54 protein-coding genes (2 of these 54 running past the window's edge) are annotated in these 57671 nt (G+C 59.6%); 31 read left to right on the top strand and 23 right to left on the bottom strand.

Going from position 1 to position 57671, the window contains the following annotated elements; genetic code table 11:
* The 4 genes in view from cobJ to cobG are tightly spaced (each overlapping or abutting the next) and all read right to left on the bottom strand, a layout consistent with a single transcriptional unit that may run on beyond the window.
* On the bottom strand, positions 1–457 hold the start of the coding sequence (gene cobJ, locus AD668_RS02015; RefSeq protein ID WP_053153903.1) for a precorrin-3B C(17)-methyltransferase. Its footprint begins 1253 nt before the window's first position; only the first 457 of its 1710 coding nucleotides appear in the window; it begins with the start codon at positions 455–457; the stop codon falls past the left edge of the window.
* Positions 457–1188, bottom strand: coding sequence for a precorrin-2 C(20)-methyltransferase (locus tag AD668_RS02010; RefSeq protein ID WP_053154097.1), 732 nt, complete (start codon positions 1186–1188; stop codon positions 457–459). The genes cobJ and AD668_RS02010 overlap by 1 nt, the downstream gene beginning before the upstream one ends.
* A complete protein-coding gene (locus AD668_RS02005; protein WP_053153900.1) occupies positions 1188–1814 on the bottom strand; it encodes a precorrin-8X methylmutase in 627 nt (208 codons plus the stop codon). Before AD668_RS02005 ends, AD668_RS02010 begins: the two co-directional genes overlap by 1 nt.
* Positions 1807–3129, bottom strand: a complete 1323-nt coding sequence (gene cobG / locus AD668_RS02000) for a precorrin-3B synthase (protein ID WP_053153897.1) — start codon at positions 3127–3129, stop codon at positions 1807–1809. The genes AD668_RS02005 and cobG overlap by 8 nt, the downstream gene beginning before the upstream one ends.
* A 267-nt stretch (positions 3130–3396) precedes the next feature.
* Here cobG and AD668_RS01995 point away from each other — a divergent pair, with 267 nt between their 5' ends.
* The 20 genes from AD668_RS01995 to ureC all read left to right on the top strand — a co-directional run bounded on the left by AD668_RS01995 (position 3397) and on the right by ureC (position 23225).
* Positions 3397–4053, top strand: a complete 657-nt coding sequence (locus AD668_RS01995) for a hypothetical protein (RefSeq protein ID WP_053153894.1) — start codon at positions 3397–3399, stop codon at positions 4051–4053.
* Positions 4054–4186: 133 nt separating this feature from the next.
* On the top strand, positions 4187–5398 hold the full coding sequence (locus AD668_RS01990; protein WP_053153891.1) for a bifunctional cobalt-precorrin-7 (C(5))-methyltransferase/cobalt-precorrin-6B (C(15))-methyltransferase: 1212 nt from the start codon (positions 4187–4189) through the stop codon (positions 5396–5398).
* Entirely contained in the window at positions 5391–6488 is a 1098-nt protein-coding gene (locus AD668_RS01985) for a cobalt-precorrin-5B (C(1))-methyltransferase (RefSeq protein WP_053153888.1), read from the top strand. Before AD668_RS01990 ends, AD668_RS01985 begins: the two co-directional genes overlap by 8 nt.
* Positions 6485–7213 carry a cobalt-precorrin-6A reductase gene (locus tag AD668_RS01980; protein WP_053153885.1) on the top strand — a complete coding sequence of 243 codons (729 nt, stop codon included), beginning with the start codon at positions 6485–6487 and terminating at the stop codon, positions 7211–7213. The genes AD668_RS01985 and AD668_RS01980 overlap by 4 nt, the downstream gene beginning before the upstream one ends.
* Before the next feature lie 171 nt (positions 7214–7384).
* Positions 7385–7792, top strand: a complete 408-nt coding sequence (locus AD668_RS28430) for a DUF2946 domain-containing protein (protein WP_082344399.1) — start codon at positions 7385–7387, stop codon at positions 7790–7792.
* A 49-nt stretch (positions 7793–7841) separates the two neighbouring features.
* Entirely contained in the window at positions 7842–8321 is a 480-nt protein-coding gene (locus tag AD668_RS01970; RefSeq protein ID WP_053153881.1) for a copper chaperone PCu(A)C, read from the top strand.
* A 20-nt stretch (positions 8322–8341) separates the two neighbouring features.
* Entirely contained in the window at positions 8342–8788 is a 447-nt protein-coding gene (locus AD668_RS01965; RefSeq protein WP_053153879.1) for a DUF2946 domain-containing protein, read from the top strand.
* A gap of 84 nt (positions 8789–8872) precedes the next feature.
* Entirely contained in the window at positions 8873–10990 is a 2118-nt protein-coding gene (locus tag AD668_RS01960) for a TonB-dependent copper receptor (RefSeq protein WP_053153876.1), read from the top strand.
* A gap of 109 nt (positions 10991–11099) precedes the next feature.
* Positions 11100–12479 (top strand): PepSY domain-containing protein, encoded by a 1380-nt coding sequence (locus tag AD668_RS01955; protein ID WP_053153873.1) that lies wholly within the window; start codon positions 11100–11102, stop codon positions 12477–12479.
* A 311-nt stretch (positions 12480–12790) separates the two neighbouring features.
* On the top strand, positions 12791–14056 hold the full coding sequence (urtA, locus tag AD668_RS01950; RefSeq protein ID WP_053153869.1) for an urea ABC transporter substrate-binding protein: 1266 nt from the start codon (positions 12791–12793) through the stop codon (positions 14054–14056).
* A 166-nt stretch (positions 14057–14222) separates the two neighbouring features.
* Positions 14223–15725 (top strand): urea ABC transporter permease subunit UrtB, encoded by a 1503-nt coding sequence (gene urtB, locus AD668_RS01945; RefSeq protein ID WP_053153866.1) that lies wholly within the window; start codon positions 14223–14225, stop codon positions 15723–15725.
* Positions 15725–16804: an urea ABC transporter permease subunit UrtC gene (urtC, locus tag AD668_RS01940; RefSeq protein ID WP_053153863.1), complete on the top strand. Its 1080-nt coding sequence runs from the start codon at positions 15725–15727 to the stop codon at positions 16802–16804. Before urtB ends, urtC begins: the two co-directional genes overlap by 1 nt.
* Positions 16801–17673, top strand: coding sequence for an urea ABC transporter ATP-binding protein UrtD (gene urtD, locus AD668_RS01935; RefSeq protein ID WP_053153860.1), 873 nt, complete (start codon positions 16801–16803; stop codon positions 17671–17673). The genes urtC and urtD overlap by 4 nt, the downstream gene beginning before the upstream one ends.
* Positions 17674–17805: 132 nt before the next feature.
* Complete coding sequence (gene urtE, locus AD668_RS01930) at positions 17806–18504, top strand: urea ABC transporter ATP-binding subunit UrtE (RefSeq protein ID WP_053153857.1); 699 nt, start codon at positions 17806–17808, stop codon at positions 18502–18504.
* 161 nt (positions 18505–18665) lie between these two features.
* Positions 18666–19505, top strand: coding sequence for an urease accessory protein UreD (locus tag AD668_RS01925; protein WP_053153854.1), 840 nt, complete (start codon positions 18666–18668; stop codon positions 19503–19505).
* 161 nt (positions 19506–19666) lie between these two features.
* A complete protein-coding gene (ureA, locus tag AD668_RS01920; protein ID WP_053153851.1) occupies positions 19667–19969 on the top strand; it encodes an urease subunit gamma in 303 nt (100 codons plus the stop codon).
* A gap of 9 nt (positions 19970–19978) precedes the next feature.
* Positions 19979–20512: a GNAT family N-acetyltransferase gene (locus tag AD668_RS01915; protein WP_053153849.1), complete on the top strand. Its 534-nt coding sequence runs from the start codon at positions 19979–19981 to the stop codon at positions 20510–20512.
* A 6-nt stretch (positions 20513–20518) separates the two neighbouring features.
* On the top strand, positions 20519–21052 hold the full coding sequence (locus AD668_RS01910; RefSeq protein WP_053153845.1) for an N-acetyltransferase: 534 nt from the start codon (positions 20519–20521) through the stop codon (positions 21050–21052).
* Entirely contained in the window at positions 21052–21357 is a 306-nt protein-coding gene (locus AD668_RS01905) for an urease subunit beta (RefSeq protein WP_053153843.1), read from the top strand. The genes AD668_RS01910 and AD668_RS01905 overlap by 1 nt, the downstream gene beginning before the upstream one ends.
* A 167-nt stretch (positions 21358–21524) precedes the next feature.
* Complete coding sequence (gene ureC / locus AD668_RS01900; protein ID WP_053153840.1) at positions 21525–23225, top strand: urease subunit alpha; 1701 nt, start codon at positions 21525–21527, stop codon at positions 23223–23225.
* A gap of 64 nt (positions 23226–23289) precedes the next feature.
* On the opposite strand, the gene AD668_RS01895 is transcribed toward ureC, so the two are convergent.
* A complete protein-coding gene (locus AD668_RS01895; RefSeq protein ID WP_371259747.1) occupies positions 23290–28503 on the bottom strand; it encodes an NEL-type E3 ubiquitin ligase domain-containing protein in 5214 nt (1737 codons plus the stop codon).
* A 317-nt stretch (positions 28504–28820) separates the two neighbouring features.
* Between AD668_RS01895 and AD668_RS01890 the strand changes: the two genes are divergently transcribed.
* Positions 28821–29966, top strand: a complete 1146-nt coding sequence (locus AD668_RS01890) for a sensor histidine kinase KdpD (RefSeq protein ID WP_053153834.1) — start codon at positions 28821–28823, stop codon at positions 29964–29966.
* Positions 29967–30059: 93 nt separating this feature from the next.
* Here AD668_RS01890 and AD668_RS01885 read toward each other — a convergent pair whose 3' ends face one another.
* Together AD668_RS01885 and AD668_RS01880 are read right to left on the bottom strand one after the other, a co-directional pair.
* A complete protein-coding gene (locus tag AD668_RS01885; RefSeq protein WP_053153831.1) occupies positions 30060–30365 on the bottom strand; it encodes a chaperone modulator CbpM in 306 nt (101 codons plus the stop codon).
* Between the two features lie 26 nt (positions 30366–30391).
* On the bottom strand, positions 30392–31339 hold the full coding sequence (locus AD668_RS01880; protein WP_053153828.1) for a DnaJ C-terminal domain-containing protein: 948 nt from the start codon (positions 31337–31339) through the stop codon (positions 30392–30394).
* Between the two features lie 294 nt (positions 31340–31633).
* Here AD668_RS01880 and AD668_RS01875 point away from each other — a divergent pair, with 294 nt between their 5' ends.
* On the top strand, positions 31634–32908 hold the full coding sequence (locus AD668_RS01875; RefSeq protein WP_053153825.1) for an Hsp70 family protein: 1275 nt from the start codon (positions 31634–31636) through the stop codon (positions 32906–32908).
* 125 nt (positions 32909–33033) lie between these two features.
* Here the strand turns inward: AD668_RS01875 and AD668_RS01870 are convergent, their stop codons facing one another.
* The 3 genes from AD668_RS01870 to AD668_RS01860 form a co-directional block, all read right to left on the bottom strand.
* Positions 33034–34047, bottom strand: a complete 1014-nt coding sequence (locus AD668_RS01870) for an AI-2E family transporter (RefSeq protein ID WP_053153822.1) — start codon at positions 34045–34047, stop codon at positions 33034–33036.
* A gap of 231 nt (positions 34048–34278) precedes the next feature.
* Entirely contained in the window at positions 34279–34587 is a 309-nt protein-coding gene (locus AD668_RS01865) for a PsiF family protein (protein ID WP_053153819.1), read from the bottom strand.
* A 64-nt stretch (positions 34588–34651) separates the two neighbouring features.
* Positions 34652–35446: a helix-turn-helix transcriptional regulator gene (locus AD668_RS01860; protein ID WP_053153816.1), complete on the bottom strand. Its 795-nt coding sequence runs from the start codon at positions 35444–35446 to the stop codon at positions 34652–34654.
* Positions 35447–35542: 96 nt separating this feature from the next.
* Between AD668_RS01860 and AD668_RS01855 the strand changes: the two genes are divergently transcribed.
* A complete protein-coding gene (locus AD668_RS01855; RefSeq protein WP_053153813.1) occupies positions 35543–36430 on the top strand; it encodes a DMT family transporter in 888 nt (295 codons plus the stop codon).
* A 99-nt stretch (positions 36431–36529) separates the two neighbouring features.
* On the opposite strand, the gene AD668_RS01850 is transcribed toward AD668_RS01855, so the two are convergent.
* The 3 genes from AD668_RS01850 to AD668_RS01840 all read right to left on the bottom strand — a co-directional run bounded on the left by AD668_RS01850 (position 36530) and on the right by AD668_RS01840 (position 38473).
* Positions 36530–37420, bottom strand: a complete 891-nt coding sequence (locus AD668_RS01850) for a triacylglycerol lipase (RefSeq protein ID WP_053153810.1) — start codon at positions 37418–37420, stop codon at positions 36530–36532.
* A gap of 108 nt (positions 37421–37528) precedes the next feature.
* Positions 37529–37834, bottom strand: coding sequence for a multidrug efflux SMR transporter (locus AD668_RS01845; protein ID WP_053153807.1), 306 nt, complete (start codon positions 37832–37834; stop codon positions 37529–37531).
* A complete protein-coding gene (locus AD668_RS01840) occupies positions 37835–38473 on the bottom strand; it encodes an FMN-dependent NADH-azoreductase (protein WP_053153800.1) in 639 nt (212 codons plus the stop codon). It abuts the gene before it with no gap.
* Positions 38474–38582: 109 nt separating this feature from the next.
* On the opposite strand from AD668_RS01840, the gene AD668_RS01835 reads away from it, so the two are divergent.
* On the top strand, positions 38583–39500 hold the full coding sequence (locus tag AD668_RS01835; RefSeq protein WP_172681777.1) for a LysR substrate-binding domain-containing protein: 918 nt from the start codon (positions 38583–38585) through the stop codon (positions 39498–39500).
* Positions 39501–39592: 92 nt separating this feature from the next.
* On the opposite strand, the gene AD668_RS01830 is transcribed toward AD668_RS01835, so the two are convergent.
* A complete protein-coding gene (locus AD668_RS01830; protein WP_053153795.1) occupies positions 39593–41668 on the bottom strand; it encodes an AsmA family protein in 2076 nt (691 codons plus the stop codon).
* Between the two features lie 386 nt (positions 41669–42054).
* Here AD668_RS01830 and AD668_RS01825 point away from each other — a divergent pair, with 386 nt between their 5' ends.
* The 7 genes from AD668_RS01825 (at position 42055) to AD668_RS01795 (ending at position 47203) form a co-directional block, all read left to right on the top strand.
* Positions 42055–42525: a hypothetical protein gene (locus tag AD668_RS01825; protein WP_053153792.1), complete on the top strand. Its 471-nt coding sequence runs from the start codon at positions 42055–42057 to the stop codon at positions 42523–42525.
* Between the two features lie 171 nt (positions 42526–42696).
* Complete coding sequence (locus AD668_RS01820; protein ID WP_053153789.1) at positions 42697–43329, top strand: TetR family transcriptional regulator; 633 nt, start codon at positions 42697–42699, stop codon at positions 43327–43329.
* 167 nt (positions 43330–43496) lie between these two features.
* The gene (gene ureE / locus AD668_RS01815) at positions 43497–43997 is read left to right on the top strand and encodes an urease accessory protein UreE (RefSeq protein ID WP_053153786.1); all 501 of its coding nucleotides are present in this window, start codon (positions 43497–43499) and stop codon (positions 43995–43997) included.
* Positions 43994–44668 carry an urease accessory protein UreF gene (locus AD668_RS01810; RefSeq protein ID WP_053153784.1) on the top strand — a complete coding sequence of 225 codons (675 nt, stop codon included), beginning with the start codon at positions 43994–43996 and terminating at the stop codon, positions 44666–44668. The genes ureE and AD668_RS01810 overlap by 4 nt, the downstream gene beginning before the upstream one ends.
* Positions 44669–44691: 23 nt before the next feature.
* On the top strand, positions 44692–45306 hold the full coding sequence (gene ureG, locus AD668_RS01805) for an urease accessory protein UreG (RefSeq protein WP_053153781.1): 615 nt from the start codon (positions 44692–44694) through the stop codon (positions 45304–45306).
* Positions 45307–45335: 29 nt separating this feature from the next.
* Entirely contained in the window at positions 45336–45908 is a 573-nt protein-coding gene (locus AD668_RS01800; RefSeq protein WP_053153779.1) for a HupE/UreJ family protein, read from the top strand.
* A gap of 161 nt (positions 45909–46069) precedes the next feature.
* On the top strand, positions 46070–47203 hold the full coding sequence (locus AD668_RS01795; RefSeq protein WP_053153776.1) for an AGE family epimerase/isomerase: 1134 nt from the start codon (positions 46070–46072) through the stop codon (positions 47201–47203).
* A gap of 24 nt (positions 47204–47227) precedes the next feature.
* On the opposite strand, the gene AD668_RS01790 is transcribed toward AD668_RS01795, so the two are convergent.
* From AD668_RS01790 to AD668_RS01750, 9 genes are all read right to left on the bottom strand, one after another.
* Entirely contained in the window at positions 47228–48133 is a 906-nt protein-coding gene (locus tag AD668_RS01790) for a cation diffusion facilitator family transporter (RefSeq protein WP_053153773.1), read from the bottom strand.
* A gap of 168 nt (positions 48134–48301) precedes the next feature.
* Positions 48302–49063 (bottom strand): SDR family oxidoreductase, encoded by a 762-nt coding sequence (locus AD668_RS01785; protein WP_053153769.1) that lies wholly within the window; start codon positions 49061–49063, stop codon positions 48302–48304.
* 854 nt (positions 49064–49917) lie between these two features.
* Positions 49918–50637: an ABC transporter ATP-binding protein gene (locus AD668_RS01780; protein ID WP_053153766.1), complete on the bottom strand. Its 720-nt coding sequence runs from the start codon at positions 50635–50637 to the stop codon at positions 49918–49920.
* Positions 50634–51506, bottom strand: a complete 873-nt coding sequence (locus tag AD668_RS01775; RefSeq protein WP_053153763.1) for an ABC transporter ATP-binding protein — start codon at positions 51504–51506, stop codon at positions 50634–50636. The genes AD668_RS01780 and AD668_RS01775 overlap by 4 nt, the downstream gene beginning before the upstream one ends.
* Complete coding sequence (gene livM / locus AD668_RS01770; RefSeq protein WP_053153760.1) at positions 51503–52786, bottom strand: high-affinity branched-chain amino acid ABC transporter permease LivM; 1284 nt, start codon at positions 52784–52786, stop codon at positions 51503–51505. The genes AD668_RS01775 and livM overlap by 4 nt, the downstream gene beginning before the upstream one ends.
* Positions 52787–52789: 3 nt before the next feature.
* Positions 52790–53704: a branched-chain amino acid ABC transporter permease gene (locus AD668_RS01765; RefSeq protein ID WP_046819754.1), complete on the bottom strand. Its 915-nt coding sequence runs from the start codon at positions 53702–53704 to the stop codon at positions 52790–52792.
* Between the two features lie 240 nt (positions 53705–53944).
* Positions 53945–55078: an ABC transporter substrate-binding protein gene (locus tag AD668_RS01760; protein WP_053153757.1), complete on the bottom strand. Its 1134-nt coding sequence runs from the start codon at positions 55076–55078 to the stop codon at positions 53945–53947.
* Between the two features lie 362 nt (positions 55079–55440).
* Positions 55441–56724, bottom strand: coding sequence for an FAD-binding oxidoreductase (locus AD668_RS01755; protein ID WP_053153754.1), 1284 nt, complete (start codon positions 56722–56724; stop codon positions 55441–55443).
* A gap of 144 nt (positions 56725–56868) precedes the next feature.
* Positions 56869–57671, bottom strand: the 3' portion of a protein-coding gene (locus tag AD668_RS01750; RefSeq protein WP_053153751.1) for an aldehyde dehydrogenase family protein. 688 nt of this gene lie beyond the right edge of the window; only the last 803 of its 1491 coding nucleotides appear in the window; its start codon lies off the right edge, out of view; the stop codon is at positions 56869–56871.

Here is a 57671-nt window from a genome sequence, read left to right as displayed (position 1 = left end):
TGCCCCGCTCCAGATCACCCAGGGCATATCCATTGGGTGGGTTGAGCAAACACGTGCCGAAACGCAGCTCCCCGCTGGTGGTGATTGCCGCGCAGACTTCAAGTGCCGCTGCAATCTCCCGCGCCATTACATTCACGCCGCCGAGGCCTCCCAGCAATGGCACCACCGCACTGCCATCTTCGGCCACCGCCAGCACCGGCGGCTCGGCACCTTTTTCCAGCAACAGCGGCGCCAGGGTGCGAATCACGATCCCGGCAGCGCACAAGGCAATGATCGGCGTGCCCTGTTGATAAAACTCACGAAGAGTCGAACCGAATTCACGATAGGTTTGGTCCGCACCGTCCACCCGTCCGGACAGGCCGTGAATCAGGGCGTCGGGATACACCTGTTGAATACTGCGCGCGGTGGCGAGACTGCCGTTGCCGAGAATGACAATCGCCGGAACTGAAGGAATCATCAGCCTTGCCACCTTTCACCGGGAACGATGATCAACGAGAAGTAAGGCGAAGACATCGGCTCGACCTGATCCAGCGGTACGATCTTCTGATTAGCCATGGTCGCGCGCTCGACGTACAACGCACGCTCGGCCAGACCGAGTTCTTCCAGCACCTGACGAACCTTGGGAAAGTTGCGCCCCAGCTTCATGATCACCGCCGCATCGGCATCGGCCAGTCGACGTTTGAGCTCGTCGGGCGGCAGCACACCGGACAGCACCGACAGGCTCTGATTGCGATACACCAGCGGCGCGCCGAGCACCGACGCCCCCCCCAGCATCGAACACACACCCGGCACAACTTCGGCCTGGTAACGCTCGGCCAGTCGGTCATGCAGGTACATGTAGGAGCCGTAGAAGAACGGATCGCCCTCGCAAATCACCGCGACATCGCGACCGGCGTCCAGATGCGCGGCCACCGCCTGGGCGGCCTCATCGTAGAAATCGCTGATGACTTGCTCATAGGACAACGGTGCCGGCAGCACTTCGGTGGTCACCGGATACACCAGTGGCAGCAGATTCTGCGCCTCTTGAAGATGCGCCTCGATGATGCCGAACGCGTTGCCCTTCTTACCCTTGGCCACGAAGTACGCCACCACCGGCGACTCTCGCAGCAAACGCAGAGCCTTGACCGTAATCAGTTCCGGATCACCAGGGCCCACGCCGAGGCCGATCAACCGTCCAGGTTGCTGCATCATTCGATCTCCGTGGCGAGGGCATTGACGGCGGCGGCGGCCATGGCGCTACCGCCCAGGCGACCTTGCATGATGACGAACGGCACGCCACGGCTGTCTGCCGCCAACGCTGCCTTGGACTCGGCCGCACCGACAAAACCCACCGGAAAACCGAGGATCAGTGCCGGTTTCGGAGCGCCGGCATCGAGCATTTCCAACAGATAAAACAGCGCAGTGGGCGCGTTGCCGATTACCACCACACTGTCCTTCAGATGCGGGCGCCACAGCTCCAGGGCGGCGGCGGAGCGGGTGTTACCCAACTCGCGGGCCAACTGCGGGACGCTCTCATCACGCAGGGTGCAGATGACCGGATTGTTCGCCGGCAAACGTGCCCGGGTAATACCTTCGGACACCATCCGCGCATCACACAGGATCGGCGCTCCGGCAGCCAGCGCATCGCGCCCGGCCTTGCCCGCGCCGTCGGAAAACTGCAGACCGTCGATGGCCTCGACCATGCCGCAGGCGTGGATCACACGGACCGCGAGCTTCTCCAGATCAGCCGGGATTCGGTCGAGGTTGGCTTCGTCGCGGATGATCGCGAAAGAATTGCGATAGATCTCCTGACCGTCGCGGATGTAATCAAGCATCAAGGGGGCTCCGTGAGCGGGCGTCGAGCAGGGACGCGACCGCTTCAATAGTAAGGTTGCGTGCGTGCAGCGCGCCGAAACCCGGCAGCGCTGCATTGCGAAAATAGAGATCGTAGTGATCGGGTGCGACAGCCAGCAATGTGACAGGGGCACTGTGTGCGCAAGCGCAGGAGCGCGCACAGCCTGACAAGTGAACCTGCACCGGTACAGATTGATCACCCAAAAGTACGGCCAGTTGCCGTGCATCACACTTGGTATCCGCCAGCCCTTTGGCACAACCGGTCGAGCCGGTGCACGCCACGAGATGGGACAGGGATTGGGTAGCGTCGGTCAGATACCCCAGGGCGCGTAACTGCTGACTGACAGCGCTGGCGTCTGCTTGGCTGATGTTGGGCAGCAACACGCTTTGCCAGGGTGTCATGCGCAGGCTCGCGTCGCCGAACGCCTCGGCCAGCATCGCCGCGCCCTTGAGCATTGCTGGATTCAACCGCCCCAGCGGTGGCATGGCACCAACGTACACAAGGCCTTCCTCGCGCTGTGGATAAATGCCGATGTGCATCCCGCAGAGATTGGGCGTGCGCTCCCAGTTCTCGATGGGGGACAGTGATACATGCCCGGCCAGTCTTTCCAACAGCAAGTGAAGCGGATGCTCGGCCAGCAAATGGCGCATCCGGGTCTGCTCCGGCCGGGCGAGTTCAAGAAACAATTCCAGCACCGTCACCACCAGGCGGTGTCCATCCCGCACCCGTACCGCCGCGACAGGCGCTTGCGTCGGACACCCGCCCAGACCAAACGCCAGCAACTGCTCGCCATTGCGCTCAACCGCGCTTAACCAAAGATCATGGGGATGTTCGAGCATCGCCAGGCCTTCGCCGCCATCGAGTTGCACGGCGAACTTGGCCGATAGCTCGTGAAAGCGCGGATGGGTTTGCAAAGTGTCGAGAATTTGCCGGGCCAGAGGGCGAGTGTCGATCAGCAGATGCCGATCAAGGCCGGCGGTAGGACTGAGCATCAGATTGCGCACATCGTCGCCGGCGACAGTGGTGGGTCCCAGCCCGGCGGCCAGCAGTGTATCGATCAATGCCCGTGCATCAGGACCAATGCCGCGAACTTGCAGGTTGGCCCGATTCGTCACCTCGATCACGCCGCCGGCGTATCGCTGCGCCGCATCGGCCACGGCAAGGGCTTGATCCGCGCGGATAGCGCCGCCGTCAAGTTTGATCCGGCAAATGCCACCGTCCAACGCCTGGACGACACGCAACAACCCGGGACAGGCCGAAGGGCGTATAGGACTGGAAGTCTGACCTGAATTCACGGGATGGCCGGTTGCGGGACGAAGGTCGGCATTATGCCTGCTTTGCTCGGCGGGATGAAAAGCTCAAATGGGTTGACGACGAAACGCGTGAGCGGCTGGTCGATGATTGAGTGTTCAGGTGGATGGACATCAAACAGACATGCCCTTCTAAACGAAGCGCAAGAATCATTTATTCAAACAACGTTGATTTCAACTCATCAACCGCTCTTGTACGGTCCGAAGGCTTCACAACACTCACCAACCCACTGTGAAAACATGGAGCTTCATATGGATATTCAACTGCCTGCGGGCACCACGACCGGACACAACCTGGTTTCATGCATAGGTGAACTCTCACTGCAGGACTTTGACGATTTGACCCAATGCACCCAAATCGCCACGTGCTCTGCCGATAGGCTCAGCAGCCGTTTTGCCAACTCGGCAGTGTGGCTCAACGAGTACGTCAATACACTGGATTTTCTAGGCTGGTCCGTCTTCAATGATGCCATCTTCACCCGCACACAATACGACGTCTCGAAAAGCGTTGCCGACCTCCTGGTGCAAAGCGCTCAGGCCATGCCCGATCGCCGCCAGGGAAATGCCATGATCGACACGCTCGACGCCTTGAAACCCAACAAAGCGGCGAACTATTCCCTGGACACTGAAAGCTTGCAGGGGGAGCGCTTTCAGGTCATTCCGACCCGTTACGACGCAAAGGGCTTTCTGGAAATTGGCGTTTTTAACCTGGAACTGGTGGCTAACACGAAAAAGAGCAGTTTTCTGTTCTGGAATTGGGCGGGACACACGACCCACATTATTCAGCAATGCGCCTACCTGAAACTCGACAGACGTAAACTCGACACCCGAAGAGCACTCATCGAGAAAAAGCTTCTCAGCATCAGCATGAAAAGATTCGACTTGGCAAAGACCAGAAACAACGCCTGAGGCCCGCAAAACGACTTCACCGACTTCCGACAGGCCAATGCAACCGCCACCGCGCTATCATGCGCAACGGCGCAGACAGGCACAGGCCTGAGCGCTGTGAGGAATAGGCGTCGCTTGATAAATGAGGAACAGCATGACCCCCTGGCTGACAGTGGTAGGCATCGGTGAAGACGGCTTCAAGGGCATGGGCAGAAATGCCAGGCATGCGTTGCTGGGCGCATCACGGATCATCGGCGGCCAACGCCAACTGGATTTGCTACCGGTCTGCATACGTGGCGAGCGTCAACTGTGGCCCAGCCCGTTTTCGATTGAGCCGGTTCTGGCCAGACGCGGAGAGCCTGTCTGTGTTCTTGCCAGCGGCGATCCGATGTTCTATGGCGTTGGCGCCAGCCTCGCTCGAAAACTGCCTGCCAGTGAAATGCTGATCCTGCCCGCGAGCTCTTCATGCTCGCTGGCAGCCTCCCGGATGGGCTGGGCATTGCAGGACGTCGTTACGCTTTCAACGGTTGCCCGTCCGATCCCGGCACTAAATGCCTACTGGGCCAGCGGTGTCCGCATGCTGGTGTTGAGCAACGACGGTAGAACCCCCGCCGCTGTCGCGACCCTGCTGCGCGAGCGCGGATTTGGTCCGAGTCGCATGACCGTTCTGGAGCATCTGGGCGGCGAAGCCGAACGCCGCATCGAAGGGGTCGCCAGCGACTGGCACGATACGCTGATCGCCGACCTGAACCTGATCGCCATCGACTGCATCGCCGAACCGAACACACCGCGCCTGTCACGACTGGCAGGCCTGCCGGACTCGGCATTCAAACACGACGGCCAACTGACCAAACGCGATATCCGCGCAATCACCCTCGCCCGCCTCGCCCCAATGCCCGGTGAACGGCTGTGGGATGTCGGTGCCGGCTGTGGCTCGATCGGCATCGAATGGATGCGCGCTCACCCCAGTTGCCGCGCACTGGCCATCGAGGCGGATGCGGGCCGACAAGCGTTGATCGAACATAACCGCGATGCCCTTGGCGTTCCTGGTCTGCAACTGGTACGAGGCAGCGCCCCGCAAGCGCTGACCGGGCTGGAACGGCCCGACGCCATTTTCATCGGCGGCGGGGTTACCCGCGAGGGCGTGCTCGATACATGCTGGACCGCACTTAAACCCGGTGGGCGCCTGATTGCCAATGCTGTGACCTTGCAAAGTGAAATGTCTCTGATGAACTGGCGCGAACAGCACGGCGGCGAGCTGACGCGCATCCATATCGCTCAGGCCCAACCGCTGGGAGACTTCGACACCTGGCGTCAGGCCCTGCCGATTACCCTGTTGGACGTGACGAAGCCTTTCGATGCGTGACGAAACCGCAGAGCAACCCGCGCCCCTGCGCAGTGGCCTGACCACCGGCAGTTGCGCCACCGCCACCAGCCTCGCAGCCGCTCGCTTGTTGCTCGGCGGCCTGTGCGCCGACGCAGTCGAAATCATTCTACCCAAGGGCAAACAGGTGCAAATGCGCCTGGAGTTCTGCCGCCTGACCGAACACGGCGCTGAGGCGGGCACCATCAAGGACGCCGGCGACGATCCGGACGTGACACACGGCGCCCTGCTCTTCTGCGAAGTTCGCCTGAGTGCCACACCGGGCGTTCGCTTCATCGCAGGGCGAGGCGTCGGTACGGTCACCCGGCCGGGGCTGGTGCTAGGGGTCGGCGAACCGGCGATCAACCCGGTGCCGCGCAAAATGATTGGCGATCACTTGTCGCGGCTGGCTGACGAGTTCAGTTATGGCGGCGGTTTTGACGTCACGATCAACGTCGAGGACGGCGAGGCACTGGCGTTGAAAACCATGAACCCGCGCCTGGGCATTCTCGGCGGCCTGTCGATCCTCGGCACCAGCGGTATCGTTCGGCCATTCTCCTGTGCGGCCTACATCGCCTCGATCCATCAAGGCATCGATGTCGCCAAAACCAACGGTTACCTGCACATCGCCGCTTGCACCGGCAACGCCAGCGAAGACACCATGCGCCGGATCTATAACCTGCCGGAAATTGCCCTGATCGAAATGGGCGATTTTGTCGGCGCCGTGCTCAAGCACCTGCGCAAAGTGCCTGTGGATAAACTCAGCCTTTGCGGCGGTTTCGGCAAGATCAGCAAACTGGCGGCCGGGCATATGGATTTGCACAGCCGTCATTCCAGCATCGACCTGCCGCAACTGGCCGACTGGGCGGCGGCAATCGGCGCCGATGCAGCTTTGCAGCAAGACATTCGCGAGGCCAATACCAGTCAGCAAGCCTTGGCCATGGCTAGCGCCGCCGGGGTCGCCCTCGGTGATGAGGTGTGTCGGCACGCCCTGAACTTCGCCCGCAGCGTCGTGCCTGCACAGGTTCAGGTCGAGGTGTTTGCCATCGACCGTCAAGGCGGGATCGTTGGGCATGCGGGAGCTTTTCAATGAAGCGAATCTTGCTGCTCGGAGGTGTGACCGAAGCCTTGGCCATCGCCCGCACACTGGGGCCGCAGCACATCTACAGCCTCGCCGGCATAGGGCGGGTGCCGACGGATCTGCAGTGCCAGGTTCACGTCGGTGGCTTTGGTGGAGCCGAAGGCCTCGCGCAGTTCATCCGCGAAAATGGCGTCGACCTGCTTCTCGACGCTACCCATCCTTACGCCGCCCGGATCAGCCAGAACGCCGCGACAGCTGCCCGACTGAGCGGCATTCCCCTTTGGGCCCTTCGGCGCCCGGCATGGCAACCCCAGCCCAGTGACGACTGGCGAGAAGTCTGCGATTGGGCGGAACTGATCGAAACCCTGAAACCCTTTCACCGCCCCCTGTTCACCCTCGGTCGCGAGCCGCTACAGCATCTGGACGAAATCCCTGTGGAACAATTCTGGACCCTGCGCGCACTGGACGTTTACCCGGGCAACACACGTTGCGAAGTGATCGGCGCGCGCGGGCCGTTTTTGATCGACGATGAACGTGCCCTGTTCGAACGCAGGAACATCGACGTGTTGATCAGCAAAAACAGCGGCAGCAGCGCGACTGAACCGAAGCTTGAGGTGGCGCGGGAGCGTGGGGTGCCGGTGATTGTATTGAAGCGGCCGGTGTTGCCGGGGGTTGAGCGTGAGTTTGGCTCGGTGGCCGAAATATTGCGTGCAATGACAGAGCAGGCATCGATGTGATCGATGCGAACGAGCAAAGCCAAAGTGATACTGGCACTCTGGAATTCGCGACTATCATGAAGGCTATGATTGTTTGGCGCTGCGACACCAAACCACACGCAGTCTTTTTACTTATCGGCCCTGATCAGGCTAAATAGCCGCGCCTGATCGCTCACCCACCGGATTTGTCCCATGTCCCGACAACGGCTCGCAATTGCCTGGATCGCCTGCTTCGCAGTGCTGTTCAACATGCTCGCCATGCCGATGACCGGTGCGATGGCGCAGTCGGCGAAGTCGGCGAAGTCGCCTGCCGAACAATTGTTGTGGGGCAGTTTCTGCTCTTCCAGCGGTACGAAGATGGTGGCGATTTCACTGGGGAATATCGAACAGAAAGCGCCACAAAACGACGACCATTCCAGCATGCAGCATTGCTGGTGCTGCTCTGGCTCCGCCCCCATGGTCGCGCTTCCCGGTCACGAGCCACAGCTGTATTTCGCGCACTTCGAGTCCAATCGAAGCCAGCCGCCGCCATCGCTGAACACCCCGACACCGCGCCAGCAATGGCCGAGCCTCAATCCTCGCGCCCCCCCTCTGGTCTGATTCCTGCTCGCAATTGATCTGCGTTTTTGAATCGCTCTGGAGAACTGCCATGTTGAACAAACTCATCGTTCTGGCTGCGTTGCTGCTGCCTGCCTGCTTTGCCAATGCCCACGAATACAAGGTCGGTGCACTGGAGATCGCCCATCCCTGGTCGCAGGAGTTGCCGCCCAATGCACCGACCGTGGCGGCGTACTTCATCATCCACAACAGCGGTAACTCCGCGGACCGTCTGCTGAGCGTCGATTCGCCGATTGCCGGCGAAGCGCAATTGCACGAACACGTGATGAAAAACGACCTGATGAAGATGCAGCCGGTACCGAGCGTGGAAATTCCAGCCGGCGGCAACGTCACCTTCGCCCCCATGGCCTATCACGTGATGCTGGTGAACCTGAAAGACCGCAGCCTGCTCAGTGACGGCAAGCGCTTTCCCATGACACTGCACTTCGAGAAATCCGGCGACGTGACCGTCGAAGTCGCGGTGCAGAAACAGGCGCCCGAGGTTACGGCACAGCACGTGCACGCCCAGTAAGCGTCTGAGCAGAATTCGCCATGCGCCCGCTTAGCGCCAGGTCATCCAGGTCACGCGGTCAGTCATTGAGCCTGACACGCGGCAGCTGGATCAGCCTGTTCGCCATGCTGATGATTTTCATCGGTCCACTGATTTCCCAGTCGATGCCGATGGATCAGCACGCCCCGATGTCCATGGAAATGTCGATGGACATGAGCATGGACATGCCGGCGATGGAGCACGCCGGACACGGCGCGCAACCTGCCGCCGAACATTGCCCACCAGAAGCCGGACACCATGCGCTGTGGGAAAAGTGCGGTTATTGCAGCCTGCTGTTCAATTGCCCGGCGCTGACGGGTGGCGGGTCATTCGCAACGTTCGACATCCCGACCGTCAACACCTTCACGACCCCTTCCCCACGCCTGGGTCATGCCCGGCAAACCTTCTTCCCCGGCGCCCGCACCCGCGCCCCGCCTGTCGTCGCGTAAACACCCACCTCCGATTTCACACGGTTGCGCAGACAGCATCAGGTTGTCGGCCGTGTCGTTTACGACTGTTCGATGGAAATTGTCATGTCCAGGTTTTCCGCTGCCCCGCGCTTGAGCACTGCCCAAGCCTCTAATGCCCTGAGCGAGTCCAGCATTCGCTTCAGGCACGCCACCGCGCTCCTGTGCGGTGCCTTGCTCGCGCCTTCCGCGCTGGCCGATGAACACACCGGTCACAGTGAAGAACTGAGCCCGACCGTCATCACCGCCATTGCCCCAAGTTCACCGTTGACCATCGTCACCAACCCCAGAGATCCACGCCAACCGGTGCCGGCCAGTGACGGCTCCGACTATCTGAAGACCATTCCAGGCTTCGCCCAAGTACGCAACGGTGGCACCAATGGCGACCCGGTCTTGCGCGGCATGTTCGGTTCGCGACTGAACATCCTCACCAACGGCGGCATGATGCTGGGCGCCTGCCCGGGCCGCATGGATGCGCCGACTTCGTACATCTCACCGGAAACCTACGACAAACTGACCGTGATCAAGGGCCCGCAAACCGTGCTCTGGGGTCCAGGGGCTTCGGCCGGTACGATCCTCTTCGACCGCGAGCCAGAAAGCTTTGGTGAACTCGGCACACGGGTAAACGCCAGCGTGTTGGCCGGCTCCAACGGCCGTTTCGACAAAGTGGTGGACGCCGCTGCCGGCGGGCCATTGGGTTATGTGCGCGTCATCGGCAACACCGCACAGGCCGACGATTACAAGGACGGCAACAACGACACCGTGGCGTCACGCTACGACAAATGGAACGGCGACGTCGCCGTCGGCTGGACCCCGAACGCCGACACCTTGCTGGAGCTGACTGCCGGCAAGGGCGATGGCGAAGCCCGTTACGCCGGACGCGGCATGGACGGTTCGCAGTTCCTGCGCGAGAGCCTTGGCCTGCGTTTCGAACAGTCCAACATCGGCGATGTGCTGGACAAGATCGAAGCGCAGGTCTACTACAACTACGCCGATCACGTGATGGACAACTACACCCTGCGCACGCCGTCCGGTACCGGGATGATGGCCGGTCCCATGGCGTCCAACGTCGACCGCCGCACCCTCGGTGCGCGGGTCAAAGCGACATGGCGTTGGGCCGATGTGCAGTTGATCAGCGGCATCGACGCACAAACCAACGAGCATCGCCAACGCAGCGCCATGGGCATCGATACCTACAAGGACCTGCCGTACACCAAGGACGCCGACTTCCATAATTACGGGGTGTTCGGTGAGCTGACCTGGTACGCCGCCGACCGTGATCGCTTGATCAGCGGTGCACGCCTGGACCGTGCCTCGGCCAGGGATTTGCGGCAAACCATCGGCTCGGGCATGATGACCCGCCCGAACCCGACCGCCGACGACACCCGCGCCGATACCCTACCCAGCGGTTTCATCCGCTACGAACACGATCTGGCCGACAGCCCGACCACGCTGTACGCGGGCCTCGGTCACACCCAGCGTTTCCCGGATTACTGGGAGCTGTTTTCGCCCAACTCCGGCCCCGCCGGATCAGTGAACGCGTTCGATTCGATCAAGCCGGAAAAAACCACTCAGCTCGACTTCGGCCTGCAATACCAAACCGAAGACCTCGAAGCCTGGGCCTCGGCGTATGTCGGCCAGGTGCGCGACTACATCCTGTTCAACTACACCCCGACCATGATGGGTACGACCTCGCAAGCCGAAAACATCGACGCGCGAATCATGGGCGGCGAACTGGGCGCAGCCTACAAGCTCAGCGAAAACTGGAAAGCCGACGCGACCCTGGCCTACGCCTGGGGCAAGAACAGCAGCGATGGCAATGCATTGCCGCAAATGCCGCCGCTGGATGCGCGTTTCGGCCTGACGTATAGCGAAGAAAACTGGAGCGCCGGCGCTTTGTGGAGAGTAGTCGCCGCGCAAAACCGTATCGACCAGAACAAGGGCAACGTGGTCGGCAAGGACTTCGACAAGACGCCAGGTTTCGGCGTTTTTTCTCTCAACGGTGCCTATCGGATCAACAAAAACTGGAAGGTCAGCAGCGGTGTCGACAACCTGTTCGGCAAGGCTTACGCCGAACACTTGAACCTGGCCGGCAATGCCGGTTTTGGCTACCCCGCCAATGACCCGCAAGCCATCAAGGAACCGGGGCGAACGCTCTGGACCAAGGTGGATATGAGTTTCTGACAACAGCGCAGGCAAGCCGCTCCTTTGTAGGAGCGAGCTTGCTCGCGATCGGTTGCGCAGCAACCGCAAAACAAACAACTAAAAGATCCAGCCACGCGGAGCACACGTGATGAAACAGCCCAAAGTGAATTTCTACAACCTGGCCTGGCGCTGGCATTTCTATGCCGGATTGTTCGTTGCGCCTTTCATGGTGATGCTGGCCCTGACCGGCACCCTCTACCTGTTCAAGCCGCAGCTTGATTCATTGATGTACAGCAGCCTGCTCAATGTTCCGGCCGGCCATCACAGCGTGCCGGCCGACGATCTGCTCAAGCGTGTGAAGGACGCCTACCCACAGGCAACCATCAAGCAATACCTGCCCCCGGTCAGCGCCGAACGCAGCGCACAGTTTGTCGTGCTCAATGGCGGCAACGAGCTGAATGTGTTCGTCGATCCGTACCACGGCGACATCCTCGGCGAGCAAGATGCCAAGAAAAACCTGCAAGCCATCGCCCGGGCGATCCATGGCGAGTTGATGATCGGTACCGTCGGTGACCGGCTGATCGAACTGGCCGCTGGCTGGGGCGTGGTGCTGGTGGTCTCCGGGGTGTTTCTGTGGTGGCCGCGCGGTCAAGCGGCGGGCATATTGTGGCCACGTTTGAGCAGTCGCGGCCGCGTCCTGTGGCGAGACCTGCACGCCGTCACCGGATTCTGGGGTGCCTCCCTGCTGCTGGTGATGCTGCTCAGCGGCATGACCTGGACAGGGTTCTGGGGCCAGCAATACGCAGCGGTGTGGAACGTCTTTCCGGCAGCGATGTGGGATGACGTGCCGAAATCCGACGTCGAGGCCCGCAGTCTCAACAGTGCAACCCGCCAGACCGTCCCATGGGCCATGGAAAACACCCCGATGCCGATGTCCGGTGACCATGCCGAACACATGGCCCACGGTGGTGCGCAGGCCGGCCCGGCCGCGCCGACCATCAGCCTGCAAGACGTGCAGAACATCGCCGTGCAACGCAAGGTCGAACCCGGTTACAGCATCACCTTCCCGACCACCGCCACCGGTGTCTTCACCATCGCCGTGTTCGCCGACGATCCACGCAACGACGCCACACTGCACGTCGATCAGTACACCGGCGACGTACTCGCCGATGTGCGTTACGAGCAATACGGCACGGTTGCCCGCGCCACGGAAATCGGCGTGATGCTGCACGAAGGCAAGATGTTCGGGGTGGTCAACCAGATCATCGTGCTGATCATCTGCCTGATGATCCTGCTCAGCGCCGTCAGCGGTGTGGTGATCTGGTGGAAGCGTCGCCCGCAAGGCAAGTTGGGCGTACCGCCGCTGCGCCACGACCTGCCAAAATGGAAGACCGCGATGGTCATCATGTTCGCGTTGGCGGTGGCCTTCCCGCTGGTGGGCGCTTCGCTGGTGGTGGTGTGGTTGCTCGATCGGCTGCTGCTGTCGCGTTTCACCCGGCAAACTGAATCGGCCTCGCCGTCAGCATAAATATGACGTGACTTGATCTGCCGTCATGTAGGAGCTGCCGGAGGCTGCGATCTTTCGATTGTTCTGGATCAAAAGATCGCAGCCTCGTTTCACTCGACAGCGCCTACATGCATCAACACTCGCCCCAATCTGGCGCAATACATTGCACCAACGCGCCAGACACGATCTCTCATGGTGCGCCAGCAAATGGCGCAACCGCTCTAGAACGACATTTCCCTGCCTTTGCCCGACCGGGCACAGCCCTTGCTATAGACCCTTCAGTAGTCCGCATCTGCCACCCAGAAAATTCATAAGTTCATGGAGATCGCACAATGAAGCGTCGCAGCTTGATCAAGGCTTTCACACTCACGGCATCCATTGCCGCGATGGGTATGACCTGGACCGTCCAGGCCGCAGAGACCATCAAGGTCGGCATTCTGCATTCCCTGTCCGGGACCATGGCGATCTCCGAGACGTCGCTCAAGGACATGGCGCTGATGACCATTGACGAGATCAACGCCAAGGGCGGCGTGAACGGCAAGATGCTGGAACCGGTGGTGGTGGACCCGGCGTCGAACTGGCCCCTGTTCGCCGAGAAGGGTCGCCAACTGCTGACCCAGGACAAGGTCGCCGTGGTGTTTGGCTGCTGGACCTCCGTATCGCGCAAATCGGTATTGCCGGTGTTTGAGGAACTCAACGGCCTGCTGTTTTACCCGGTGCAATACGAAGGCGAAGAGATGTCGCCGAACGTGTTCTACACCGGCGCCGCGCCGAACCAGCAGGCGATCCCTGCCGTTGAATACCTGATGAGCGAAGAAGGTGGCAGCGCCAAGCGCTACTTCCTGCTCGGCACCGACTACGTCTACCCGCGCACCACCAACAAGATCCTGCGTTCGTTCCTGCATTCCAAGGGTGTGGCCGACAAGGACATCGAAGAGGTGTACACCCCGTTCGGCCACAGCGACTATCAAACCATCGTCGCCAACATCAAGAAATTTTCGGCCGGTGGCAAAACTGCCGTCATCTCGACCGTCAATGGCGACTCCAACGTGCCGTTCTATAAAGAACTGGCCAATCAGGGCCTGAAAGCCACCGACGTTCCGGTCGTGGCGTTCTCGGTGGGTGAAGAAGAACTGCGCGGCATCGACACCAAACCGCTGGTGGGTAACCTGGCGGCGTGGAACTACTTCGAGTCGGTTGAGAACCCGGCGAACAAGAAGTTCGTCGCCGACTGGAAAGCCTACGCCAAGAAACACAACCTGCCGGGCGCCGACAAAGCGGTAACGAATGACCCTATGGAAGCCACCTACGTCGGCATCCACATGTGGGCGCAAGCGGCGGAAAAAGCGAAATCGACCGATGTCGACAAAGTCCGCGAAGCCCTCGCCGGCCAGACCTTTGCCGCGCCGTCCGGCTACACCCTGACCATGGACAAGACCAACCACCACCTGCACAAGCCCGTGATGATCGGCGAGATCCAGGCCGACGGTCAGTTCAACGTCGTATGGCAGACCGAAGGGCCGATCCGCGCTCAACCGTGGAGCCCGTTCATTCAGGGCAACGACAAGAAGCCGGACTATGCGATGAAGAGCAACTAAAGCCACTGGATGCCGGGCCCGAGCTTGGAGCTCGGGTCTGACACAACACCTGTAGGAACTGGCTTGCCAGCGATGCAGACGACTCGGTCGTATTTGATGCTCCGAGGTGATGCCATCGCTGGCAAGCCAGCTCCTACAGGGTCCGTGCATGACCAGGACGTTCGACATGCCCACTGCCTTTTATCGCTTCATCCTCGCCATCGCACTCTTGTTGCCGATGGCCGCTCATGCCGGCGACGCCGAAGACTTCGTCGCTGCCAATCCGGTGCAGCAAGCCAAGCTGCTGGAAACCTGGGCCGCGCAGCCCGATCCCGCTCGCATCGAACTGATCAACGCCCTGCAACAAGGCGAATTGACCGTCAACGGCCAACCAAAAACCTTGCGCCTGAATAACCGTCTGCGGGGTCTGATCGATACTGCTCTGGCCAGTCACCAGTTGCTCGCCGCCGACGCAAAAGTCCGTTTGGCCGCCGCGCAGCTATTGCAGAAAAGCGCGAAACCGGCGCAACTGAAATTCCTCGACCAGCAACTGGCGGGCGAACAGGACGAAGGCGTTCACAGCGCCCTGAGCCTTGCCCTGGCCAATCTGCAATTGGTCGACAGCGATCCCGCCGTGCGCCTCGCTGCCGTGCGTTTGCTCGGTGAAACCGGCGACCCGTTGGCCCGCACCCGTCTCGAAGGCTTGCTCGAGCCCGGTGTCGAAACCGATGCCACCGTGCATACCGCCGCCGAAACCAGCCTCGCTCAAGTCAAACGCAAACTGCTGATCGGCGAACTCTTGGGTCAGGCCTTCAGTGGTATGTCACTGGGTTCGATTTTGCTGCTCGCGGCATTGGGACTGGCGATCACCTTCGGCCTGCTCGGCGTGATCAACATGGCCCACGGCGAGATGCTGATGCTCGGCGCCTACTCGACGTATGTGGTGCAGTTGATGTTCCAGCGCTACGCACCGCAGGCCATCGAGTTCTATCCACTGATCGCGTTGCCGGTCGCGTTTTTCGTCACCGCCGCCATCGGCATGGCGCTGGAGCGCACGGTGATCCGCCATCTCTACGGCCGGCCGCTGGAAACCCTGCTCGCCACCTGGGGCATCAGCCTGATGCTGATTCAACTGGTGCGTCTGGTGTTCGGTGCGCAAAACGTCGAAGTGGCCAACCCTGCGTGGTTGTCGGGTGGGATTCAGGTGCTGCCGAACCTGGTGTTGCCGTACAACCGCATCGTCATCATCGCCTTCGCCTTGTCCGTGGTGGTGCTGACCTGGCTTCTGTTGAACAAGACACGCCTGGGCCTGAACGTGCGCGCTGTCACGCAGAACCGCAACATGGCGGCCTGCTGCGGCGTGCCCACCGGACGCGTGGACATGCTCGCCTTCGGCCTCGGCTCGGGCATCGCCGGCCTCGGCGGTGTGGCGCTGAGCCAGATCGGCAACGTCGGCCCGGACCTCGGCCAGAGCTACATCATCGACTCGTTCCTGGTGGTGGTGCTCGGCGGCGTCGGCCAATTGGCCGGTAGCGTGTTCGCAGCGTTCGGTCTCGGGATTGCCAACAAGATTCTCGAACCGCAAATCGGTGCCGTGCTCGGCAAGATCCTCATCCTCGCGCTGATCATTCTGTTCATCCAGAAACGTCCGCAAGGCCTCTTCGCATTGAAAGGACGGGTGATCGACTGATGAACCAGCCCCTGCTCGTTACCGCGACACAAAAAGCCGGACCTAAAGTCTCGATTGCCGTCGGTGCGGTGATCCTCGTATTGCTGTTGGCGTTGCCGCTGCTGTCCCTGTTATCACCGGACAGCGCGCTGCACGTCTCGGCTTATACCCTGACTCTGGTGGGCAAGATCCTTTGCTACGCCATCGTCGCCCTGGCGCTGGATCTGGTCTGGGGGTACGCCGGATTGCTGTCCCTCGGTCACGGTCTGTTCTTCGCCCTCGGCGGTTATGCAATGGGCATGTACCTGATGCGCCAAGCCTCGGGGGATGGCTTGCCGGCGTTCATGACATTCCTGTCGTGGACCGAACTGCCGTGGTTCTGGATCGGCACCAGCAGCTTTCTCTGGACCCTGTGTCTGGTGGTATTGGCGCCGGGATTGCTGGCACTGGTGTTCGGTTTCTTCGCCTTCCGTTCGCGGATCAAGGGCGTGTATTTCTCGATCATGACTCAGGCGCTGACCTTCGCCGGCATGCTCCTGTTTTTCCGCAACGAAACCGGCTTCGGCGGCAATAACGGTTTCACCAATTTCCGCACGATTCTCGGCTTCGGCATTACCGAACCTGGCACCCGCGCCGTGCTGTTTCTTGCCACAGTGCTGCTGCTGGTGGCGAGCCTGTTCATCGGCTGGCGTCTGGCGCAAAGCAAGTTCGGCCGGGTACTCACCGCCCTGCGCGATGCGGAAAACCGTCTGATGTTCTGCGGCTATGACCCTCGCGGCTTCAAGTTGTTCGTCTGGGTGTTGAGTGCAGTGTTGTGCGGTCTGGCAGGCGCGTTATACGTGCCACAAGTCGGCATCATCAACCCCAGCGAAATGTCGCCGACCAACTCGATCGAGGCCGCGGTGTGGGTTGCCCTGGGCGGGCGCGGCACCTTGATCGGCCCATTGCTCGGCGCTGGCGTGGTCAACGGCATGAAGAGCTGGTTCACCGTGGCGTTTCCCGAGTACTGGCTGTTCTTCCTCGGCGCGCTGTTCATTGTCGTGACCCTGTACCTGCCCAAAGGCGTGATTGGTTTGCTGAAGAAAAGAGGTGAACAATGAGAGTTACGGCAACGGCTGAATTCATGCTCGAACCGGCATTCTTTCCACCGCTGGAACCCAACCGCGATGCTGGCACCAGCCGCGATGCCCTCGGTCTCGGCCTGCGCGCAGGCCCCGGCCTGAATACCCGTCACGGCACGATCCTGACCCTGGAAGACATCAGCGTCAGCTTCGACGGTTTCCGTGCGCTGAACAATTTGAACCTGTACATCGGCGTCGGCGAATTGCGCTGCATCATCGGCCCCAATGGCGCTGGCAAGACCACGCTGATGGACGTGATCACCGGCAAGACTCGCCCAAGCCACGGCAAGGCCTGGTTCGGCGAAACCCTGGACCTGAGGCAAATGAGCGAAGTGCAGATTGCCCAGGCCGGCATCGGTCGCAAGTTCCAGAAACCGACGGTATTCGAAGCCCTGAGCGTGTTTGAAAACCTGGAACTGGCGCAGAAAACCGACAAGTCGGTATGGGCCAGTTTGCGCGCTCGCCTGAATGGCGAACAAAAAGACCGCATCGCCGAAGTGCTGGAGACCATTCGCCTGACCACTTCGGTCAATCGGCCGGCGGGCCTGCTTTCCCACGGTCAGAAGCAGCTTCTGGAGATCGGCATGTTGCTGATGCAGGACCCGCAACTGCTGCTGCTCGACGAACCGGTGGCAGGCATGACCGATGCCGAAACCGAATTTACCGCCGAGTTGTTCAAAAGCCTCGCCGGCAAGCACTCCTTGATGGTGGTGGAACACGACATGGGCTTCGTCGGTTCGATCGCCGATCACGTCACTGTGCTGCATCAGGGCAGTGTGCTGGCCGAAGGGTCGCTGGAGCAGGTGCAGGAAAACGAGCGCGTCATCGAGGTCTACCTCGGTCGCTGAAGTTTGCGAATACAAAACCTGTAGGAGCTGGCTTGCCAGCGATAGCGATGCAACTGCCGACATTGATGTTGAATGTCATGGCCTCATCGCTGGCAAGCCAGCGCCTACAGGGGATTTGAGGAGAACGTGAGAATGCTGCAAGTCGAAAAACTGCACCAGTACTACGGCGGAAGCCACATCCTGCGCGGCCTGTCGTTTGACGTGAAGGTCGGCGAAGTCACCTGTCTGCTCGGGCGCAATGGCGTGGGCAAGACCACCCTGCTCAAATGCCTGATGGGCCTGTTGCCGGCCAAGGAAGGCGCAGTGAACTGGGAGGGCAAACCGATCACCACGTTCAAGCCCCATCAACGCGTACACGCCGGCATCGCTTACGTCCCGCAAGGCCGGGAAATCTTCGGCCGTCTGACCGTCGAGGAAAACCTGCTGATGGGCCTGTCGCGATTCCCCGGCAGCGAAGCCAAGGAAGTCCCGGCGTTCATCTACGAGCTGTTCCCGGTACTGCTGCAAATGAAACAACGGCGCGGTGGCGACTTGTCCGGTGGCCAACAACAGCAACTGGCAATCGGCCGTGCCTTGGCCAGCCGCCCTCGCCTGCTGATCCTCGATGAGCCCACTGAAGGCATCCAGCCGTCGGTGATCAAGGAGATCGGCGCAGTGATCAAAAAGCTCGCTGCTCGCGGCGACATGGCGATTTTGCTGGTGGAGCAATTCTACGATTTCGCCGCCGAACTGGCCGACCACTACCTGGTGATGTCCCGGGGCGAAATCGTGCAACAGGGCCGTGGCGAAAACATGGAAGCCGAGGGCGTGCGCGGACTGGTCACGATCTGATCTCACCGGGCAAAAAAAAGCATGAAGCACCAATTTGTTGCAGCGCTACCCATGCGACGCCTCCTGTTGGTGCGCGCTGACGATCAATTGCCGCCTCCTGCCGGTAATGTCCCCGGCACAGCCTTTGCAGAGATCCGCTTATCTCACAATAAGCATTGACCATGACTCTTCCAGCTTCTGGCGTCTTGTTTACCCCCAGTTGGCACGCCGAACTGGAGCTGGGTTATGCCCGATTCGGGGCCGGCACCCGCCCGGTTCTGCGCCGACACCAAGGTCCGCTCAGGGTGCAGAAGCATCTGTATGCCGAAGGGCCTGAAGTCTGCCAGCACATCATCGTCCATCCACCCGGTGGAATCGCCGGCGGTGATCGGCTGGATATCTCCGCCTGCGTTGGCACCGATGCCTGGGCGCAGATCACCAGTCCCGGCGCAGCCAAGTGGTATCGCGCAGCCGGGCCCGCCTATCAGCAGTTGAAGTTGCAGGTGGCGGCCGGTGCGACCCTGGAATGGTTGCCGCAAGAGACGATCGTCTTCAGCGCCGCCCAGGCTGAACTCAGCACCTGCGTCGACCTTGAAGGCGATGCGCGGCTGTTCTACTGGGACGTTGTGGCGCTGGGCCGACCGGCCAGCGGCGAGCGCTTTGACCTCGGACATTTTCAGGCGCAACTCGATATCCGTCGCGACGGCCAGTTGCTCTGGCATGAACGTCAGCGCATTGTCGGAAATGACGGTTTGCTCGATTCGCCGATCGGACTGGATGGGCAGCCGGTGTTTGCTACGTTGCTGGTGACGGGTGAGATTGATAGTGAACTGCTGGAGAGCTGCCGCTCGCTACCCAACGACGTGCGAGGGGATCTGACCCAACTTCCAGGATTACTGGTTGCCCGGTGCCTGGCCAGTGAAGCGTTGTTGGCGCGGGGATGGCTGATCGATTTGTGGCGATTGCTCCGCCCGGCGTTGCTTGGCCGCGAAGCCGTCCCCCCTAGAATATGGAACACCTGAACACCGATCCCTTGTAGGAGCTGTCGAGTGAAACGAGGCTGCGATCTTTTTTCCGCTGAAGAGCAAATTCAAGATCAAAGGATCGCAGCCTCGCTTCGCTCGACAGCTCCTACGGGAGGCAAAACGCACGATATTTATTCTGCCAAAAATGGATTCCAACGATGGACCTGACCCCACGCGAAAAAGACAAGCTGCTGATCTTCACCGCAGGCCTGGTCGCCGAACGGCGTTTGGCGCGCGGTGTGAAACTCAATTATCCGGAAGCCATGGCGTACATCTCCGCCGCCCTGCTCGAAGGTGCGCGTGACGGCCAGACCGTGGCTGAGTTGATGCACTTCGGTACTACTCTGCTGGCTCGCGAACAAGTGATGGAAGGCATCCCGGAAATGATCCCCGAGATTCAGGTCGAAGCCACCTTCCCTGACGGCACCAAACTGGTCACCGTCCATCAACCCATCGCCTGAGACCGCGCCATGACTTACTCCATCCGCGATGCCGTGCACGCCGACCTGCCGGCGATCCGTGACATCTACAACGACGCAGTGCTCAACACCACCGCGATCTGGAACGAACAATCCGTCGACCTGGACAACCGTCAGGCCTGGTTCCGCGCCCGGCAAACCCAGGGGTATCCGATTCTGGTCATCGTCGATGCCGACAACACTGTGCTCGGTTATGCCTCGTTCGGCGACTGGCGACCGTTCGACGGCTTCCGCCATACCGTCGAGCACTCGGTTTACGTGCGCAGCGACCAGCGCGGCAATGGGCTCGGTCCGAAATTGATGACTGTGTTGATCGAGCGCGCCAAAGACTGCGAAAAACACGTGATGGTCGCGGCCATTGAAAGCGGTAACGCTGCATCGATTCGCTTGCATGAGCGCGCCGGTTTCAAGACCACCGGACAAATGCCTCAGGTAGGCACCAAGTTCGGCCGCTGGCTCGACCTGACATTCATGCAGCTGACCCTCAATCCCGGTGCAGAGCCGCCAAGCGTCAGTAAGGAGTAACGCCCAATGAACGCCGCCCAACTGCGACGCGTCAACGTTGAAAGCTTTGCCCACTACCGTCAGGGCCTGATTGACTTGCTGCTCGATGCCGTCGGTTACGGCGCCAGCGTCGGCTTCATGGCAGACCTGGATGCGATGCAGGCCCACGCCTACTTCGACGAGGTCCAGGACAACCTCAACAAGGGCAACGTGCTGCTGTGGGTGGTGGTCAAGGACGAACAGGTGCAGGCCAGTGTGCAACTGGGCCTGTGCCGCAAACCCAATGGCTTGAACCGCGCCGAAGTGCAAAAACTACTGGTCCGCGAACATGCACAGCGTCGCGGTCTGGGCCAGCAGTTGATGGCGACGTTGGAAAAAGCCGCCCTGCAACACCAGCGCGGCATGCTCTACCTCGATACCGAGGCCGGTTCGCCCGCCGAGGATTTCTACAAGGCTCTGGGTTACACCCGCGCCGGGGAAATTCCCGACTACGCCTGTGACCCGAGTGGTCGCTACAAGCCGACCGCCCTCTACTACAAGATTCTCCAAGGAGCCCATTGATGATTCCCGGTGAATACCAGATCGAGCCCGGCGACATCGAACTCAACGTCGGCCGTCGCACCCTCAGCCTTAAGGTGGCGAACAGTGGCGACCGGCCCATCCAGGTCGGCTCGCACTACCACTTTTTTGAAACCAATGACGCGCTGACGTTCGACCGCGCCGCCAGTCGTGGCATGCGCCTGAATATTCCTGCCGGCACCGCCGTGCGGTTTGAGCCGGGGCAGAGTCGCGAGGTTGAGTTGGTGGATTTGGCAGGGCATCGTCGGGTGTTCGGGTTTGCCGGCAGGATCATGGGTGATCTCTAAGTCATGCCGCGCCAGTACCGGCCCCTTCGCCAGCAAGCCGGCTCCTACAGGGAATCGCATTCCAACACCGCTTTTGCGGTGACCTGTAGGAGCTGCCGAGCGCAGCGAGGCTGCGATAGCGAGCAACGCGAGCGGTTTGAATTTCAATTAAATCCCAAGGCATGCGCATGAAAATCTCAAGACAAGCCTACGCCGACATGTTCGGTCCCACCGTCGGTGACAAGGTGCGCCTGGCCGATACCGAGCTGTGGATCGAAGTCGAAAAGGACTTCACCACCTACGGCGAAGAAGTGAAATTCGGCGGCGGCAAAGTCATTCGTGACGGCCAGGGCCAGAGCCAACTGTTGGCTTCCGAAGTCGTCGACACCCTGATCACCAACGCGCTGATCATCGACCACTGGGGCATCGTCAAGGCCGATGTCGGCCTCAAGGACGGCCGTATCGCCGCCATCGGCAAAGCCGGCAACCCGGACATCCAGCCCAACGTGAACATCGCCATCGGCGCCAGCACCGAAGTGATCGCCGGTGAAGGCATGATCCTCACCGCTGGCGGCATCGACACGCACATTCACTTCATCTGCCCGCAACAGATCGAAGAAGCACTGATGAGCGGCGTCACCACCATGATCGGCGGCGGCACTGGCCCCGCCACCGGCACCAACGCAACGACCTGCACTTCCGGGCCATGGCACCTGGCGCGCATGCTCCAGGCCGCCGACGCGTTCCCGATGAACATCGGTCTGACCGGCAAGGGCAACGCCAGTTTGCCCGAGCCGCTGATCGAGCAGGTCAAGGCCGGCGCCATCGGCCTCAAGCTGCACGAAGACTGGGGAACGACGCCCGCAAGCATCGACAACTGCCTGACGGTGGCCGATCAATTCGACGTACAAGTCGCGATCCACACCGACACCCTCAACGAATCCGGTTTCGTCGAAACCACCCTCGCCGCGTTCAAGGGTCGCACCATCCACACCTATCACACCGAAGGTGCCGGGGGCGGGCACGCGCCGGACATCATCAAGGCCTGCGGCTTTACCAACGTGCTGCCGAGTTCGACCAACCCGACCCGGCCGTTCACCCGCAATACCATCGACGAACACCTCGACATGCTGATGGTCTGCCATCACCTGGACCCAAGCATTGCCGAAGACGTGGCCTTCGCCGAAAGCCGTATCCGCCGCGAAACCATTGCCGCCGAAGACATCCTCCACGACCTCGGCGCCTTCTCGATGATCAGCTCCGACAGCCAGGCCATGGGCCGCGTCGGCGAAGTCATCACGCGAACCTGGCAGACCGCCGACAAGATGAAAAAGCAGCGTGGCCCGCTGCCTCTGGATGGTGAAGGCAACGACAACTTCCGCGCTAAACGCTACATCGCCAAGTACACCATCAACCCGGCGATCACCCATGGCATCAGCCATGAAGTGGGTTCGATCGAAGTCGGAAAATGGGCGGATCTGGTGCTCTGGCGCCCGGCATTTTTTGGCGTGAAGCCGACGCTTATCCTCAAGGGCGGCGCCATCGCGGCCAGCCTGATGGGTGACGCCAATGCTTCAATTCCCACGCCTCAACCCGTGCACTACCGCCCAATGTTTGCCAGCTTCGGCGGCTCATTGCATGCCACCAGCATGACCTTCATCAGCCAGGCTGCGCAGGATGCCGGATTGCCGGAAGCCTTGGGGCTGAAGAAGAAAATCGCCGTGGTCAAAGGCTGCCGCGATGTGCAGAAGACCGACCTGATCCACAACGATTACCTGCCGAACATCGATGTTGATCCGCAGACTTATCAGGTAAAGGCCGATGGTGTGTTGCTGTGGTGCGAGCCAGCAGAAACCTTACCGATGGCGCAGCGATACTTTCTGTTTTAAGCACAATAACGCGCAGAAAAAAGCCCCGATGACACCCATTGTCATCGGGGCCAAGTGCAGACGATCAGCTACTTTGCTCTACCGTGAAAGGGATCTCCGTTCTCTGGATCTTTGCCCGGTCCATTGCTTCCTGCGTCAGTTTTTTCAGCAGTGTGTTCTTTTCTTCATCAATGAGTTCGAGGTCTGCGATATAGCTTTCCTCACTCATGATCTGGCCAGCAGCAAAATCACTTTCCGGTTTGCCCAGCTCCGTCGCCAGCACTCGAAGCTCTTCTTTCAGGCGATCCTTTTCTTCGGGTGATAACGTCAAATCTTCTGCCCTTGTGTCCATCGCTACTTTGTACTCGGTTGTCGCATCGATACGGCGCTGAAGACGCTTGAACGCCTGACGGTTAGAGCCCTTTACATAGCGATTCCACAGCGGTTGTTCTGCGATCGAATCGCGCAGCAAGTCGCCTTCCTCCAAGGCAAGAATCCGTTGCTCAGCTGCCTCGATCATCGGCGGTGTCACACCGGCAATCCTGCGAAACTGCATGCCGCGCGCCTGCCAGGGAAGATCCAACCGCTGCGCCAGTTCTGTCATATACGCCAGATGAACCTCTACCTCATCAATCGACCCTGTGACCTCACCTTGCGCATCTACACGCCTGAATCGCTCACCCGCTGCCAGGCGTTCCGACACCCGTCGACGGGCGATAGCGCCAAGCTGATCCAGGCGTGACTTGCCCCGGGCGAGTTCCAGCAGTTGCGTTTCGACCAGGTCCTTGGCAACCAATGCATAGGCCTCATGAACCAGCACCTCGACCCCCATCGCGTTGAACAGCTGAGTGCCGCCGTCGACACACTCCGTGGGGGAAAGGGCCTCATTGAAAAGCTTCTCGCGTAACTCGGTGTTTTGCGCCATGGCTTCGAGCATTCGCCAGACTTTACCGGTCAAATCGATTCGGTAAGCGCCCCCTGCCTTGAAGTCAGCGGACTCGGTGAGCTTTCGGATCTCATTGAAAAAGTTTTCCGAGTGGTATTCGTCTTCCACCTCGTCCCAGATTTTCTGCCTGACGCTCCATTCCTCCCTGGACATGCCCTCATCCCAGAAAGCGCCGTCCATGACTCCCCTGGGTGGATAGGGCCGCTCAGGGTCCATCCCGATTGATTCGGCATACAACCTGAGGGTGTTCCGGTTATCGGCGGATAACCACTGCGGCTCATGACTCAACCGGGTGCGTGTCAGGAGTTCCGCGCGAAACGAGCCGGGAGCCACCACCGGGATCTGCTCGAGCCGGTTTAAGCGCAGGTCCAGATAGATATGCCGTGGACGTGGCTTGGAGAACAGCCCAACTGGCCAACGGTCGATGCCACAACCGACGAGGGTCAAAATCTCCAGATGCGGCATCTGGCTGATGTCTGGCACCAGGACCAGCGGGTTGCCATTCATGTTTAGCCATTTAAGCTGCGTCAGTTTTTTCAGACGCGCCACGGCGCTCTGGGTCAGCGCGATGTCGTTGTCAATGAGCGTCAGATGCGTCAAAAACCACATCTCGCTCACTTCTGGGGGCAGACGATTGAGCAGGTTGCCCGTGAGGTCCAGTTGCCGCAGCCACCGGAATGGCTCGAGAAATTGCGTCTGACTGGCCAGCAGGGAGGTATTGCGCAGGCTCAAGTGAGTGACATGATCAAAATTGGCGCGCAACTTCGGCATTCCGACAAGGTGACGACCCATGGGCAAATCATCGAGGATCAGCGCCTGAGGCCGGATCACGCCTGGCATCTCCTCCCCTTCCGGCCCGACACGCTGCCAGCATTGCCTGATCAGTTTGTATAAGCGGTTTCGGGCTTCCCATTCGGCGACGCCCGCTGGGCTGAAGCGAAACGAGATGGTTTGAGAGTTGATCCACTGTTGCAGGGTCCGGCTCAACTGATCGAACTCGGCTTCCAGGCCTCTGAGGCCCTGTTCGACCACGACACTCTCCTGTCCGTACTGCGCCAGAAGCGATTCAACTTCTGCTTCGGTAAACGCCGGGTACAACGAGCGGACACGTCGACGAAACCCCGTCCACTCCAACGCCTGCCGGGTATAGCCAGGCATACCACCGCGCAGTTTCATGATCTCGGGGTCGTAGTGAGGTTTGCGAATCGGGTTCTCCAGTAGAATCGGCTCAAGCCGTTCGTGGCTCAGTGGATTGTCCTGAATCGCCTTCTCCAGCCCCTGCGCGTCATGAATTTCAAAGCCCAGCGCCGTGCGCTGCGCGTCGGGCAAGGCATGCAGGACGGCGGCGTATAGCGTGTCCTCACCGTGCAAGTGCTGATCGAGTTCATCCCTGGCCTCAAAAAGCCCGTTTTCGCTACGGACCAGTACTTTACGAATCGGTGCGCTCTGCGCTCCGACGCTGTCGAACAAGTTGCCCTGAGCGGAATAGTCGCGGATTTCGAGGCGCAAATCCTTGGGCCAACCCGGCAAAGACTCCAGTGAATGCAGGACCAGCCGCGTGGTGTCGCTGCTGTACAGCTCCGGGAGGTAAAGCCCTTCATATGCACGGTTCAGACGCAATTGCTCCAAGGCCTGGTCAGACTGTCGGGACAGGGCCATAGGCACGCGTTTTTTTTCGGTCATGAACTTCAAGTCCGCCGGATCAGCATGATGCAGCAGTTCTTCCGCCAGGCTGTTCGGCAGGTCCGACGCTCGGAGCTTGAGGCGTGCCACCAAGGGGGTCGTGAGGCGCTCGCGCTGTGCATAAAGACCATCGAAAAGCTGCCGTTTTTGTTTGGCTGCCTGCTCTGACAGTTTTTTGCGCAAGGTCTCGATGCGCGCCGTCCGGTCACCCGACAGCCACTCTCCAAGCACGTCGCGCAATGCCGTTTCATCGAGAAAATCCACGACCTTTTCAGGCAGTTTTCCTGCGACGAGGTCCTCATGGCTCAACGTTAACGTCTGCGCGGCAACAGCCTTGAAATCCCCGACCTTGACCGAAGGACCTGACAAATCAGGCCCTTCAAACACTTCGATGGCCTTACCGCGGGGCCATCCACTCAACTCAGTCATGAACCGGGGTAAAAATCCGGCCAGATCCGCGTTAACTCGATTGGCGAGAATCATCGCTTCGCAAGCTTCGGCATCTGCATACGCCTTGAAACGTTCAAGCGTATCGCCCATCAGCGCAGGCATGGTTTCGTGCTCGGCATGCAGGCGGCGCAATGCATTTTCGTGCACACCACTGACGTGCAGAACCTGCTCCAGCGTTTCATCGGACAATCCGTCAACTTGCGCTCCCAAACGCCTGAGCAACGTCGCCTTGTCCCATTCCAGCGGCATGTCGAGTTCAGTCTTCCAGCTGCCAGCACCGTTATGCTCCAGCAACGGCTGATAAGCGTCTGGCCGGGTCGGGTGCGCGAGTCGCTGCTGTCCGGTCTTCGGGTCTTGCTTGAGCGCATAATGTTTGTCGTCGATCCGCAGCAGATCCTGCCCTAGATGCCGGTAAAGCCCATCCTCGCTGGCTACGATGGTTTTGGGCACGGCGACCGGATGTTCGTAAGGCTTCAGATCAGGATTCCAGAGTTTTTCCCCATCACCGAATGCCACCGGTTTAAGGCCCTCGACAAACGGTGAAACCTTGACCGGGCTCACCGCCCCGCCCGGTACCACATGCCCGGCGCCCATGATCGCCAGTTGGGCGAAGTTGATCAGGACACCATTGATGTAGGCTGCTCCCTCCTCCTTGTCACCTTTACTCCAGTCCTCAATACCTTCTGCAAGCTCGGCCAGCATTTGCGCGACCATGATGCCCAGCACTGCCTCGCCAAGACCGGGTACGAGTAGCGCTGCATAACTGAAAATGTTCCAGCCGATGTCGAGATAGCTGGTCAGGCGCTTGAACCGGGTTGTCGCATCTTCATCGTCGGTCGGCACGGCAATGCTGCGAGCATCGGCAATGGCCTTGTCACGCCGATCGATGAACAGGCGCAACCATAAATCACCCGTTATCGTGTTGGTGATGGGCTCGGCATTGGGATTCTCGACCGCCGTTTCCCGCCACCAGGGCCCCATGTCCAGAGGTTCGCGTTGCACCCATTTGAATGTCTTGAGGCGTTCGTTGACCCGTGCGAAGAAATGCCCCTTGTCTTTGTGCGCGACGAATCGGCTGAAAAACGCCTGATAGTCCGGGTTTCGCAACTGGCTGATCAGCGTCTTCATGAAGTCGCTCAGTGATGCGTATTCCTTTACAGGATGGTCCGGATCATCCGGTACATAGGCGATCAACGTGCCGGTCAAGCGACTCTGCTGATGGATGTCGTCCTTTCGGATCACTTCATCGACCAGACCCTTCGGTCCGTTGGCGAAGAACGCCTGCAACAGCTTGAAGCGGTCATATGAATTGCCCCGTAGCACCGGAATTCTCTCGGACCATTCACTCCAGAATTTCCAGGCGTCGGGCGTTAACGCATCAATGGCCTGTTTGATCTGGGAAGGCTCACTGACCGCACTGAACAGCACAATGCCGGTCAGCCGAAATCCCATCAGCGACAATCGATGACCGTGCAGCGGCCGGTCATCCAGGGTGACATTCTCGTGACCCTCGCGGATGCCCCCCAACTTGCCGAACACCTGCGGGCAGATGTCGCCCTTCAACCGCGCAGTCAGTGCCGCCACATGAAAGGCTGATTTCTCGCTGGCCAATGATTCCTGCTGCAACACCTGTTTTGCCTGCGAAGACGTTGGCAGAAGAATGGACTGGAGGTGTTTCTGGTATTGCCCGCCGATATCCAGCTCTCGGCATAAGGTTGCGAACTCCGGCAGCGTAATCGCCGGGTCGAGTACAAGGCTGCCGCGCAGGTCCTTGCGATAGACACCTGAACTGTTTCGAAATGCATCTTTTTCGGTTTCAGACGCTTCGAAGTTGTGCAACGCGGCTTGCACCATCGTTGAGGTGCGAACGCGACTGGCGCCGGTGTCGATGCCGAAGATGATTTTGCTGGGCATTTCAAGTTGAACGGTCAGGTCATCAACGTTCTGCAAGGTCTTGAATGTCGACTGCAGCCCGTTGCTCAGCAAAGGCTTGGCGAAGGCATTGATGTCGTGCTGCAAGTCGCCGAGCGTCTTGTCCAGTTGTCCTTGCAGGCGCCAGCGTTCATCCATCAACGTTTTGAGTTCCCGACGATCGTCCTCTGAAGCACCTGCATACCAATCCGGCATCGCAGGTTTGGTTTCGACCAGCGCTTTCAAACGCGCAATCGGAGCCGTTTTTATTGCCGGCGGTATCGCTTCGAATACACGGTTGTAATGCATCCCCTTGTTATCGTTCGAAACGGGCTCGGCGTTTTCTATCGAATTGCTTCCATGCAAATCGGCCATAATTTGTTCACTTATTTAATGAATTGGGAGCCACCAGCTTATTCACCGCTCGCCCCCAAAAAAAGTCGAAAAAACAGTGGATCCAACCACGTTAACAAAGCCCGTTTTGTTCGAAAATTACGCTGCCGACATTACATATGTACCGCCACGACGGCCCTCGTTCATGCCACTGAATGAGCGGTCGTGTTTTTCTCCTCAAAGGGTCTACTATTTCGACTCGCACGCCTTCGTTTCATGTTCAGGTAACCGCCATGCGCCTTTCCGAGTTCATCGTCTTGAATGTTGATCGCATCGTCGATGAGTGGGAGCAGTTCGCCAAAACCATCACGCCTGCCGCCGAGACCATGGACAGTGCCGCCTTGCGCGACCATGCCGGTTCGATCCTCAGAGCGGCGGCGCGAGACATGAACAAACCCCAAACGCCCAGCGAACAAGTGGCCAAGGCCCGCGGTGAAGGCCCGGAAAAAACCCCGAGCCTCGACGAGGCCGGCGCCAGCCACGGTGAGCTGCGCCATACCGTAGGGTTCGATCTGGTGCAAATGACCAGCGAATTCCGTCATCTGCGCGCCTGTGTGATTCGCCTGTGGGTCGACAGCCTCCAATCCCCGGAAGTGGCGTATTTCCAGGACATGATCCGGTTCAACGAGGCCATCGACGAAGCCCTGGCGGAGTCCACAGCCACCTACGCCGAGCAGGTCAATCGCTCGCGGGACATCTTCCTGGCGATCCTCGGCCATGACCTGCGCGCGCCCCTGCAAGCGGTAAGCATGTCCACCGAAATCCTTCTGCGCAAGGCGACTCTCGAAGGGGATGCGCTCAAGTGCGCGATCCACATCAAGCGTGGCACCGGGCACCTGGCGATGATGGTCAGCGATCTGCTGGAACTGGTGCGCAGCCGCTTGGGCAAAAGCCTGCCAATCGAGCCCGCGCCCATGGACCTGGCCGAGGTGGCACAGGAGGCGATTGCCCGGGCCTGTGCCGGGCAACCGGAATGCGATCCGAGCCTGACTATTGCCGGCGATACCCACGGCATGTGGGACGCTAGAAGGCTCGATCAGATGCTGCAAAACCTGATCGGCAATGCGCTGCAACATGGCTCGAACAAACGCGAGGTGACGCTGACCCTGAGTGGGGAGGCGCACAGCGTGCGGCTGACGGTACACAACGACGGCCTGCCGATTCCCGCCGACGCGATCCCGACCCTCTTCGATCCTTTGGTGCGCAGCGCCAGCGAGGAGCTCGGCGAGCCCACCACCAGCCTCGGTTTGGGACTGTTTATCGTCAAGCAAGTAGTGGATACGCATCAGGGGACGATTGAAGTCAGTTCCAATGAGGCGGATGGGACTACGTTTACCGTGGTGCTGCCACGCAAAGTGCAGACTCGACATCACACGTAGGAGCTGCCGAAGGCTGCGATCTTTTGATGTTGTTTTTCATTATCGCTCGAGTGCCAAAGTTCAAGATCAAAAGATCGCAGCCTTCGGCAGCTCCTACTCCACCAACAACCGCCCCAACCGTTGCTTCAACATCAGGTTCTCCGCCCGTAGTTGCTGGACCTCTTCGAGCAAATCCAGCGCCAGGGCGACGCCTTCCCATTCCAGGTCCAGGTCGCGCCGCAGCTTGGCGGCGCGTTTGGCCAAGGTCAGCTCGTAGTCGTTGAACACCCAGTCCTTGGGCTGAGCGCCCTGAGGTTCGAGGATGCCGTGCTCGACGATTTCGATCACGTAGACGTCCGACAGGTCGGTCGCCTCACAGAATTCTGCCATGTCCAGTTGAACGATCAGGGGACTGCTCATGTCAGTGACTCCTTGGTTCTAGGGGATCAAAAGTTCTCCCGCGGATCGAACGCGGCTTTTTTCGCCAGCTCCTGCCACAAGGCCTTGATCTCATCGTCCGACTTCTTCGGCATGACCGCCTTCAGTTGCACGAACAGGTAACCGCGTTCTCCGGCCTTGTTCATCAAGCCATGGCCCTTGGCGCGCATGCGCTGGCCGTTCTGGCTGCCGGCCGGGACCTTGAGGTTGATCTTGCCGGTCAGGGTCGGCACGGCGACTTCAGCGCCCAAGGCCAGCTCCCACGGCGCCAGTGGCAAGGTGATGATCAGGTTCTCGCCTTCGACGTCAAATTTCGGGTGCGGCGCAAAACGGATCGTCAGGTACAGGTCGCCATTGGCCCCGCCACCGACGCCCGGAGCGCCCTGCCCTTTGAGGCGAATACGCTCGCCATCGACCACACCGGCCGGGATCTTCACGTTCAGGCTCTTGCTGGTGTTGCTCACATGCTGGCCGGCCGCGTTGTATTGCGGCACCTGGAACGTGACCTTCTTCGATTCGGTCGACAGTGTTTCTTCGAGAAAGACCCCGAGTTCCATTTCCACGTCCTGCCCTCGACGTCCGGTGCTGCGACGCGACTGTTCACCGCCACTGAAACCAGGCCCACGGTTGCCGAAAATCGAACTGAAGAAGTCCGAAAAATCGCCCGTGTCCTGGCCACCGCTACCGAAACCGCCACGGCTTTGCCAGCCCGGTGGTCCCTGGAACGGTTGGCCATGCTGGCCATAGCGGCGCAGGTCGTCGTACTCGGCGCGCTTGTCGGCGCTTTTCAGCGCTTCATAGGCTTCCGAGGCATCCTTGAATTTGGACTCGGCGTCCTTTTCCTTGCTGACGTCGGGGTGGTACTTGCGCGCCAGTTTGCGATAGGCAGCCTTGATCGCCTTGTCGTCTGCGGTCGGTTCCACACCGAGAATCTTGTAATAGTCTTTGAAGTCCATCGCGGGAATCACCATCCGTTATCAAAATCGCGCCACCGTCGCAGCATGCACTTGTTTGCAGCATTGAGGTTGACCGATCTCAGTTTAGTGACCGGGCGGCGCAGCAAAAGTTTATCGGCAGCAGTCGGGGCTTCAAGGATTGCCCCGTGGCTCGCCGGTTGATGCAGGGTAGTTTGGGGGTGAACGGTCGTCTTTCAAGGATCATCAGACGAGATTTAGCAGATAACCGGCCTTCGAATCTGTCGCGCACTGACATACACTGCGCGGCCGTTTTTTAACCGGAACCTGAAAGACATGAACAACGCATCTCCAGCCCGTGCCTTGGGTATCGACTTTGGCACGTCCAACTCCACTGTCGGCTGGCTGCGCCCCGGCGTGGAAACGCTGATCGCGCTGGAGGACGACAAGATCACCCTGCCGTCAGTGGTCTTCTTCAATATCGAAGAACGCCGCCCGGTGTACGGCCGCCTGGCGCTGCACGAGTACCTGGAAGGCTACGAAGGTCGCCTGATGCGCTCGCTCAAGAGCCTTCTGGGGTCCAAGCTGATCAAGCACGACACCAGCGTCCTCGGCACGGCGATGCCGTTCAAGGACCTGCTCGGGCTGTTCATCGGCCAACTCAAGAGCCGCGCCGAAGCCGCCGCCGGTCGGGAATTCGAAGAAGTGGTGCTGGGTCGTCCGGTATTTTTTGTCGACGATGACCCGATGGCCGACAAAGAAGCCGAAGACACCCTGGTGGACGTGGCACGCAAGATCGGCTTCAAGGAAGTCTCGTTCCAATACGAACCGATTGCCGCCGCATTCGACTACGAGTCGACCATCGAGAAAGAAGAGTTGGTACTGATCGTCGATATCGGCGGTGGTACTTCCGACTTCTCGCTGGTGCGCCTGTCGCCGGAGCGTCGGGGTGTGGATAACCGCCACGAGGACATCCTCGCCACGGGCGGTGTGCACATCGGCGGAACCGACTTCGACAAACAGCTCAGCCTGCAAGGCCTGATGCCGCTGTTCGGCTATGGCAGCCGCATGAAGAGCGGCGCCTATATGCCGACCAGTCACCACATGAACCTGGCGACCTGGCACACCATTAACTCGGTGTATTCGCAAAAATCCCAGTTGGCCCTGGGCAGCATGCGCTACGACATCGAAGACACCGGCGGCATCGATCGCCTGTTCAAGCTGATCGAACAGCGCGCCGGGCATTGGCTGGCGATGGAAGTGGAAGAAACCAAGATCCAGTTGACCCACGCCGAGAGTCGCCACGTACCGCTGGACCGCATCGAAGCCGGTTTGAGTGTGGAACTGAGCCGGGCGCTGTTCGAGTCGGCCATCGACAACCTCCTGGAACGCGTGCGCAACAGCGTCACTCAGCTACTGGCTGATGCCGACGTGCGGGTTGATCAGGTCGATACGGTGTTCTTCACCGGCGGTTCGAGCGGGATTCCGGCGCTGCGCAACAGTGTTTCGGCGATGTTGCCAAATGCTCGGCATGTGGAAGGGAACATCTTTGGCAGTATCGGCAGCGGTCTGGCGATTGAAGCGGCCAAGCGTTACGGCTCTATGGACTGATCCGAAACCAGGGTGCCCCAATCGCTAGCAGGCTAGCTCCCACATTGAATCTGTGGTGTTCACACAACATGTGTGGGAGCTAGCCTGCTAGCGATGGCGTCAGATCAGGCAATACAGCTGCCTGATCAAACCATTCCCACCTGCTTCAACTCGCTCTTCAGGTACGCGTAATAAATCGGCCCCGCCACCACCCCCGGCAGGCCGAATGCGGCTTCGAACACCAACATTGCCAGCAGCAACTCCCACGACTTGGCGCTGATCTGCCCGCCGACGATGCGCGCGTTGAGGAAGTACTCGAGCTTGTGGATAACGATCAGATAACCCAGCGCCGCCACCGCCACCCAGATCGACAGTGACAGGCCGACGATGGTAATCAGGGTGTTCGACATCAGGTTGCCGATCACTGGCAACAGTCCGAGCAGGAACGTCAGGACGATCAGGGTCTTGGTCAGCGGCAGCTTGATGCCAAACATCGGCAGCACCACCGCGAGGAAAATCCCGGTGAACACGGTGTTGAGCAAGGAAATCTTGATCTGTGCGAAGACGATGTTGCGAAAGGCCTGGACCAGCAGGTGCAGGCGATCGAACAGCGCGGCGGCCAATGGCTTGCGCTTGGTCAGATCCGGCACGCGCTGCAAGGCGATGATCGCGCCGAGCACCATGCCGATCAGTAACGTCACGAACATGTGCGCCGCGTCTTTGCCCACCAGTTGCAAATCACTGAGGTGCTTGCTCACCCACTCGCCAATCGCCACGCGAAATTCTGCGGCACTGGCCGGCAGGTAAGCGTCGATGAACGGTGGCAGTTGCCCGCGTGCGCGATCAACCACACCCATGAATTTGTCGAGCGAAGCGCCGGGGTTTTCGGCTTCGTGTAGCAGGAAGCTGATGGCACCGGCGAAGATCAGCGTCAGCACGCTGACAATCAAAGTCCCCAGCAAAGCCACGGCAAGCCAGCGCGCGCGCCGGCCTTCGATGAGCCGTTGCAGTTGCGGGGTGAGCATGTTGACCAGTTCGAATACGAGCAATCCTGCCAGCAGGCTGGGTAACAGGCGCAACGGCAACACCAGCAACAAACCGCCAAAAATAATGACCCAGCTGATGACCAGCAAAACTTGACGCTGAGAAAACGTTGGCATACAGCCTCAAAAACGAACGGCGTAAAAAGGATTGGCAGTCTGCCAGCGATCCGGTGTGAGCACTAGGATTGTGTCGATCGACCTTAGTGGGGGTTCAGGTTTTTTTCAGCGCCCTTAACGGCCCCATCGCGAGCAAGCTTGCTCCTACAGGAGAACTGAGTACACCGGACATTGTGGGAGCTAGCCTGCTAGCGATGAGGCCAGCACGGCTGCCACTGTCTTTGAGACGATTTACCTCTTCAGGCAATTGCTCATGAACGCCTTGCGCTCATCGCCTTTGAGAAGTTTGGCGGTAGCATTCGCGTTGCAGTTTTTCATTTTTTCCTGCTGAGGCGTCAACACTGTTCCTACCTCGTTGGCCGGCGGGGCCGCTTTCAGGCAGGTACTCATGAAGGCTTTGCGCTCATCGCCCTTGAGGCTTTTGGCCGTAGCGTCGGCATTGCAGGTGGTCATCTTTTCCTGTTGGGCCGTGTTGGCGGCAAAGCCCTGGGAGCACAGCAGCAAACCGATCATCAACAACGGGGCACGCAATATCTTCATGGAGTTTTCTCCTGCTTTCCGCACCGAAGGGCACGGCCTTGCACTGGAGTGTAGACAACGCCCGTTACACCTTCCTGTTCTCCAGGTGGCTGCGGCGATATTGCTCCGGCGTGCATCCGGCCTGGCGCTGGAACATGGCGATAAACGCCGAACCGGTGCTGTAGCCCATGTCGAAGGCAATTTCCTGAATACTGTGCTGGCTGTCCAATGCCTCGATGGCCGCGAGAAACCGCAGACGCTGGCGCCACTCACCGAAACTCATGCCCAGCTCGCGCACAAACTGTCGCGCCAGGGTGCGCTCGCTGACATGGATGCGCGCCGCCCATTGCGCCAACGGTCGATTATCCCCTGGCTCGGCCTGTAGCGCTTCCAGGATGGCGAACAGCCCGGAACTGCTGGCGTAGGGCAGATAGCACTCATGCACCGGCGCTTGTTGCAGTTGATCGACCAACACTTGGGCCAGACGCTTGTCCGCGGCCTGTTCGGGGATCTTCACATCCCGTGTGGCGAAGTCCTTGAGGATCGCCTTGAGAATATCGCTGATGGCCAGGGTACAGGCCTGTTGCGGCAGATCACTACACAACGACGGCGCGAGACAGACAGCGCGGTAATTGATTGGCTGATTGCTGTAGAAACTGTGCTCGGTTTCGGGCGGCACCCACACGGCGTATTGCGGCGGAGACATGAAACGGCTGCTGCCGATTTCCATGTGCAAGACCCCATTGGCCGAGTACTCAAGCGTGCCCCAGGGATGTCGGTGCGGCGCGGCATATTCGTGGGTGTTGAAGTCGGCGTAACGGAAGTACACCGGCGCCGGCAGTTCGCTGAAATCCAGCAGGTCGATGTGTTTACTGCTCATGCTGTCCGGAATCAGGGGTGGGTTGTCAGGTTCGAAGTATAGGCTTGAATCCAGACAGTGGATAATTGCCCCTCATTAACGTTCTGGTTTTCTGCGATGCAATACGCTTATCCCCTGTTGGCCATTTTTATCTGGGCCGGCAACACCGTGATCACCAAAATGTCGGCCGGGGCGATTTTCCCCGCCGAGATCGGTTTCTACCGCTGGCTGTTGGCCGGGTTGCTGTTCACACCGTTCATGCTCAAACCGGTGCTCAGCCATTGGCCGAAGATCCGCCCGAACCTGGGCAAGATCTTTGTCCTCGGCGTGCTCGGCATGGCGGTCTACCAAAGCCTGGCGTACTTCGCCGCCGCCCTGACCTCGGCCACCAACATGGGCATCATCCTGTCGCTGATGCCGTTGATGTCGTTGGCCATGGCGATCATCAGCCTCGGCCAGCGCCTGACCTTCGGCGCCTTGGCCGGTGCAGTGCTGTCGCTCGCCGGCGTTCTGGTGGTGGTGTCATCCGGCAGCCTCGGCACGCTGCTGGAACACGGCGTAAACCTGGGCGATGCGATGATGTTGGTCGCGACCCTGGCCTACGCGGTCTACAGCACCCTGCTGAAAAAATGGCAGCTGAAACTGCCGCCACTGGTGTTGTTGTATTTGCAGGTGTTGGTGGCCGTGGTGGTGCTGTTCCCGTTGTTTCTCGCCTCGGAGAAAGTCGGCCCGACCTTGCAGAATATTCCGCTGGTGCTTTACGCCTGTCTGTTGGCTTCGATGGTCGCGCCATTGGCGTGGATGCAGGCCGTAGTGCGTTTGGGACCGAGTCGCACCGTAATGTTCTTCAATTTGCTGCCGGTGATCACCGCGCTGATTGCGGCGGTGGTGCTGCATGAGCAATTGGCGATGTATCACTTGGTGGGCGGGGTGTTGACGTTGGGTGGGGTGATTGTTTCCGAGCGCTGGACGACCGTATTGAGCCGCAAGACTAGCGTTGCCTGAGCAAAAAAGATCGCAGCCTTCGCCAACTCCTACCTGTAAATACGCGCCAAATGTAGGCGCTGCCGAAGGCTCGGGCCGCGATCGGACGATCTCTTGACCTTACAGACCCGCCGCATTCAGCCGCGCCGCATGCTCGACAAACAACCGAACCGGCTCCGCCCCCTTCCCCACCAGCCCCAGCGACTGGTTGACGATGTCGAAGTGATCCAGCGGATACTCATCGCCAATCACCGTTCCCAGATGCGAGCTATATCGCCCCACCATGCCGTCACAATGCCCGGCTTCACGTACGAAGGTTTTGGCGAACAGCCGGCAACTGCGATTGGTCCCATCCAGCAGATTGCGTCCACGATCGGTAATGCCCGGCTGCAGGGTGCCGGACCAGGAGTAATAGCGCACGCCAGCAACCTCCTCCGGCCCGTGTCCACCCCAGGTTTCGGGCAGGCCCTGCGGATAACGTTGATTGAACAGCGCCACGCCCTCGGTAGTGAGGGAATGATGGGAGGCATGGATATCCACCGGCAGCTTCGGCCCGCGATAGCCGGTTTCCAGCAGGCACATCAACGCATTGACCATGTGCAATAGAAGGGTCAGCAACCGGCCGCTGACGCTGTCATGGGGATAGTGTCGGTGCAGGTAATCGGCGAGTTCAGAGCCGTGATTCGGTCCCGCCACCGAGGTGACCGAGGCGACCAGGTCCGGACGCCTGGCCGCTGCATAACGGGCGGTCAGCGAGCCTTGGCTGTGGCCGATCAGGTTGACCTTTGCGGCGCCGGTTTCCCGCAGAATCTCTTCGATTCGCGCCAACAGTTGCTCACCGCGCACTTCGCTGGAGTTGAGCGGCGAAACCTGCACCGCGAACACCACCGCACCACCACGGCGCAACGCCTCGACGATCCCGTACCAGTACGGATACAGCACCAGACGGATAAACCCGAGCATTCCCGGGACCAGCACCAACGGATAACGCGGAGCAGAACCTTGCGACATGGGCGGACATCCTTGTGATCGGTGAGATGACGCCAGGCAGGATGCAAGACATCCGCCAAGCATCAACAGCGAAGATGACAACTCGACGACCAGTCTATGACATCCGCCCTACTTCAGCCCCACCACGCCAGCCACGATCAGCCCGACCGACACCAGTTTGACCGCCGTCAGGCTTTCACCCAGCAGCGCGAAACCGAGAAACACCGTGCCTAGCGAACCGATGGCAGTCCAGATCGGGTAAGCGATGCTCACTGGCAATTCGCGCATGGCCAGGGTCAGGAAGTAGATCCCGCCCACGGCCGCTAGCACGGTGATCAGCGAAGGCCAGAGCCGGGTGAAGCCTTCGGCGTACTTCATGCCCATGGCGAAGGTGACTTCAAACCCGGCGGCGACCAGCAGAAACAGCCAGGCCATCTAGAACTCCCTGGCTAGCGCCAGCAGGCGCTGCTCGGCTTCGGCCGCAGAGATTTCGAAGGTGCGTTCGGCGGACTCCTCGCCCTCGACAGCAACCACCGTGACATCGGTGATGCCAATGAACCCGAGCACAGTGCGCAACAACGTATCGGCATGATTCAAGGCTTCCAGCTCACCGCCCGGACCGAAACCGAAACCGCCACGACTGGTGATGATCAGTGCCTTTTTGCCTTGCACCAACGGTTGATACTGGGCCACGCCATTGTCGAGGGTGTGATTGAACGTCAGCCCGACCCGCACAATCTGGTCGATCCAGGCCTTGAGGCCGCTGGGCACGCTGAAATTGTGCATCGGTGTGGAAATCACCAGCAAGTCGTGACCGAGCAGTTCGCTGACAAGCTGGTCGCTGAGCGCCAGGTCGGCCTGCATCGTCAACGGTCGCGCATCGGGTTCGGGATAAAAGGCGGCGGCCACGAACGCTTCGTTGACCGGCGCAATCAACACCCGGCCCACTTCGCGGCGGGTCAGTTTCGCGTCGGGATACCGGGCTTGCCACGCGGATAAAAAGCCTTCCGCCAGACGCCGCGAATGCGAACGCTCACCCCGTGGACTGGCATGCACAGCAAGAATTCTACTCATCTGAACCTCCTCAGGACTAAACTCAAACGGCTTGTGGCTTGCAGCTTGAAGCTCGCAGCTGCCCCGCTTCAAATGAGCAAAAATCAGTCAGGGTGAATTTATTTCATCCATGGAGATTCGCATGTTTGCTTCGCTGCCGTTGACCGCCCTGCGCGCCTTCGAGTCCGCCTCACGCCTGCTGAGTTTCAAGGCCGCCGCTGAAGAGCTGTCAGTGACGCCGACAGCGGTATCCCACCAAATCCGCTCTCTGGAAACCTGGCTCGGCGTGCAACTGTTCGAACGCCTGCCCCGCCAGGTACGCCTGACCGACTGCGGAGAACGACTTTTCCACAGCCTGCACGGCGCCTTTCTCGACGTGGCGCAAAGCGTCGACACCCTGCGCCCGCAACGCAGTGGCACGAATCTGACGATCTCCACCACGGCCGCCTTCGCCGCCCTTTGGCTGGTACCACGGTTGGGGCGTTTTTATGCACGGCACCCGAACATCAACATCCGCCTGGACACCCACTGCGAAGTCATCGATCTGCACCAGGACGCCAGCGTCGATCTGGTGCTGCGCTACAGCCTCGACGATTACCCGAACCTGTATGGCCTGTGCCTGTTCGATGAGTCCTTCGGCGTGTACGGCTCGCCAGAACAGGTCGCCCTCGCGTCCCATCGCCTGCCGTCATTGATCAGCGTGCGTTGGCACAATTCGAAACTCTATGCCCACGGCTGGGAGGCCTGGTGCGCTCGGTCCGGCGAAACCTGGCTGACCGGCCAGCCCGCAGTGCGCGAGTACGACGAAGAGCATTACGCCCTGCAAGCAGCGATTGCCGGTCAAGGGCTGGTGCTGGCGAGCAATATTCTGGTGTCCGAAAGTGTGGCCAGCGGATTGTTGCTGGGCTATCGGAGTGATGTTCAGGTCGATGGCGCCGGTTACAGCGCCTTGTGCGTACCGGGACGCGAACGGCACCCGCCGGTGCGGGCGTTTTTTGCGTGGTTACGTGAAGAGGCGTTGGCGTCGGGACATGCTCTAACGACGTGAAAACGGTTGCGCCTGCCAGTCCGCCATCGCGAGCAGGCTCGCTCCACCGGTATTGCTGGAACGGGCTTGCTCGCGATGGTTCGCGCTAGCACCTATTTACCTGGCTTGACCGTGACAGGCGCCTTGCCAGCCTTCATTTGCTCGAGCAATGGCGCGCACTGATTCGGCTCACCGCCGCTCGGCGCCACCAGCGCCAGCAAGCCCGCCGCCGGTGCGGCGATTACGCCCAACGCAACCATTCCCGCGCCGCGCAACATCAACGGCACGGCTTTGACCCCGGCATCAGGCTTGATGAACTTGCCGCGCACATACAGTGGTGACCGCAAGGAAATCAAGCGCCAGCCCTTGGATTCCGGGGTGATGGTCAAGTCCAGTTGCTCCGTCGCCATGTTCGCCGTGCCGTCGACGTAGACGATGGCGTTTTCGGTGTCGAAGACGAACAGGCGCGTGGTCGCCAAACCTGACTGGATGCCGAAATCGGCGGCCGCGCAGTTGATCTTCACTTCCTTGTCGCCAAAGATCTTGCCGACCACATAATTACCGACGTTCAACCCCGCCAGCTCCATCAGCTCGCGACTGATGGCGCCGTCGTTGATCAGCATTTTCAGGTTACCGTTGGCACTTCCCAGCAGTTTGGCGACCGAGTTGCCACGCCCGGTAATGTCGGCATCGCCGTTGAGCTCGCCGAAGCTGGTTTTCATTGGTTCAAAGGTCGGGAACAGTTGTTTGAGCTTGAAGCCGCGCGCCGTCAGTTTTGCCCGGCCTTCCAGCGGGTCGGTATGGCCATTCAAACGAATCTGCGCATCCAGATTCCCGCCCGCCACGCCGAAGCGCAGCGGCTCAAGGCTGAGCACGCCGTCGGTGAGCACCAGGTGCGTGTAGAGATCGTTGAACGGAAGTTTTTCGCTGTGAACGATGCGCTTGCCGGTGAACTCGACATCGGCGTCCATATCGCGCCAGCGATCGGTCTTGAACTCTTCGACCGGCAACGCTTTGTCGGCCGGTTGCTTGCTGTCACCGCCACGGGCTTTTTGCTTGGCATTGGAGTCGGCACCGATCAGCGGGCCGAGATCGGCAAACAACAGTTGGTTGGACAGCAGCGCACCGCTGAGCTTCGGCCGGGGCTTGCTGGCGACGTAGCTCAGATTTCCGTGAATATCACTGCCACCGATCTTGCCGTTGAAGTCTTCATAGCGAAACACCGCGCCACCGGGCTCGTGAAGTTTTGCAATCAAGTGGCCGTCGGTGGCATACGGTGGTGTGTCCGGCAAGGTGATGCCGGTCAACGGATAAAGATTGCCCAGGCTGGTACCGGCCAGTTTCAAGCGCAGATTCAGGGCGCCGAGATTCATCGGATCGGTCAGGGTGCCGACCAACTCAATGCTTGAGTCAGCTACCTTCACCTGGGCCTGAAGCGGAAACGGCCGGGTTGAATCCTGCAGGGCCAGCAACCCACCGATCTTACCCTGGCCCGAGAGTTTCTCGCCGTGGTACTGGCCGTTGACCTTGAGGCCGAAGGCGTAGTCCTGCGGGGTCGTGCCTTGCGCCTGAGCGGTCTTCGTCTCCTTGTCGCCGACGATGTCGCTGAACGGAATCGGTTTGCCCAAGGGATCGATTAGCACGTCGAGTCGGGTCTTGAGGTTCTGGTCGTCGAGGGTGACGTGGCCCTTGTCGAAACCGATCGCACCGATATCCACCACCCAACTCGACGGTTCGGCATTCGGGTCCTTGGGATCGAACTTGAATATCCAGTTGGCGCGTCCATCGGCCAGGCGTTGCAGGTCGGCATTCGGCTCGGTGAGGTCAATGCGCGGAATCACCACCCGCTGCGCCAGCAACGCCAAGGGCGAAATGCGCAATTCGACGCGTTTGAGGGTGACCATTTGCGGCGCCTTGGACCAGTCCGGGTTGCCCAGGCTCAGGTCTTGCGCGACCACATGTGGCCAAGGTACCCAAGCGCGCCAGCCGCCTTCATCGGGCTCGCGTTGCCAGACCACCGACAGGTCGCCATTGATCGCAAACGCCCTGTGCAGCTCTTGCGAAACTTTGGCATTGAGCGGCGGTTTGATCCGGTTCCAGTCAAAGAACACGATGACCAGCACCAATACCGCCAGCAGGACTACGAGGCTGGCGAAGGTCCAGGCGAGAATTTTACGGGTGCGCGTCATTGCACAGGACTCCTGATACGACTGAGCGCCCGGACTGCGACGCACATTTGAAACGGTAAGCCGGAAGCGGCCTGCCATGAACTCTACGACTGAAAAAAGCTACGCAGGTTTAATCGAAAGACCAATTTTACCGAAACACAACAGTCCGATACCGACTCATCAGTCATTTAGCGTTACGGCCGCGCACTTTTGCGCGTCATGCACGGGTTGAAGATACCCATACCAGCGCCAAACCAACTCCCGGAAATGCCCGGTCTAGAGCCACTGCGCAGAACAATCAATTCTGTTGATTATTACCATTGCGTTTATGAACTTTTATATCGACTTATCGAGAGTAGCATTGCCCTCGTACCCACTTTCCAGCACTCCCAAGGAGCACAACAATCATGAAACGCCAAATATTTCTTAGCCTTACACTCTCGATGCTGGCCGGCACCGCCTTCGCTCTGCCTGCCGCTGAACAGGCAACCCCACAAGTAAAAGCCAGTCACTCGGTGTTCAGCCAAACCGTGGCTGCCGATGGTTCTGACCGTACTCCACAAGGCCAGACCCTGGCTGCTGATGGCTCGGACCGCACGCCACAAGGCCAGACCCTGGCTGCTGACGGCTCGGACCGCACGCCACAGGGCCAGACTCTGGCTGCTGACGGCTCGGACCGCACGCCACAGGGCCAGACTCTGGCTGCTGACGGCTCGGACCGCACGCCACAAGGCCAGACCCTGGCTGCTGACGGCTCGGACCGCACGCCACAGGGCCAGACTCTGGCTGCTGATGGATCCGACCGTACCCCACAAGGTCAAACGCTCGCTGAAGGCGGTGGTGATCGTGTGATCGAACGCAACAGCGCTCTGAGCTAAGCCCCATGGCCGCTCAGAAAAAAAGCCCAATCAACGGATTGGGCTTTTGACTTTTTGGCGGTTCAGTTGATAGCAGCACTTCCCCGCGTGATCCCTTCGATAGTCGTTCGACGCCAGTAAAGCCGATTTGCTAGAGTGCGCCGCTGTCCTTGTCCAGAAAACACCCTTGCGATGCTGCCCCGCGCCGAACAGAAACAACAGACCCGTAACGCCCTGATGGACGCTGCCCGGCGCTTGATGGATGGCGGCCGAGGATTCGGCAGCCTGAGCCTGCGCGAAGTGGCGAAAACCGCCGGCATCGTGCCCACCGGTTTCTACCGGCATTTCGCCGATATGGATGAGCTGGGTCTGGTTCTGGTCAGCGAAGTCGGCCAGACCTTTCGCGAAACCATCCGCCTGGTTCGCCACAACGAATTCGTGATGGGCGGCATCATCGATGCCTCGGTACGGATATTTCTCGACGTGGTCAGCGCCAACCGCTCGCAATTTCTGTTTCTTGCCCGTGAGCAATACGGCGGCTCGCAGCCGGTGCGAAAGGCTATCGGGCGATTGCGCGAAGACATCAGCTCGGACCTGGCAGCCGACCTGTCGCTGATGCCGAAACTGCAACACCTGGACATTGCCGCCCTGAGCGTCATGGCCGATCTGATCGTCAAAAGCGTGTTTGCTACCCTGCCGGACATCATCGATCCACCGATCGAAGCGTTGCCCGAGCATTTGACACCCCAAGCGAAAATAACTCAGCAACTGCGCTTTATCTTCATCGGTCTGAAGCACTGGCAAGGGCTCGGCAGCACCGAGTAAATGCCGCAAATTGGTGCAGAAGATTCCAGAGCGCACCAACATCTGCCACGATTTCCCCCCCAGCAGTAACTCTTCCCCACACCTCCGACAGCCATTTCCTACACATCACCCCGATTGGCAAGCACCTTGCTCTAGCCTGAACATTGTTCATTGCTGGAAGCCTCCCAATGCTGGTGATTCACCGCAGAATCGACCCTCAACCCGCCTGGGCTGCCGAACTCCACCTGACGTTCGAAGCCCGCAGCAAAAGCCGTTTGCGCTGCTTCAGTGCCGAGGGCGAAGACGTCGGGTTGTTTTTGGAGCGTGGTCAACCGCCCTTGCATGACGGCGAATACCTGCAAGCCGAGGACGGGCGCATCGTCCGCGTTTGCGCACGCCCCGAACAACTGCTGCACGTCACCTGCGCCAACGCCTTCGAACTGACCCGCGCCGCCTATCATCTGGGCAACCGCCATGTCGCCCTGCAAGTCGGCGATGGCTGGCTGCGTCTGCTCGACGACTACGTGCTCAAGGCCATGCTCGAACAACTGGGCGCCTGCGCCGAAAACATGGAAGCTCCATTCCAGCCGGAGCACGGTGCCTACGGCGGCGGCCATCACCATTCGCGTCATGGCGATGAAGATTTCAACTACGCGCCGAAACTGCACCAGTTCGGCGTGCGCACATGAACCCGGCCTGGGCCCTGCTGCGCCTGGCCAGTCCGCAATTGCCGATTGGCGGCTACAGCTATTCCCAAGGCCTGGAAATGGCGGTGGATAACGGCCGCGTGCACGATCCCGACAGCGCCCGACGCTGGATCAGCGATCAGTTGTTACTGAACCTGGCGCGCTTCGAGGCGCCGTTGTTGCTTGCCCATTGCGTTGCGGCGCATGAGGAAAACTGGGACGAATTGCTGCAACGCTGCGAGCAACACCGCGCCAGTCGTGAAACCCGCGAGCTTCATCAGGAGAGCCGACAGATGGGCTACTCGCTTCAGCAGTTGCTCAACGGTTTACCCGAACTCGATGAGCCGGCCCGCACCTTCCTCGATCAGCGTGCCGAACCGCATCTGGCCCTGGGCTGGGCGTTGGCCGCCCGCGCCTGGCTGATCACCCCGCAAGATGCCTTGGCCGCATGGCTCTGGAGCTGGCTGGAAAACCAATTGGCGGTGCTGATGAAAACCCTTCCCCTGGGTCAGCAAGCCGCCCAACGCCTGACCAGCGAACTGCTGCCGCTGCTTCAACAAGCTCAACAGAACGCCACTCGAATCGATCCCGATCATTACGGCAGCGCCGCGTTTGGCTTGTCCCTGGCGTGTATGGCCCACGAGCGCCAATACAGCCGCCTGTTCCGTTCCTAGGGCCTTTTATTATGGAGAATCACATGAACGCACAACCTCTGCGCGTCGGTATCGGCGGTCCGGTCGGTTCCGGCAAAACCGCCCTGACCCTGGCCCTGTGCCTGGCCCTGCGCGAACGCTACAACCTGGCCGTCGTGACTAATGACATCTACACCCGCGAAGACGCGGATTTTCTGGTGCGCAACGAGGCCCTGGCGCCCGAGCGCATCATCGGCGTGGAAACCGGTGGCTGCCCGCACACGGCCATCCGCGAAGACGCCTCGATCAACCTCGAAGCCGTGGATCAATTGAACCGTCGCTTTCCGGGCCTCGATCTGATTCTGGTGGAGTCCGGTGGCGACAACCTTTCGGCGACTTTCAGCCCGGAACTGTCTGACCTGACCATTTACGTGATCGATGTGTCGGCCGGCGACAAGCTGCCGCGCAAAGGCGGTCCGGGGATCTGCAAATCCGATTTGCTGGTGATCAACAAGATCGACCTCGCACCGTTGGTAGGTGCTTCGCTGTCGATGATGGACAGCGACACAAAACGCATGCGCAACGGCAAGCCCTTTGTGTTCAGCAACCAGAAAACCGGCCAGGGGCTTGAAGAAATCATCGCCTTCATCGAACGCCAAGGCTTGCTGACCGCCGCCTGATCGCCACTTATCAACAAGGAAGCTTTTCCATGACACTCAATCGCATTCTCGGCGCACTGACCCTTCTGCTGACCCCCACCATTGCCTTCGCCCACCCAGGGCACGGCGACAACGGTCTGATCGCGGGCATCAGCCATCCGATTGGCGGGCTCGATCACTTGCTCGCGATGCTCGCCATTGGCCTGTGGGCGGCGCAGCAACAAGGGACTGCGCGCTGGGCACTGCCATGCACCTTCGTCGGCTCGATGTTGGTGGGAGGGATGCTCGGGTTTGACGGGTTGAACCTGCCGGCGCTGGAAAGCGGGATTGCGGCGTCCGTGTTGGCGCTCGGTTTGGCGGTTGCGCTGGCGGTGCGCCCGCCATTGGTGATGGCGGTTATGGCGACAGCGTTGTTTGCGCTGTTCCACGGCGTGGCTCATGGACTGGAACTGCCGGACATGTCGAGCCCCTGGACTTATGCCGCTGGTTTTGTCGCGGCCACAGCAGCGTTGCACGCGGCGGGTTATGCCGTGGTGCGGGTGTTGCCGCAAGCAGCTGCGCCACTGATCCGACTGGCCGGCGGGGCTTCGGCGGCGACCGGCGCGTGGTTGCTGGCGGGCTAACGAGCCTCCCCGTAGGAGCTGGCGCAGGCTGCGATCTTTGATCTTGCATTCAAAATCAACATCAAAAGATCGCAGCCTGCGCCAGCTCCTACGAGGATCCATCGAGTCGGCCTCTCTGCTAACATGTCGCGCAATCAACCCTGCCGTGACGACGCCAGCCAATGCCGCCTGTTTCCCGCACCGCCTCCCAGCCTGAATTGACCGCCCTGTTCGCCTCGGTGCAACAGCACTTCCTGGACGTCATAGTGCCACTCTGGCAAGGCCCGGGCTGGAACGCCGATCTGGCGCTGCCCTATGAGGCGCTCGACGCCGAGCACCAACCGCTTGCACCGCAACGTTACCGGGCCATGGCCTGTGCGCGGCAGTTGTATCTGTTTGCCAGCCTGATTGGCCAGGTGTCGGGCGCCGAAGAGCGTGCCGCTGCGTTGTTCCGCTCCCTGCAGCGGCACTTTCACGATGCCGAGCACGGCGGCTGGTTCTACAGCATCGACCCGCAGGGTGCGCCGCTGGATCAGCGCAAAGACCTCTACACCCACGCGTTCATCCTGTTCGCCTGTGCCCATTACTGGGCCAAGGTCCGCGAACCATTGGTGGAGTCGGTACTCAATGCTTCACTGGAAGTGATCGCGCAACGTTTTGCCACAGGCGACGGCCTGTACGAAGCCACGCTTGACCGCGACTGGTCATCGCTCGACAGTGGCCCCCTGCAAAACCCGCTGATGCACTTGGCCGAAGCCTTTCTCGCTACCTTGTCTGTACGCGAAGATCATGCCGTACAGCAGGCGCTTGTCGAGTTATGCACCGCGATGCAAGCACGCTTCATCGACTCGCAGCATGGCGTGTTGATGGAGAAACCACTGGGCTCTGTGGATAACTGGTTCGAGCCTGGACACCAGTTCGAGTGGTACTTCTTGCTGGAGTCGTCCAACCTGCTGCGTGGCTCGAAACTGCATGACTCCCTGCAGCGTGCGTTCGCTTTCACCGAGCAATTGGGTGTCGATCAGCAGACCGGTGCCGTGCGGGCCATGCTTGACCTTGGGCCGGGCGGTGGCACTCGGGATGGCACACAGCGCATCTGGGCTCAAGCCGAATACTTGCGCGCATTGACCTTGCGCCCAAACAGCGAGGCCGCTGTGCTGCATCAATTGCAGGCGCTACAGCAGCGCTCCCTGCATGCTGGTGGCTGGTACGAATGCCGTGACGATGGCGGTGAAGTCAGCCGACGCGACATGCCGTCGACCACGCCTTATCACTTGGCGACCTGTTATCGCGGATTGGCCGAATACCTCGCCTGATTGGTGTGACGAGGAGGAATCCAATCACTCGATCCATTTGCGGTCTCCGGTAAAGCTGATCGTCAGCCATCGTGCGGCGTCTGGTTCGCCGAGGTTTGTGGAAATTTCCTCGCGCAAACTGTCCAGTTGCCCCACACCGTCGAGCCAATAATCCTTTGGCAATACGATGTGAATCTCGATAAAGCACGCTCGGCCGTGCTTCTGCACGTAGGAAATGTAATCTTCGAATCCATGCTCGACCTTGGCCACCTCCATCACCTGACGCACCTTGTCGTCCAGTTGATCCGGGACAATCCCCAACACATCGCGCAGGGCGGGGCCGAGGATTTTGTAAGCCGGGGGGAGCATGCCCAAGGCCAGCAGAATCAGGATCATCGGGTCGACATATACCGCCCACTTGTCGTAACCCTGCGTCTTGAGCAGCAGTGCTATGAGAAAGCTCACCAGCAGTCCCGCCGACAGCATCGCGTCCACCAGCCAACTGATGTTGTCGAACTGGATCAGCGATGAGTTGAGCGTGCGATTGCGATGACGGACGTAGAAGAAGTAAATCAATTCAACGACGGTGAACACTGCCGCGTAGAGAATCACCAGTCCGAGCTCGACCTCGCGACCTCCATTGATGATGCCGAACACACCGTTGAGAAACGCATAGACGGCCACCAGGAATATGAAACAGCCTTCGATCACCAGCACCATGGGTTCCAGGTGCCAGGAACCGAACTGGAAGCGCTGATTGCTTTCCTTGGCGATCAGCCGGGCGGTCAGCAGCATCAACACCTTGATGAAGGCCGCGATTAACGAAAAGAAACCATCGAACAGGATCGATTGGGAACCTGAAACAAAACCGGTAATGATTCCGGCGAATGTCACCAGGAGCATCAGAAATGTCGATTGTTTGAGCAGTAGCTGCTCTTCTCGATTGCGCACTTGGTCTCCTCGAACACCTCTAGACCGCAGGATGCGGCGAGATTGATGGGTGAGGAGTCTAGCTGAAGTCCAGCGTGTCTGATCCGCCCCTTTCGCGAGCAGGTCCGCTCCCACACGGGTTCTCTGGTGTTAACAGATCCCCTGCTCGCAAAAGGTCGTTACTGGATATTAAGACTTGCGCTCGATGGCAAACCCGGCCCAGGTCTGGCTGACCGGCATCAGTTCCAGGCTATTGATATTGATGTGCGCCGGAGCGTTGAGCACCCAGAAGATCGTGTCAGCAATGTCCTGCGGCTGAATCGGCTCGGCACCGGCGTAGGTTGCGTTGTAGCGCTCCTGGTCACCAGCAAAGCGCACCAGGGAGAACTCGCTTTCGCACAGGCCCGGTTCGATGTTACTGACACGTACGCCCGTGCCTTGCAGGTCGCAGCGCAGGTTCAGTGAGAACTGTTTGACGAACGCCTTGGTCGCGCCATACACGTGGCTGCCCGGGTACGGATAGTTACCGGCGATGGAACCCAGGTTGACAATACCGGCGCCACGACCGTGGGCGATCAGGCGCGGCAACAGCAGGCGAGTGCTGTACATCAAGCCTTTGACGTTGGTATCGACCATGGTGTCCCAATCGTCCAGATCACATTTCGGTGCCGGGTCAACACCCAACGCCAGGCCTGCGTTGTTGATAAGCCCGCGCAGCTTGGCGAAGGTTGGCGGCAACTTCGCGATCGCCTCCTCCATGGCTTTGCGATCACGCACATCGAGCACCAGGCCATGGACCTCGGTCTGCTTCGACAGCTCGGCGCACAGTGCATTCAGGCGCTCTTCACGACGGCCCGTCAGCACCAGTTTCCAGCCGGCCTCGGCAAAACGACGGGCACAGGCTTCACCAAAACCGGAAGTCGCGCCGGTAATAAACAGGGTGTCGGACATCGTGTTCTCCTTGCATCGGCTGATCGCCAGCCATTGAAATAGAAAGTCAGCAGGCAGCATGCCCGGCCTTTTCCACAGCGGCAACCACCGCGCCAACTGTATAAAAAACAATCAATTCTCGCCATGCCTTACCGGTCGTGGCCTGCAGCCATGTGCACGCACGTTATCCACAGGCCGGTCCACAGTCTTTGGGGGCAAATGGAAAAGCTGCAAGCCGCTGTCCACAAGGCTTTGCGCAGGAATTGAAAACTTTTTTGCTTGACCTCAAAACACTCGCTGTGTAGCCAACGATTAATTTTTCGACTTGCCGGTCAACTCAGCGATGGCGCCAAGCCAGTAACTACGGCCTTCAGCGGGGTCTTTCCAGAGTTTAACCACAGACTTATCCACAGGCTTGCCAGCGGTCTGGCAGTGCATTTTCAGTGCTAACAAAAAGGTTGACAAAGCAGTCTCCCGGCTACGCAAAAATACCTGATCAAAAAACAACCACACCCTTGAAAGCCTTGTATTCAAAGGCTTTCAGCCTGCTACCCCCATGTTATTCACAGTCGGTTCCACAGCAAACGGGGACAAGTCAAAACTGTGACAAAACAACTATTTGCAGCGGCTTTATGTCGCGGTTTGGGAGCTTTGGAATATTGTTTTCCACAATGTCCATCGGGCATACCACCCCCCCCCCTCCAGGAGCGAGCCTGCTCGCGATGGATGTCAACGATAACGCGAACATCCTGGATAAACGCGTTGTCCTGGAGATCTTCGCGAGCAGGCTCGCTCCTAATGGGTTCAGTGGTGTTGGGGAGGTATAAAAAAGCCCCGGCGATTGCGCGCCAGGGCTTGTGCATAACGATTGAAACTCAATGCCCGCCGAGATAAGCGTTACGCACATCCTCGTTGACCAGCAGCTCCTTGCCGGTGCCAGTCATGCGGATTTCGCCGTTGACCATCACGTACGCCCGGTCCGACAACCGCAGTGCATGGTTGGCGTTTTGCTCCACCAGGAAGATGGTCATACCGGTCTTGGCGAGTTCGCGCAGGGTGGCGAAGATCTGCTTCACCACGATCGGTGCCAGGCCAAGGCTCGGCTCATCGAGCAGCAACAACTTGGGCCGGCTCATCAAGGCTCGGGCGATGGCGAGCATTTGCTGCTCGCCGCCGGACATGGTCATCGCACGCTGAGTGCGCCGCTCCTCGAGGCGAGGGAACAGTTCAAACATGCGCTGCATGTCTTCCTTCGCGTACTTATCCCCAATCGGGATGGTGCCCATCAGCAGGTTTTCCTCGACGGTCATGTCGGGGAACACTCGCCGTCCTTCTGGCGACTGCGCGATGCCGTTGGAGGCAATGTAGTGGGACGACTTGTGGGTAATGTCCACGCCCTGATAGAGAATCTGCCCGTCCGCTGCCCTCGGCTGCCCGAAGATCGACATCAGCAGGGTCGACTTGCCGGCGCCGTTGGAGCCGATGAGGCTGACGGTTTCCCCTTCATTAATGTGCAGCGAGACTTTCTTGAGGGCCTGGATCGGCCCGTAAAACACGTCCAGTTCCTTGAGTTCGAGGATGGCACCGTTAGTCATACGAGCTCCTCTTCATCGGCGCCAAGGTAAGCGGCAATCACTTTCGGGTCGTTGCGAATCGCGTCAGGGCCACCCTCGGCAATGACGACCCCATGGTCCAGCACCACAATGTGGTCGGAAATACTCATCACCATACCCATGTCGTGTTCGATCAGCACCACGGTCAGATCGTGCTCGTCACGCAGCAGCCGGATCATTGCGCTCAGCGCTTCGGTTTCCTGAGGGTTGAGGCCAGCAGCCGGTTCGTCCAGGCAGATGATCTGCGGACGTGTGCACATGGCGCGGGCGATCTCCAGACGGCGTTGCTGGCCGTAGGACAATTCGCCGGCCAGACGATTGGCGCAGTCCACAAGGTCCACCACTTCCAGCCAGTAGAACGCGTGATCCAGCGCATCGCTCTCGGCCTTGCGATAGCCCTTGGTGTTGAGGATGCCGGCGAGCATGCTGCGGTTGACCCACATGTGCTGCGCAACCAGCAGGTTTTCCAGCACCGACATTTCCTTGAACAGGCGAATGTTCTGGAAGGTACGGGCCAGGCCTGCTCGGTTGACCAGGTGGGTGCCACCGAACATCTTGTAGTACAGGCGACTGGCGAAGGATTTCGGCGAGACGAAATCGGTCGGTTTGAACGACTCGCCCAGCAGTTGGATGACGTTGGTCCGCTCGCCCCGCACATTGAGTTCGATCTTGCCGCCGGAGGCCTTGTAGAACCCGGTCAGGCAGTTGAATACCGTGGTCTTGCCGGCACCGTTGGGGCCGATCAGGGCGAAGATCGAATTGCGTTCGACCTTCAGGCTGACATCGTTCAACGCCTTGATGCCGCCGAAGTGCATCATCAGCTTCTCTACCGAGAGTACGACTTCGCTCATGGCGCTACTCCTTTACGCGGTGTCACACCGGTACGGCTGATCCGAATCAGGCCGCGCGGTCGCCAGATCATCATCAACACCATCAGGATGCCGAACAACAGCACGCGGTATTCGGCGAAGCCGCGCAGCAGTTCAGGGGCGACGGTCAGCACGAAGGCAGCGATCACCACGCCGATGGTCGACCCCATACCGCCCAGCACCACGATGGCGAGGATCAGGGCCGATTCGAAGAAGGTAAACGAGGTCGGGTTGACGAAGCCTTGGTAAGTGGCAAAGAACACTCCTGCAAGGCCGGCGGTCGAGGCACCGATGGTGAATGCCGAAAGCTTGACCAGCACGTGGTTCAGACCCATCGAACGACAGGCGATTTCGTCTTCACGCAGGGCTTCCCAGGCGCGACCGACCGGCATCTTGACCAGACGATGCTTGATGTACAGCACGGCCAGTACCACCAGGAACAACACGGCATAGATGAAGTAGTACTTCACGTCCGGGTTGTAGGCGATGCCGAAGAACTCGTGAAACGGCACGCCGCCATCCTTCGCCCGCTTTCCGAACTCCAGACCGAAGAACGTTGGCAGTGGCGCCGGCATGCCGTTCGGGCCGCCGGTCAGCGACAACCAGTTGTTGAGGATCAGACGGATGATTTCACCAAAGCCCAGGGTCACGATCGCCAGATAGTCACCGTGCAGACGCAACACCGGGAAACCGAGGATGCAGCCGGCGAGGCCAGCGGTAATCGCTGCCAGTGGCAGCACTGTCCAGAAGCCCAGTCCGAGGTACTGATAACCGAGCGCCAGACCGTAGGCACCAATCGCGTAGAACGCCACATAACCCAGGTCGAGCAGGCCGGCCAATCCGACCACGATGTTCAGCCCCAGGCCCAGCAGAACGTAGATCAACCCGAGAATGACCACGCCCAGCAAGTAGGAGTTGGAGAAAAACGGGAACACCACGGCAATCACAATGATCAGTGGGATAACCCAGCGCAGCCGGGTCTTGTAGTCAGGCGGCAGCACATGAACGCCAGAGCCGGTAGATTCAAAACCTTCGAGGATTTTCAGCCCTTTGGAGGTTTGCAGGAACAGACTCAAGGCAAAACGCCCGGCCATGACGATGGCAACGATCCACGCCACCCGCGTGGTTTCCAGGTTGAAGCCGTAGCCATCGAGCACGACGCCGACAATCGGCCCGAACACGATCAGGGCAATGAGACCGGCAAGAATCGCGTCAACCAGGCTTTTTTTGACATCAATGGTTTTTTTAGTGGTTGAGGACATCGCTTACACCTTCGACACAAGAGGACGGCCGAGCAGGCCTTGGGGCCGAAAGACCAGAACGAGGACCAGCAGCGAGAAGCTGAAAACGTCTTTGTAGTCCGAGTTGACCAGACCTGAGAACAGCGACTCGGAAATCCCGAGGATGATCCCGCCGAGCATCGCGCCGGGCAGTGAGCCAATCCCGCCGAGCACCGCGGCGGTGAACGCCTTGATCCCGATGATGAAACCGGCATAGAAGTCGAATGTGCCGTAGTTCATGGTGATCAGCACGCCGGCCAGGGCCGCCATCGCTGCACCGATGATGAACACGTAGGAAATCACCCGATCGGTGTTGATTCCCAGGATCGAAGCCATCTTTCGGTCTTGCTGGGTTGCACGGCACATGCGGCCGAGCTTGGTGTACTTGATGATGTAGGTCAGCGCGGCCATGCCGACAAACGCGGCGACCAGAATGAAGACCTTGGTGTAGGTCAACTGCACAAAACCTGTACCGACCTCGACACGCCAGGCCCCCGTCAGCAAGGTTGGGACACCTTGTTGCTTCGCGCCCTGGGCGATCTGTGCATAGTTCTGCAGGATCAGCGAAATACCGATGGCGCTGATCAGCGGTGCCAGTCGGGTGGAGTTACGCAGGGGTTTGTAGGCGACACGCTCGATGACCCAGCCATACACCGCCGTGACGACGATGGTGAAGATCAGGGTGCCAAGCATCAACAGCGGGAAAGATTCGATACCGAAGTAAGCCAGCAGAGCCAGACTGATTGCCGCGAGGTAAGCGGAAATCATGTAAACCTCGCCGTGGGCGAAGTTGATCATGCCGATGATGCCATAGACCATTGTGTAGCCGATGGCGATCAGGCCATAGACCGACCCGAGGGTCAGGCCGTTGACCAGTTGCTGCAGGAAAATACCATCCATAACGCAATCTCACGCAATGAGACCCTGCACACCTGTGGGTGTGCGGTTCTTCTAAGGAAAATACAGATATACGTCGGAGCAATGTCAGACACGATCAGGCAGCCCTCACCGGCCCCTGTAGGAGCTGGCTTGCCAGCGATAGCGATTGAACAGTCGACAAAAATGTCGCCTGCAAGTCCGCCTTCGCCAGCAAGCCGGCTCCTACAAAGGTTCATCGGGGAGCTCTGATCGGGTCAGCCCTTACTTCTGTTTTTCCAGTTGGTGGTATTTGCCATCCTTGTCCCACTGGTAAACCACGTAGTCGGAGATTTTCAGGTCGCCCTTGCTGTCCCAGGTCTTCTCGCCCATGACGGTCTTGACCGGGTTTTTCTTCAGCCATGCAGCCGCTTCTTCGCCCTTGTTGGACTTGGCGCCGTTGAAGGCTGCGGCCAGGGTCTGGACCGAAGCGTAGGCGTACAGGGTGTAGCCTTCAGGCTCGGTACCGGCCTTGCGGAAAGCGTCTACCACGGTCTTGCTGTCTGGCAGCATGCGTGGGTCGGCGCCGAAGGTCATCAGCACGCCGTCAACGAATTGCGGACCGCCAGCGGTGGTCACCAGTTCATCGGTCACGATACCGTCGTCGGACATGAACTTGACGTCTTTCAGGCCTTGTTCACGCAGTTGACGCACCAGAGGACCGGCTTCCGGGTGCAGGCCACCGAAGTAGACGACGTCAGCGCCGGCACCGCGGATCTTGGTCACGATGGTGCTGAAGTCTTTTTCGCCACGGGTCAGGCCTTCATACAGCACCGGGGTTACGCCGCGCTTGACCAGTTGAGCCTTGGTGGCATCCGCCAGGCCCTGGCCGTAGGTGTCCTTGTCGTGCAGCACGACCACTTTCTTGCCCTTGAGCACGTCGACGATATAGTCGCCGGCCACGATGCCTTGCTGGTCGTCACGCCCGCACATCCGGAACATGGCGCTCAGGCCTCGCTCGGTCACAGCTGGGTTGGTGGAGCCTGGAGTGATGGCGATGATGCCTGCTTCGTCGTAGATCTCGGAGGCCGGGATGGTCGACGAGGAGCAGAAGTGACCAACCACGCCGGCGACTTTCTGGTTGGTCAGGTCTTTGGCGACCGTTACAGCCTGTTTCGGTTCGCAGGCGTCATCGCCTTTGACCAGTACGATTTTTTCCCCGTTGACCCCGCCTGCCGCGTTGACCGCATCGGCCGCCGCTTGTGCACCCTTCATGTACTGTTCGCCAAATGCCGCGTTGGCGCCTGTCATTGGTCCCGCTACGCCGATCTTGATGTCAGCCTGAGCAAACGCAGAAACACCCAGCGCAGTTGCCACTGCGAGGGCCAGAAAACCTTTCTTGTAAAACGTCTGGGACATGAGGTGGTGCTCCATGGTTTTTTTAATTGGCACTGCGACTTCTCTGAATGCTCAGAGCAAGGGCCGTGCCATCGGTTTTTTATTCTGAAAAAAGTCGCTGCTTTCTTGTTATTTCGACTGTTTCGATCCCATTTTCATTGGGCGTGCAACCGTCTAAACCGCGGAAGGTAAAACCATTATTTTTTTGAGGCGCAACCCGACTGCGCCATCATTGCAACCGCGGCTTTAAACGACGTGCAACCAGCCTGTAACAACGTGCGTCACCGAAGTGCACACTGCTGGTGCGAGACTGCTACAACCCGCACCACTACAGGCTAGCTGCAGATCGAAAAAGCGCCGCTTCCCACTGTAAAAATCAGCCTTCAGATCACTATCCGCAGGCACTGGCCTGCGTGATACAGCGAGAATCCCGCCTCATACAGACAGCTGCGCAACCCTACTCCGGCCAATGGCTGCATGGGCGCGAAAGGAATCGGTAGCGCTTGAGGATTTGCGTTACACAGGTAATCGGCAAAAGCTTTGCCGACCACCGTTCCCGTGGTCACGCCCCGGCCGTTGTAACCGGTGACTGCCACTAAACCGGGCGCGGGTTCAAACAGACGCATCAAATGATCGGGGGTAAAGGCGATACAACCGGTCCAGGTGCATTCCCATTCAACCGGTTTCAGATAGGGGAAATAGTGTTGCTGAACCCGATCGGCCCAGGCTTTTAGAAACCACACAGGCTTCTGATTGCCATTTCCGAGGCTGCCGAGCAACAGACGTCCGTCCTCGTCTCGACGGATACTGCTCAGAACCTGCCGGGTGTCCCAGGAACCCTGACCGCCGGGGAGAATCTGCTGCGCAGCGTCTTCAGTCAGCGGCACCGACGCCACTTGGTAGTAATAACCGGGGAAAAAATTGCGCCGCAGTTCCGTCCAGTCGCCTTCAGTGTAGGCATTGGAGGCAATCACCACTTTTTCGGCCATGACCGAGCCTTGGTCGGTTTGCACAGACCAGCGCTGGCCCTGACGTTCGAGTCGGGTAACCGGGGAATGATCGAATAATTGACCACCCAGGCCGATGGCCGCTTTGGCCAGCCCCGTGGTGTAGGCCATCGGGTTGAGCGTGCCGGCACGGCGATCGAGCAGCGCGGCGGCGATCTTTTTCGTGCCGGTGGCTTGCTCGCAGGCCTGGCCGGTGAGCAACTCTACCGGCGCACCGCGGCGTTTCCATTGTTCTTCACGACTGCGCAAGTCGGCTTCGCCACGGGCGTTATGCGCCATGTGCAGCGTGCCTTCGCGACGCAACTGGCAATCGATGTTGTACTTGTCCACAAGGCTGAACACCAGCGATGGCGCCGCGCCCAGCATGCGGTTGAGCTGGCTGCCCACCGCCTCGCCGAATCCGGCCTCGATCTCGTCCGGGGGAATCCACATCCCGGCGTTGACCAGTCCGACATTGCGTCCCGATCCGCCATGACCGGCGCGATGGGCTTCCAGCACACACACAGTCTTGCCCTGCTCCAGCAAATGCACTGCCGCCGACAGACCGGTGAACCCGGCGCCGATGACACAGACATCGGCGGTCACTTCACCTTTGAGCGCCGCGTTGTCAGGCCTTTGCGGCGTCAATTTTTCCCACAGACACTCTTCGCGTAACGGCATTGCCAGACTCCAACAGAATCCTAACTCACCTCGTTGTCGCCGCCAAAAGATCGCAGCCTGCGGCAGCTCCTACAAAATCGCAGCCAGTCACAGTCCCGTAGGAGCTGCCGCAGGCTGCAATCTTTCCAGCTTCACAATCAATACTTAATCGAACGTAATGCCCTGCGCCAACGGCAACTCCAGCGAGTAGTTCACGGTATTGGTCTGTCGACGCATGTAGCCGCGCCATGCATCAGAGCCCGACTCACGGCCACCACCGGTCTCTTTCTCACCACCAAATGCGCCACCGATTTCGGCACCGCTCGGGCCGATGTTGACGTTTGCGATCCCGCAATCGCTGCCCACCGCCGACATGAATTGCTCGGCTTCACGCACGTCGGTGGTGAAGATGCAGGAGGACAAGCCTTGAGGCACGGCGTTGTTCAAACGCAGGGCTTCCTGGAAATCGCTGTAACCGACCACGTACAAAATCGGTGCGAAGGTTTCGTGGCAGACCACTTCGCTCTGCTCCGGCATTTCGACGATGGCCGGCGATACGTAATAGGCGTTCGGGAATTTGTCTTCCAGCTGGCGCTTGCCACCGAACACTCGGCCGCCTTCGCTCAAGGCCTGTTCCAGAGCATCCTGCATGTTGTCGAAACTTTGCTTGTCGATCAGCGGGCCGATCAGGTTGCCTTCCAGCGGATGACCAATGCGCACTTTGGCGTATGCGGCCTTGAGGCGGGTGACGATTTCGTCCTTTACCGACTCATGGGCAATCAAACGACGCAAGGTGGTGCAGCGTTGACCGGCGGTGCCAACGGCGCTGAACAGAATGGCGCGAACAGCCATGTCCAGATCGGCGCTTGGGCCGAGGATCATCGCGTTGTTGCCGCCCAGTTCGAGAATGCTGCGAGCGAAACGCGCGGCGATTTTCGGCGCCACTTCACGACCCATGCGGGTACTGC

It is taken from the genome of Pseudomonas sp. P1.8, from assembly GCF_001269805.1.
In the GTDB taxonomy this organism is placed as follows: Bacteria; Pseudomonadota; Gammaproteobacteria; order Pseudomonadales; family Pseudomonadaceae; genus Aquipseudomonas.
Note: the sequence above shows the minus strand (reverse complement) of the source record. Positions and strands in the feature narration are given on the sequence as shown.

Excerpts from the sequence above, each read along its gene's own strand:
- AD668_RS01895 (WP_371259747.1), bottom strand. The coding sequence starts at position 28,503 with ATGCATTACAACCGTGTATTCGAAGCGATACCGCCGGCAATAAAAACG.
- ureE (WP_053153786.1), top strand. The coding sequence starts at position 43,497 with ATGCTGGTGATTCACCGCAGAATCGACCCTCAACCCGCCTGGGCTGCC.
- AD668_RS01775 (WP_053153763.1), bottom strand. The coding sequence starts at position 51,506 with ATGAGCGAAGTCGTACTCTCGGTAGAGAAGCTGATGATGCACTTCGGC.
- AD668_RS01830 (WP_053153795.1), bottom strand. The coding sequence starts at position 41,668 with ATGACGCGCACCCGTAAAATTCTCGCCTGGACCTTCGCCAGCCTCGTA.
- AD668_RS01955 (WP_053153873.1), top strand. The coding sequence starts at position 11,100 with ATGAAACAGCCCAAAGTGAATTTCTACAACCTGGCCTGGCGCTGGCAT.
- livM (WP_053153760.1), bottom strand. The coding sequence starts at position 52,786 with ATGTCCTCAACCACTAAAAAAACCATTGATGTCAAAAAAAGCCTGGTT.
- ureC (WP_053153840.1), top strand. The coding sequence starts at position 21,525 with ATGAAAATCTCAAGACAAGCCTACGCCGACATGTTCGGTCCCACCGTC.
- urtC (WP_053153863.1), top strand. The coding sequence starts at position 15,725 with ATGAACCAGCCCCTGCTCGTTACCGCGACACAAAAAGCCGGACCTAAA.
- AD668_RS01990 (WP_053153891.1), top strand. The coding sequence starts at position 4,187 with ATGACCCCCTGGCTGACAGTGGTAGGCATCGGTGAAGACGGCTTCAAG.
- urtD (WP_053153860.1), top strand. The coding sequence starts at position 16,801 with ATGAGAGTTACGGCAACGGCTGAATTCATGCTCGAACCGGCATTCTTT.
- AD668_RS01850 (WP_053153810.1), bottom strand. The coding sequence starts at position 37,420 with ATGTCGCAAGGTTCTGCTCCGCGTTATCCGTTGGTGCTGGTCCCGGGA.
- AD668_RS01765 (WP_046819754.1), bottom strand. The coding sequence starts at position 53,704 with ATGGATGGTATTTTCCTGCAGCAACTGGTCAACGGCCTGACCCTCGGG.
- AD668_RS01915 (WP_053153849.1), top strand. The coding sequence starts at position 19,979 with ATGACTTACTCCATCCGCGATGCCGTGCACGCCGACCTGCCGGCGATC.
- AD668_RS01810 (WP_053153784.1), top strand. The coding sequence starts at position 43,994 with ATGAACCCGGCCTGGGCCCTGCTGCGCCTGGCCAGTCCGCAATTGCCG.
- AD668_RS01800 (WP_053153779.1), top strand. The coding sequence starts at position 45,336 with ATGACACTCAATCGCATTCTCGGCGCACTGACCCTTCTGCTGACCCCC.
- AD668_RS01855 (WP_053153813.1), top strand. The coding sequence starts at position 35,543 with ATGCAATACGCTTATCCCCTGTTGGCCATTTTTATCTGGGCCGGCAAC.
- AD668_RS01860 (WP_053153816.1), bottom strand. The coding sequence starts at position 35,446 with ATGAGCAGTAAACACATCGACCTGCTGGATTTCAGCGAACTGCCGGCG.
- AD668_RS01845 (WP_053153807.1), bottom strand. The coding sequence starts at position 37,834 with ATGGCCTGGCTGTTTCTGCTGGTCGCCGCCGGGTTTGAAGTCACCTTC.
- AD668_RS01925 (WP_053153854.1), top strand. The coding sequence starts at position 18,666 with ATGACTCTTCCAGCTTCTGGCGTCTTGTTTACCCCCAGTTGGCACGCC.
- AD668_RS01885 (WP_053153831.1), bottom strand. The coding sequence starts at position 30,365 with ATGAGCAGTCCCCTGATCGTTCAACTGGACATGGCAGAATTCTGTGAG.
- AD668_RS01905 (WP_053153843.1), top strand. The coding sequence starts at position 21,052 with ATGATTCCCGGTGAATACCAGATCGAGCCCGGCGACATCGAACTCAAC.
- AD668_RS01875 (WP_053153825.1), top strand. The coding sequence starts at position 31,634 with ATGAACAACGCATCTCCAGCCCGTGCCTTGGGTATCGACTTTGGCACG.
- AD668_RS01870 (WP_053153822.1), bottom strand. The coding sequence starts at position 34,047 with ATGCCAACGTTTTCTCAGCGTCAAGTTTTGCTGGTCATCAGCTGGGTC.
- AD668_RS01780 (WP_053153766.1), bottom strand. The coding sequence starts at position 50,637 with ATGACTAACGGTGCCATCCTCGAACTCAAGGAACTGGACGTGTTTTAC.
- AD668_RS01835 (WP_172681777.1), top strand. The coding sequence starts at position 38,583 with ATGGAGATTCGCATGTTTGCTTCGCTGCCGTTGACCGCCCTGCGCGCC.
- AD668_RS01755 (WP_053153754.1), bottom strand. The coding sequence starts at position 56,724 with ATGCCGTTACGCGAAGAGTGTCTGTGGGAAAAATTGACGCCGCAAAGG.
- urtE (WP_053153857.1), top strand. The coding sequence starts at position 17,806 with ATGCTGCAAGTCGAAAAACTGCACCAGTACTACGGCGGAAGCCACATC.
- urtA (WP_053153869.1), top strand. The coding sequence starts at position 12,791 with ATGAAGCGTCGCAGCTTGATCAAGGCTTTCACACTCACGGCATCCATT.
- AD668_RS01820 (WP_053153789.1), top strand. The coding sequence starts at position 42,697 with ATGCTGCCCCGCGCCGAACAGAAACAACAGACCCGTAACGCCCTGATG.
- AD668_RS01965 (WP_053153879.1), top strand. The coding sequence starts at position 8,342 with ATGCGCCCGCTTAGCGCCAGGTCATCCAGGTCACGCGGTCAGTCATTG.
- AD668_RS01795 (WP_053153776.1), top strand. The coding sequence starts at position 46,070 with ATGCCGCCTGTTTCCCGCACCGCCTCCCAGCCTGAATTGACCGCCCTG.
- AD668_RS02005 (WP_053153900.1), bottom strand. The coding sequence starts at position 1,814 with ATGCTTGATTACATCCGCGACGGTCAGGAGATCTATCGCAATTCTTTC.
- AD668_RS01960 (WP_053153876.1), top strand. The coding sequence starts at position 8,873 with ATGTCCAGGTTTTCCGCTGCCCCGCGCTTGAGCACTGCCCAAGCCTCT.
- AD668_RS28430 (WP_082344399.1), top strand. The coding sequence starts at position 7,385 with ATGTCCCGACAACGGCTCGCAATTGCCTGGATCGCCTGCTTCGCAGTG.
- AD668_RS01985 (WP_053153888.1), top strand. The coding sequence starts at position 5,391 with ATGCGTGACGAAACCGCAGAGCAACCCGCGCCCCTGCGCAGTGGCCTG.
- ureG (WP_053153781.1), top strand. The coding sequence starts at position 44,692 with ATGAACGCACAACCTCTGCGCGTCGGTATCGGCGGTCCGGTCGGTTCC.
- AD668_RS01910 (WP_053153845.1), top strand. The coding sequence starts at position 20,519 with ATGAACGCCGCCCAACTGCGACGCGTCAACGTTGAAAGCTTTGCCCAC.
- AD668_RS01865 (WP_053153819.1), bottom strand. The coding sequence starts at position 34,587 with ATGAAGATATTGCGTGCCCCGTTGTTGATGATCGGTTTGCTGCTGTGC.
- ureA (WP_053153851.1), top strand. The coding sequence starts at position 19,667 with ATGGACCTGACCCCACGCGAAAAAGACAAGCTGCTGATCTTCACCGCA.
- AD668_RS01825 (WP_053153792.1), top strand. The coding sequence starts at position 42,055 with ATGAAACGCCAAATATTTCTTAGCCTTACACTCTCGATGCTGGCCGGC.
- AD668_RS01760 (WP_053153757.1), bottom strand. The coding sequence starts at position 55,078 with ATGTCCCAGACGTTTTACAAGAAAGGTTTTCTGGCCCTCGCAGTGGCA.
- AD668_RS01980 (WP_053153885.1), top strand. The coding sequence starts at position 6,485 with ATGAAGCGAATCTTGCTGCTCGGAGGTGTGACCGAAGCCTTGGCCATC.
- urtB (WP_053153866.1), top strand. The coding sequence starts at position 14,223 with ATGCCCACTGCCTTTTATCGCTTCATCCTCGCCATCGCACTCTTGTTG.
- AD668_RS01840 (WP_053153800.1), bottom strand. The coding sequence starts at position 38,473 with ATGAGTAGAATTCTTGCTGTGCATGCCAGTCCACGGGGTGAGCGTTCG.
- AD668_RS01880 (WP_053153828.1), bottom strand. The coding sequence starts at position 31,339 with ATGGACTTCAAAGACTATTACAAGATTCTCGGTGTGGAACCGACCGCA.
- AD668_RS01785 (WP_053153769.1), bottom strand. The coding sequence starts at position 49,063 with ATGTCCGACACCCTGTTTATTACCGGCGCGACTTCCGGTTTTGGTGAA.
- AD668_RS02010 (WP_053154097.1), bottom strand. The coding sequence starts at position 1,188 with ATGCAGCAACCTGGACGGTTGATCGGCCTCGGCGTGGGCCCTGGTGAT.
- AD668_RS01995 (WP_053153894.1), top strand. The coding sequence starts at position 3,397 with ATGGATATTCAACTGCCTGCGGGCACCACGACCGGACACAACCTGGTT.
- AD668_RS01890 (WP_053153834.1), top strand. The coding sequence starts at position 28,821 with ATGCGCCTTTCCGAGTTCATCGTCTTGAATGTTGATCGCATCGTCGAT.
- AD668_RS01970 (WP_053153881.1), top strand. The coding sequence starts at position 7,842 with ATGTTGAACAAACTCATCGTTCTGGCTGCGTTGCTGCTGCCTGCCTGC.